Raw genomic sequence first — 56,007 nt, 5'->3', positions numbered from 1 at the left:
GCCGTGTACGCGGCGAGCCGCTCCCGGTAGAAGTCCGTGAACTGCGAGACGACCCGCTGCACTTGGTCCCGGCTCGTGAGGACCGCGTACCCGTTCGCGGTCACCCTGAGCGTCGTCGGCTTGATGTAGAGCAGCGTGTTCTTGGACGGCCCCCAGATGTCCGCCGACAGCGTCGCTGTGAGCCCCACCGTCGCCACGTCGAGCTGCGCGTTCCCGAGCACCGGCGCCAGATACCAGGCCGCGTCCGACACCATCCGCCCGGCCAGATCCGCCACCAGGGTCGGAACGTTGTCGGAGAAGGGGTAGTTGTACGGCGAGGTCACGCGCCGCGAGGTCAGCGGCCTGGTCGGCACCACGCTCCACACCTTCAGCCACGGGAACTCCGTGTAGGCGAACCAGATCGCCTCGACCCGCCCGGCCTCCTCCAGGAAGCTCGCGAAGGTCCGCCCGTCCCCGCCGGGCGCCGCGAAGAGCTCGGCCGCCGGAATGTCGACCCGGCTGACACACCGCAGATTGCTGTCGGCGCCGACCCGCAGCACGACCTCGGTGACGAAGGTCCGCCCGAGATGGGTGAGCAGGGCGGCACTGTCGGCCTTGGCGCGGCTGAACTCACGCAGCACGTACGCCCCGCTGTCCTCGTCCCACGCCACCGCCGTCAACGACAGGATGCGATTGCTGAGTGAGCCGTACGTCTGTCCCGGCAGCCGCTGCTCGCCGTCGGCCGGAACGGCGGTGCCGTGCGCGTCGACCGCCAGCGCGCCGCCCAGGGTGAGGTCGCCGGGGGCGGGCGCGGCGGTGACCCCGAGCCCGTGCTCCTCCAGGTAGGTGAGCAGCGCCTCCAGCGTGACGCCGGTGCCGGCCCGCACGGCGGAGGCGGAGTCCAGGGACAGGCCGGTGAGATGGGAAGCGGTGTCGACGAGGAGGACGGGCGCGTCCGACGCCGTGCCCTCCGTGACCGTGAGGGGTGACCAGCCGTGCGAGGAGCCCCGGGCGCGCACCCGCCAGCCGTGCCGCCAGGCCCAGTTGACGACCTCGGCCACCTGGTCGGGGCCGGTCGGGGCACAGGCCCACAGCCCGTCGGCGGTGATCTCGCCGACCCAGTTCCGGTACGCCGAACGGTGCAAGGCCACGCCCGCCGGGAAATCGGGCAGCTCCCCGGCCGCGGCCGCCGGGTCCGCCGGCAGCAGAATCGGTACGGCGGCCAGGGTCGCGGCGCTGAGAAGGAAGCCGCGACGCGACCAGGACGAGTCGTCCTGCGGATGGTTGCTCACTGAACGATCAGTCACGGGATCACGCTAGGCGCTCATTGACACGTGCATGCCTTACGTCGAAGCGTGTCACCCGTGTGAGTGAACAATTCACCGAGGTCGGCCCGGAGCGGCCCGTTCCACGCAGGTCGGTCACGGATGACAGACTGACGCCATGGACGAGCGCACATTCGGCAGGTCGCAGCAGCACGCATCCGTGGTCGGACTCGGCACCTGGCAGCTGGGGGCCGACTGGGGAGACGTCGACGACAAGGAAGCCCTCTCGGTGCTGGAGGCGGCGGCCGAGTCGGGGATCACCTTCTTCGACACGGCGGACGTGTACGGCGACGGACGCAGCGAGCAGACCATCGCCACCTTCCTGAGTGGCCGGCCCGACCTGCATGTGCTGGTCGCGACGAAGATGGGCCGCCGGCTCGACCAGATCCCGGAGAACTACGTCCTCGACAACTTCCGTGCCTGGAACGACCGTTCACGCCGCAATCTCGGCGTCGACCGCATCGACCTGGTCCAGCTGCACTGCCCGCCGACGCCCGTCTACTCCTCCGACGAGGTGTTCGACGCCCTCGACACCCTGGTCGAGGAGGAGCGCATCGCCCAGTACGGCGTCAGCGTCGAGACCTGCGAGGAGGCGCTGACGGCGATCGCCCGGCCGGGTGTGGCGAGTGTGCAGATCATCCTCAACGCCTTCCGCATGAAGCCGCTGCGCGAGGTGCTCCCCGCCGCGCGGGAGGCGGGCGTCGGGATCATCGCCCGGGTCCCGCTGGCCTCGGGTCTGCTGTCCGGCAAGTACACCAAGGACACGGTCTTCCCGGAGAACGACCACCGCGCCTACAACCGGCACGGCGAGGCCTTCGACGTCGGCGAGACCTTCTCCGGCGTGGACTACACGACCGGTGTCGAGGCCGCCGCCGAGTTCTCCGCGCTCGCTCCCGAGGGCTACACCCCGGCCCAGCTCGCCCTGCGGTGGATCATCGAGCAGCCGGGCGTCACCACCGTCATCCCCGGCGCCCGCTCGCCCGAGCAGGCCCGCGCCAACGCGGCCGCCGCCAAGCTGCCGCCGCTGTCCGGCGAGACCCTCGCGGCCATCCGGGACCTCTACGACCGCCGGATCAAGGACCAGGTCGAGAACCGCTGGTGACCCCCGCCCGGCTCCGGGAGGAGGCCTCCCGCCGCTCCCGGAGCCGCGCTGTTTGAACGATCAGCCACCGGATACCCGTACCGCATGGTCGAGACGGTGAGACGGACGGGCCGCAACGAGACCGAAGACGAGCGTGCGGACCGCATGTGGGGCGAACTCATCCAGGAGATACGCGTCGCGCAGACAGGTGTCCAGATCCTGTTCGGCTTCCTGCTCACCGTGGTGTTCACACCCAAGTACGACGACCTCGCCCACACCGACCAGGTCATCTACATCGTGACCGTCGTGCTCGGCTCCTGCGCCACCGGAGCCCTCATCGGGCCGGTCTCCCTGCACCGCCTCGTCTCCGGGAGGCGCATCAAACCCCAGGCCGTACGGATCGCTTCCCGGCTGACCTTCGTGGGGCTGGTTCTCCTGCTCACGACGATGACGGCCGCCCTGCTGCTGATCCTGCGGGTCGCGACCCACGACTCCTGGGTGCCCTGGCTCGTCACGGCCGTGGTGGCCTGGTATCTGCTGTGCTGGTTCGCGGTGCCCCTGTGGACCCGGCGCCGCTATACGACGAGGTGACGCGCAGCTCGTCCAACTGCCGGTCGTGCGGGCGGCTCAGCGACAGCACGGACACCGTGGCGCCGATCAGCGCGCAGAACATGTCCCACTGGGTGTCCCACACATCGCCCTGCGTGGCCAGGAAGGCGTCCGCCGCCTGACCCCCGGTCACCGCGGCCGCCCACTCCAGCATCTCGAAGACGGCACTGAAGGCCAGACACGCGCACACCGTCAGCGGCGCCAGCCAGCGGCTTCCCCGCAGTGGTGAGGTGCGGCAGAGCAGCTCCCGCACCAGGACCGCCGGCACGAAGCCCTGCATGAGATGGCCGAAACGGTCGTACGGATTGCGGTCGAGCCCGAAGGTGTCCCGCACCCAGTCGCCGAGCGGGACCTCGGCGTAGGTGTAGTGGCCGCCCACGATCAGCACGAGCGCGTGGGCCCCCAGCAGACAGCACAGCAGGTCGGTCAGCGGGAAGCGGCGCCACGTCAGCACGATCAGCGGCAGCCCCACCAGCACCCAGACGGTCTCCAGGAACCAGGTGGTGCGGTCGCGCGGGCCCCAGGCCGACAGGGCGAGCGCGGCGACCACGGCCCAGGCGAGCAGGACCGGCAGGGGCCGGCGCACAGCGGTCATGAGGTGCTCCTTGTCGTCGGAGCCCTCATCGTCGGGGCAGGGGGCCGACGGCGGCATGAGTACGGCTACTCAGCCCGTGTGCGCATCAGCCCCGTCTCCGCCTCCGGCTCAGCCCGGCTCAGCCTCCCGCGATGACCGAGGCCAGGAAGTCGTCCACGCGGACCTCTTCCTGGCCCGGCGGCACGATCTCGCGGGTCTCGCGCAGGAAGGACGCCAGCGCAGGGGCCCAGGCGAAGACCACGGCGTGCTGGCGACCCCCGTCGGAGCGGGCGTCGCCGTAGAACTCCATGCGGAGCTCCTCCCAGACGCCGGTCGAGACGGGGCTGAACCGTACGTCCCCGACCCCGACCGGACCCCGCAGTCCGTCAGCGAGCATCTCCCGGTCCAGCCGCCACCGCGCCAGCACCCGGCCGTCATGGCTGAACACCGCGGTGACGGCGAACGGGTCCGCCGCGTCGTAGCCCAGGTGGGCGAGCACGGGGCAACGGCCCGTGCCGCCCGCCTGTAGTTGCACGACCAGAGTCTTGTGCGCGGTTCTGCGGACGAAGGAGTTCACCTGAAGGCCTCCGGGAAGAGCGACGTGTCGCCCTCTAGTACCCCTCACACGCCCAAGATGCTCAGCCGTCCGGGTGATTCCCCTTCGCGGTGCGCAAGGCGGTGATGCACGAGGCGATGGCCTGCTGGAGTTCCTCCAGTTGCTGGACCATGTCGTCCTCGTAGAAGTCCTCGGCGTCGTCGAAGGTCAGCTCCTCGAACACCTTGGTGGCCTTCTGGAGGCTGTTGTAGAACTTCGTACGCCGTTCCTGGACCCGGAGTTCGGGGTCGGCCTCCACGGCCTCGGCGACGAGGGACTTCATGGTGTCGAAGGCCTCGGCCGCCCACTCGCCGGTGTCCTCGTCCTCCTCCAGCTCCTCGAGGAGGGACAGGTGCCGCTCGGCCTCCTGGCGCAGGTCGACGGGTGCGTCGATGGTCTGCCCGGCCGGGGTCCTGACCTGACCGGACTCGGCGATCTGGCGGACGTATCCGATCCGGTCGGCCGCTCGGCTCTCGGTGGCCACGGCCTTCTTCAGGTCGTCCGTGCGCACCACGTCCCGGGCCAGGGAGGCCTGGAGCTCCGGGTCCTCCTTGATCCGGTCGAGCAGTGCACTGCGCGCGGCCCGGGCGGTGGAGGGGTCGGCGAGGATGGCGGCGCGCAGCGCGGTCGGGTTCTCGGCGACCTCCAGGGCCTTGGTGGGCCGGATGCCCTCGGCCGCGGCGGCCTCGGTGATGGCGGTGCCGCGCTCGGAGCCGGCGCTGCTGCGGGAGACGTAGTAGTCGAGCCACACGTCCGCGTCCGGCAGTTCCACCTCCTGGCCCGGCGCCAGCGCCTCGAAGTGCGGGACCATGCCGTCGTCGGCGGCCCGGTCCCAGGCCTTGTAGTAGCGCATGACGCGCTCGGGCGAGCAGCCGGCGAGCTCGGCGAACTCCTTCGCGGACACCTTCGGCGTCTCGTCCGCGCTCTGGCCGCCGGGCCGCACGCTGCGCGCCACCATCAGGCCGAAGGCCCATCCGCCGGTCCGCGCGTAGACACCGAACTCTCGGGCGTCCCGCGCGACGAGGTCGGACAAGGGCGCGCCGGACGTCTCGACCGAGGCCTCGGAGGACGTGTCGGACGGGTCGATCGCTAGGGTCACGGGTGCTTCTCCTGGGCAGGCTCGTTCGGACCGCACGATGTGCGGGTCGGAAGCCTATTGCACCCTCGGGTACCGCCGGGGAGGCCGGCCCGCTCAGGCGAACGCGTCGCGCAGCGCGGGCAGCAGCGTCTTCGCCGACCAGTCCAGGAACTCCGGTTGCGAGTCCCCGCCGATCTGCACCAGGGCGATCTCGGTGAAACCCGCCTCCGCGTACGGCCGTACCGCCTCGACGAAGTCGTCCGGATCGTCGCCGCAGGGGATCGACTCCACGACGTCGTCGGGCGTGACGAACTGGGTGGCCGCCTCGAAGGCATCCGGGTGCGGGAGCTCGGAGTTGACCTTCCAGCCGCTGCCGAACCATCGGAACTGGGAGTGCGCCCGCTTGATCGCCGTGTCCCGGTCGGGGTCGTAGCAGACGGGCAGTTGTCCCACGCGCGGCTTGCCCTCGCCGCCGTGCCGGTCGAACGCGTCGAGCAGGCCCGCCTTGGGCTCCGTGGCGATGACCAGGTCGGCGAGGCGGCCGGCCAGTTCGCAGGACTGTTCGCCGGAGACGGCGAGGCCGATCTGCGGCGGCTCGTCCGGCAGGTCCCACAGCCGGGCCGACTCCACGTCGAAGTGGTTCCCGCGGTGGTTCACATGGCCGCCCCGGAACAGCGCGCGGATGATCTCCACCGCCTCTTCGAGCATCTCGTGCCGTACGTCGGCCGAGGGCCAGCCGCCGCCCACCACATGCTCGTTGAGGTTCTCGCCGGAGCCGAGCCCCAGCCGGAACCGGCCCTGTGAGAGCAGCTGCATCGTCGCCGCCTTCTGCGCCACCACCGCCGGGTGGTAGCGGAACGAAGGACAGGTCACGTACGTCATCAGCGGAATGCGGGAGGTCGCCTGCGCGGCCGCCCCGAGCACGCTCCACGCGTACGGCGAGTGTCCCTGCGACCGCAGCCACGGGAAGTAGTGGTCCGAGGTCACCGAGAAGTCGTAACCCGCCTCCTCCGCCCGCACCACATGGCCGACGAGCTCTCGCGGGCCGGCCTGCTCGGTCATCATCGTGTATCCGATTTGCACCATGAGGGCCGAGTCCCCGGTGACCGGAAGGGAAAACGGGCTTCCGGGGCCCTCTCGATCAAGTCCGGAGAACGAGAGAGGATGCCCCCATGAGCTCCCTGCCCACGAGCACCCCCGCAGCCCAGGGCGTCGACGCCGCCGGCATACAGGCCTTCCTCGACGCCCTCGAATCCGACCCGGCCATCGAGCCGCACAGTCTGATGCTGCTGCGCCACGGCCGGGTCGTGGCCTCGGGCTGGTGGGCGCCGTACGCCCCGGACCGGCCGCAGCTCCTCTACTCGCTGAGCAAGAGCTTCACCGCGACGGCCGCCGGGTTCGCCCTCGCCGAGGGACTGATCCGGCTCGACGACCCGGTGATCTCGTACTTCCCGGAATTCGAGGCCGATGTCATCGACCCGCGCAGCCGCGCGATGCTCGTACGGCATGTGGCGTCGATGGCCAGCGGTCATCTCGAGGAGACACTGGACCGGGCGCGCGCACAGGACCGCGACGAGCTCGTCCGGGGCTTCCTGCTGGTGCCGCCCGACCGGGACCCGGGCACCGTCTTCGCCTACAACCAGCCCGCCACCTACACCCTCGCCGCGATCGTGCAGCGCGTCACGGGCCAGAAGCTCACCGAGTACCTGCGGCCCCGGCTGTTCGCACCGCTCGGGATCGGCGAGGTGGCCTGGATCCCCGACCGCACGGGCCGTGAGCTCGGTTTCAGCGGGCTGCACGCCACCACCGACGCCGTCGCCCGGCTCGGCCTGCTGTACCTGGGGGGCGGGGTGTGGGAGGGCGAGCGGCTGCTGCCCGAGTCATGGGTGGCCGAGGCGACGCGGGTCCAGATCTCGCACGGGGCTCCGCCGGAGGGCGGCTGGTCGGACTGGCAGCAGGGCTACGGCTTCCAGTTCTGGATGGCGCGGCACGGTTACCGCGGGGACGGGGCGTACGGGCAGTTCTGCGTGGTGCTGCCCGAACAGGACGTGGTGCTCGCGATCACCTCGGAGACCGTGGACATGCAGAAGGTGCTGGACCTGGTCTGGGAGCATCTGCTTCCCGCGTTCGGGGCCGGCCCGCTGCCCGGCCGCGCGGCGGCGGACACGGCGCTGGCCGACCGTCTGACACGGCTCGCGGTGCCGCCCGCCGGGGGCAAGGCGACCCCTGCGGACCGGGCGGAGGACTGGAACACCGCCTTCACTCCCCACGGCGGTGCCTGCGCCGACCAGCCGTCCCTGAGCGCGGTCGAGGTGGACCCGGGGGGCCGCGTGACGCTGGTCGACGACGGCGACCGGCTGGAACTGGGGCTCGGAGAGGCCGGCTGGACGGTGGCCGACGAGCCGGTGCCCGTCGCGGTGAGCGGCGGCTGGACCGACGCGGAGACCCTCGCCGTCGACGTGGCTTTCCTGGAGACACCGCACCACCTGCTGGTGACGTGCTCGCTCGGGGACCGGACGTTCACCGCGCGCTGGCGCACTCAGCCCCTGCACGCCGGACCGCTGCGGCGGATGCGGGCGCCGCGCTCAGTCTGAGGGCACGCGGAGGCTGCTCAGGAAGGTGTCCAGCGCCAGCTGGTTCGTGTCGGCGTTCCAGTCGGCCGCCGGGGTCGTCCAGCGCAGTGAGTACCCGCGGCCCCCGCCGATGAGGAAGCCGCGGCCGAAGGTGCGCACCCGGGCGCCGTCGACGTCCTCGACCCACTGCATGTCGGCGGCCTCGCGGCCCTGGTAGGTCGTCGCGCGGATGTCACCGATGCGCTGGTAGCCGGGGTTGTCCTCGAGGCCCGGTTCCACGTCGTCGCGCCACACCGCCACGGCGTCCGTGCCGACGGCCTTGCTGTAGGTGACGGCGAGCGTGCGCGGGTCACCGGAGGCGCCGAAGGTCACGCGGTACGCCAGGTCGCCCTGGCGTTCGGTCTCCAGCGGCTTCCATCCCTTGGGCAGGGCGATGGAGAAGCCTTCGGGGGAGCGGTACTCGCTGTATCCGGGCGGCAGCCCCGTGCCCGCGGTGGGAGAGGCCGTTCGGCTCGGCGTGGTTGTGGGTGTGGGCGTGGGTGTGGGCGTCGCGGGCGGGTCCACGCTCTCGTCGGTGCGGCTGCCGGATGCGGTGACCGACGAGGAGGGGACCGGAGGTGGCGGGGCGGGCACGGAGGCGGAGGCCGACGCGGACGGGGCGGGCGCCTCACCTGTCGTCGCACTGTCGCCGCCGGGCAGCGCCTTGGTGACCGTGAGGACGGCGGCGGCCACCGTGACGACGGCCAGGGCGGTCCCCGCGATCAGGAACCGGCTGCTGCGGCCCGGGGCCACGCCGTGCAGGACGCGCAGGCGGGACCTGGGTTCCTCCGGTGGGGTCGCGTCGGGGTCCTCGTCGAGAACCCGGAGGAGGGCGCCCCGCACGGCGGTGCGGCTCAGCCGCTCATGGGAGTTCTTGCGCAGCAGCCCCTGCACGGTCTGGGTGAGGGGCCCGGCGCGCACCGGCGCCCGCAGCGGCAGCCGGTCGACTCCCTTCAGGGTGGCCGCGGGACGGTCGCGGTCACGGAAGGGCGGACGTCCCTCGACCAGCGTGTAGAGGATCGCGCCGAGCGCCCACAGGTCGGCGGCCGGCCCGATGCGCTCGTCACGGGCCTGTTCGGGGGAGGCGTACGACGGTGCCGAGAGCCGGGGGGCGAGGGTCGCGCCGGCCAGGCCCCAGCCGGTGACGACGACGGAGCCCTGGTGGTGCACGAACACCTGGCCCGGGCTGAGTTCACCGTGCGTGATGCCCTCGCTGTGCGCCGCGTCCAGCACCTCCAGCAGCTCCAGGCCGATGCGCGCCGCCCGCACGTGGTCGAACGTGCCTTGGCGGCCCAGGAGTTCGCCCAGTGGGATGCCGTCGACCGGCTCGGTGACGGTCCACAGGGCGCCCCCTTGTGCCACGGCGTCCACGACCGCGGCGATCCGGCCGGGGGAGAGCACCCGCATGGTCTTGGACATCCGGACGACTCCTGCGGCGGTGCGCAGCGAGGTCTCCTCGTCGGTACCGGCCGGCAGTCCGATCTCGGTGAGCAGACAGGGGCGTTCGGTCGAGACGTCCTCGCCGTACCACCAGGTCCGGTTGGTCTCGCGGTGCAGGACATCCAGGGGCCGGTACCGTCCGGCGACCAACTCGTGTGTGGAGACGTGCGCCTTGACCATGGTCATCCCTCGCTGAACCCCTGGCTCTCACCTTTCACAGAGGTACGGCGGGTGCGGCGGGATATGTTCAATCACATCGTCAACCGATGGAATTCGCTTTCTGGTTGCTCGCTTTCTGACTTTCGGGTCAGTAGAACGAACACGGTCGAGTACTTCTCTCACCGCAGCCCGAATCGCCCGGCCCAGGCCATGACGTCGGCGGTGGTCGCGTTGCCGCCGCACACGACGAGGCCCAACCGGCAGTCGTCGCCGACGCGCTCCAGCACCCTCCGGGCGGCGGGCAGAAGACATCCGGCCGCCGGTTCGCCCCACACCTTGGCGTGCTCGGCGAGGTCGAGACAGCCCTGCACGGCCTCCCGGTCCGGGACCACGAGGACCTCGGTGACCAGAGCCGCCACATGGTCGTACGTCAGCTGCGAGACGGACGGGGCGCTCAGCGTGGTCACGACGGAGGACAGGGCGACCGGCACCGGGCCGCCCGCGGCGAGCGCCCGGGACATGGACTCGGCGCCCTCGGTCTCCACGCCCCAGACCCTGACACCCGGACGACGCGCCCGCAGCGCCGCCGCGACCCCGGCGATCAGGCCGCCGCCCCCGACGCTGACGAGGACGTCGGTGAGGTCGCCCGCGTCGTCGGAGAGTTCCAGTCCGACGGTCCCCTGCCCCGCGATCACCAGGGGGTCGTCGAAGGGGTGGACCAGCGTCAGCCCCTCGTCCCGCAGCCGGTTCACGAGCGAGAAGGCACCGTCCATGTCGTCCGTCAGCCGCAGCGACGCCCCGGCCGCCGCCACGATCTCCACCGACCGGGCGGGCGCCGAACGCGGCATGACCACCGTCGCCTTGACGTCGAGCGCCGCCGCCATGTGAGCGAGGGCGATCCCGTGGTTGCCGCCGCTGACCGCCACGACCCCGGCCGCCCGCTCCGCCTGACCCAGCGACAGCAGCTTGGCCGTCGCCCCGCGCGCCTTGAACGAACCGGTGCGCTGGAGCAGTTCGAGTTTGACGGTGACGGGAGCACCGAGCAGCGCGGACAGGCCGGGGCTGGGCAGGGTCGGCGTGCGTACGACGTGTCCGGCGATCAGCCCGGCCTGCTGCTCGATGTCCGTGATCCTGATCAAGACGGTTCCTTCCGGTGGGGAGAGCTCTTCTCGAACCCTGTCCCGACGGCCGGCGCCGGTCAACTCGGCATCAGAGATCACGCCGCAGCAGGTAGTCCAGCAAAGGCCGCAGGTCATAGGCCGTCTCCGCCAAGGCCATGCGACGGCGGGCCTCGGCGAGGGCGGCCGACCGACCGCCGCACTCCTCGACCAGGCCCGCCATCTCCTGCGGGGGCCCGTCCGACTCCAGGAGCCGCGCCAGCCGCGTCGCCGCAGATGTCGGTGAGTCGAGCGCGGCCAGCACCGGGAAGGTCTTCTTCCGCTCCCGCAGATCGCCGTGCACGGGCTTGCCCGTGACCAGAGGATCGCCCCAGATTCCCAGGACGTCGTCGACGATTTGGAACGCGACCCCCAGATGCCGCCCGGCCCGGTCCAGGGCGGCCACCGTGGCCGGGGGCGCCCCGCCGAGCAGAGCGCCCAGCGCCGCCGCGCAGCCCAGCAGTGCCCCGGTCTTGTGCTCGGCCATGGTCCGGTACTCCTGCGGCCGCACCCGCTCCGGTCCGGTCCAGGGGCGGGTGGCGAACAGGAGGTCGTCCGCCTGGCCCCGCACCAGGTCGGACAGTGCGGCGGACAGGAGCCGTACCGCGTCGGAGCCGGCATCGGCCAGGGTCTCGACGGCCAGCGCGAACAGGGCGTCACCCGCGAGAACGGCCGGGCCGGTGCCGTACGCCTTCCACACCGTGGGGCGGCCGCGCCGGGCCGGGTCGCCGTCCATGATGTCGTCGTGGAGCAGCGAGAAGACGTGCACCAGTTCCACCGCGACCGCGGCGGGCACCCCGGCCCGCCCGGGCGCGCCGGCCGCCTCGGCACCCAGCACGGCGAGTGCCTGGCGCACCCCCTTGCCGCCGGACGCGACGACCGGGGCGCCGCCGACCTTGCACCAGCCGAAGGAATAGGCGGCCATCTCGCTCACCCAGGGGTGCAGTCGGCCGACGGCCTCCTGGAGCGCCGGCTGGACCAACAGGCGGCAGCGGGTGAGGACTTCGGGAGCGGCGAGCGCGGTCACCGTACCGCCTCCGTCCGCACACCGAACTCCTCCTGGGCCCGCGCCACCATCTCCTGCGCGTGCCGCAGCCCGGTCCGTTCCAACACGCGAGCCAGATCGTCCAGTTCGGCCGCGGTCTCGGCGCGGTCACGGCCCAGGCGGGCCAGGCACTTGGCCAGCCCCAGCCGGGCCAGGGCCTCCCCGCGAGGTTCGCTCATGGCGCGGAACGCGGCGAGCGCCTGCGCGTACAGGTCGCGGGCCTCGGGGTAACGCCCCGCACGGTAGAGAACGTTGCCGCGCATCTTGTGGTTGTAGGCCAGTGCGCTGGACAGGTTCATCTCGCGGCAGGTCGTCTCCGCCTCGGACAGCAGGGCGAGGGCGCGCCCCGTGTCGCCGTCGCGCACGGAGACGAGGTCGGCGAGCCCGCGCAGCGCCCAGGCGTGACCGCGCCGGTCGTCGGCGCCCGCGGCGATCCGGGCCGCTTCCTCGAACATGGCGAACGCGGTGTCGTAGGACCCGGTGTTGCGGTGCATCTGCGCGATGCCGGACAGCGCCCACACCGTGTGCCGTGCCTCGCCACGCCGTCTGGCATCCGCCAGCAACTGTTCGTGGAGCCGGCCGACCGCCTCGTAGTCGCCCTGGATACGGCCGGTCTCGGCCAGCCCCGCCAGCGAGTAACCACGCACTACGACATCCCCGCCACGCTCACCGAGCTCGGCCGCCAGCCCCAACAGCCGCCGGGCCAGGGAGAATCCGCCGCGCTGGCGGGCCAGCGTGCCGCCGCTCCACAGTGCCCAGGCCATGCCCGCGGTGTCCCCGGCCCGGCGGGCGGCCCGGTAACTCGCCTTCCAGGCGCGGTCGGCGTCGGCGACCCGGCCGAGCCTGCGCAGCGCCTCGGCGACGGCGAGTCCGGAGCGGGCCGCTTCCGCGTGCCGTCCGGCTCGCTCGGCCGCTCTCAACTGCTCGGTGCCGGCGGCCAGGACCTCGTCCAGCGAGGAGTTCACCGAGAGGGTGGTGAGCGCGCCCTGGTACTCCGGGGCGAATGCCTTGCCGTACATGCATGCCTTTCCGTCCGTATACACCTCATCTATACATGCTGTGTATACATGGTGTGTATAGTGCCTCGAAAATGAGCCCCGGCCCGGGGCCGGGGCATCATCCGTTGCCGGTCAAGACGTGGGCGGAGCCGGACGGGTTGCCTGTGAGGCGCAGATCACTGCCTGGGTCCTCAGTGCTGCTGTGCCTTCTGCGGGGTCACCTCGCTCGGCCGTACGACGACGTATCCCGAGCCCTGCAGCACCAGCTGCACCGCCTCCCCGGAACCGCCGCGCAGCATTGACCCGATGGACTGCGAACGGTGCAGCGAGGTCGCGAGGCCCGCCGTCCACCCGACGACCGCGTCCGTGTCGACGTACACCGGGAACTCCGGCGAGACCGGGATCACCAGCGGGTTGCCCTCGCAGACGAGCCCGAGCCTGCCGTGCCCCGTGAAGACACTGTTGAACAGACCGCCGCCGGCTATGCCCGCGCCCTTCACGGTCGCGATCCGGTACGCCAACGAGGCGTCGAAACACAGGACGTTGCGGCCGTTGACCGTGAACTCGTCACCCGGTTCCACGTCCACGATGAAACAGTTCTGCGCCTCGTGTGCGAACCAGGCCTCGCCCTGCCCGCGCACCGCCATCAACGGCAGTCCCTCGCCGGTGACGGCCCGCTTGAGCATGCCCCCGACGCCCTGGCCCTTGCGCTCGAACTGGAGACTGCCGCGGTAGGCGACCATCGCCCCCTGGCGGGCGAGCATCTCGCCGTGCACCGCGTACCTGATGCACTTGGAGTTCTCGACCGTCATACCCGGCGCCGTGGCCGGCTGCACCATGTGCTCACTGGAAAAGAGGTCACCCTTCATGGGGGCATCCTGGCCCGGAGGGATCCCCTCCGCCAAGATCGCGGCCCAACTCTCGTCCGCGGGCCTCACTCAGGCGCCGAACAACTGGGTCCAGTAGGTGCCCGCCGGACCGCCGCCCGCGAAGCCGATCCCGATGTGGGTGAAGCCGGGCTTGAGGATGTTGGCGCGGTGACCTGGGCTGTTCATCCAGCCTTCGACGACCTCGGCGGCCGAGCGCTGGCCGCATGCGATGTTCTCCCCGATGGAGCGACGGGTCGAACCCGCCGCGGCGGCCCGGTCCCAGGGCTGGGTGCCCTCGGGGGAGGTGTGGGAGTAGAAGGCACGGACCGCCATGTCGGTGCTGTACGCCTGCGCGGCACTGGCCAGAAGGGGATCGACACCGAGCGGCGGCAGGCCGGCCCGGGCGCGCTCGCGGTTGGTGAGGCCGACGACCTCGTCGGCGGTCCGCGTCAGGTCGGCGGGCGTGAGCGGCCTGGTCCACAGCGCCGTCCAGTACACGTCGCCGGAGCGGCCGTTGGTGGCGTGTGCCAGTCCGACGTGACTGAAGGCCGGGTCGCGCAGGGTCCGCCGGGGCTGCTCGGTGCGCAGGCAGTACTCGACGAACTCGGACGGGTCGCGGGGGCCGGATACGAGCTGCTCGCCGACGGTGAGGTACGCGTGTCCGGTGGCGGTGATCCGCTGGAAGACGGAGACGCCGTCCGGGCCCTCCACGCCGAGGCGGTCCGCGGAGGCCATCGCGGAGGCGTGGGCGCGGGCGGCGTCGGTGAGACGGGGGTCGAGCGTGACCGGGGGTGAACCGGCCGTGGAGCGTGCCGAGTTGACCAGGGTGAGGAAGGCGGCCAGATCGGGGGAGGCGGCGGCCGCGGGGAAGCGTGGCAGGGGCGCGGGACGGGTGGGAGGCGGCGGGTGGGCCGGGGGCGTCCCCGAGGGCGTCCGGAGGGCGGGAGCAGCGGTACGGCGCGTCCCCGAGACCGTCAACGGCACGGAAGGCACCGAGGTCGTCGGCGTGTCGTCCATGACATCCACCCCGAAGTCCCGCGCCAGCCCCGCGAGCCCGTCCGCGTACCCCTGCCCCAGCGCCCGCAGTTTCCAGCCGTCGCCCCGCCGGTAGATCTCCGCGAGCAGCAGGACGGTCTCCTGCCGTGGCCGCGGCGGCGCGAACCGGGCGAGCGAGCGGCCGCCCGTACCGGTGACCTGAAGCACCGGGGCGGGCAGCCGGCCCAGGGCGGTGCCGGGGTCGGCCGGGCTGACGACCGCCGTCACCCTGGAGGCGCCCGCGCGCAGTGCCCGGGGATCGATGGTCAGGGTGTCGCCGGAGAGCCGGGCGCCGGGTGCGGAGGGCTGGTTGTAGAACACGAAGTCGGCGTCGTCCCCGACCTTGCCGCCGTCGTCCGTGACGAGGGCGGACACGTCGAAGGGGCCGGGCACCCGCACGGTGACGGCCCCGTCGGGGAGGGGCAGATTGCCCCCGGGGACCAACTCGCTCATCCTGCCGCCCTGGTGTCGTCGCTCGCCGGGAAAACGCACACCAGGGCGCAGGGGTTCCCGGCGCGCTCAGTCCAGCGTGACCGCCGGCGCCATGCCCTCGTGCCGCTCCACCGGCGCCTTGCCGCGTGGAGCCTTCGTCGCCTTGCCGCAGAACGCGGAGTCGAGGGTGCGCAGCATCGTGTTGAGGACCGTGCCGTTGTTGGAGGTGTTGGCGACCGCGGCGAGAGCGCGCTTGCCGTCCTTCGAGGCGAACGCGTAGGTGTAGAAGCCCTGCACGGCACCCGTGTGGCCGTACACCGAGACCCCGCACGACAGATCGCGACGGCGCAACCCGAGGCCGTACGCCTGACCGCTCCCCGCCGGCACCCATCGCTCCATCTGCGCCAGTTGCGCGGCCGAGGTGAGCCGGCCCGCGAGCAGGGCGGACAGGAAGGTGTTCAGGTCCCGGGTGCTGGAGATGAGCGCGCCCGCGCTCTGCGCCCACGACGCGGTCTGCTCGGTCGCGTCGACGAGCGGGGCACCGGCCTGGTCCGGGGTGAGATAGCCGCGGGCATGACGACCGGGGATCTTCATGCCGGGGTGCACGTAGAACGTGTCGCGCAGCTTCAGCGGTTCGATGATCCGCTTCTCGTACTCGCTCCGCACCGGATTCCCGGTCAGCTTCTCGATCAGCATGCCGGCGACGACGAAGTTGGTGTTCGAGTACGAGTACACCGCGCCGGCCGCGTTCGTGCGCGGTTTGCGCAGCGAGCGCTTCACCAACTCCTCGGGGGTGAAGACCTTCTTGCGGACCGCCTCGAACCCCTGGACCGTCTTGGCGAACATCTCGTTCGTGTAGTCGTACAGGCCGCTGCGGTGGCTCAGGACGTGCCGCACCGTGATCCGGTCGTCCGGCAGCAGCCCGGGCAGGTAGCGGTTGACCGGCGCGTCGAGGTCCAGTTTCCTCTCGTCGACCAGTTGGAGCAGGACGACGGCGGTGAAGGTCTTGGTGACGCTGCCGATACGGAACCGGTCGGTGTCGCTCATCGTCTGCTCGCTCTTGCGGTCCGCGACGCCGACCGCGGCCCGGTACACCGTGTTCCCGTCGTCGACCCGGGCCATGGACCCCGGCGCGCCCTGCGCCGTCGCGGAATGCAACACGCCGAGCAGACCTGTGAGATCCACCGCCGGTGCGGCGGGCGACCCGGCGTGGGCGGGAACCGCGAGAAGGGGCAGCAGGACCGCTCCGGCCACCGTTCCGACCATCACTCGTGCTGATGCCATCCGGCTGATCTCCTGTCGCTTCGTCAGTTTCCATACGAACGCGGTGATTATCGCCATCAAATGTGCAAAAAGTGATGATTGGCCGCTCTGGTGGGCACAGAAGTCTCTTCAGAAACGCACAGCCGATCCTGCTTCTTTTATTGACGAAGGAAAAGAAGCCCTCTAAGTTCCCGGCCATGCGCTCCACCCCTCGCGCCGAGACGTTCCCCGCCAACACACCCGCCGCCTCACAGGTGTTCACCACCGTCCTGTCCCAGGGCCCCCTGCCCCGCCTGGAGGTGGCCCGGCGGGTCGGTCTGTCGCCGGCCGCCGTCACCAAGGCGGTCCGGCCGCTCATCGAGGCCGGATACCTGGTGGAGGGCGCGGACGAGGAAGCCCGCCCGGCGCTGGGGCGGCCCGCGAACCTCGTACGGGTCGACGGAGGGCGCGCCCTGTTCATCGGCGTCAAGGTCACCGGCGACGAGATCATCGGGGTCCTCACCGACCTGTGCTGCCGTATCCGCGTCGCCCGGCATCTGCCGCTGTCCGACCGCGAGCCCAGGACGGTGCTCGCGAGCATCACGGAACTCGTCCAGCGGCTCCTGGCCGAGGCGGACGGCTCCACGGCTCCGGTCCTGGGTCTCGGCATCGCGGTCTCCGGTGACGTCGACCGCGGCGAGGGCACCGTCCGCTACTCGCCCTTCCTGGAGTGGCGCGACATCCCGCTCGCCGAACTCGCCGCCACGACCACGGGGTTGCCGGTCACCGTCGACAACGACGTACGCGCCCTGACGGTCGCCGAGCAGTGGTTCGGCGCCGGAGTGGGCCTGTCCGACTTCGCCGTGGTCACCGTGGGCGCAGGCATCGGCTGCGGCCTGGTGGTGCACGGCCGTGTGGTCGCCGGGGCGCACGGAGTGGCCGGGGAGATCGGCCATGTGACCGTCGACCCGGCCGGCCCGCTCTGCCGCTGCGGCAACCGCGGCTGCGTCGAGTCGATCGCCGGGGAAGCGGCGATCGTCCGGCAGGTCCGCGAGGCCACCGGGGCCGAACTCCCCGACGCCGACGCAGCCTTGCGCCTGGCCCGTGAAGGTGTGGCCGGAGCCCGGGACGTGTACGCGCGCGCGGGCGAGGCGATCGGCCGGGGCATCGCCACCGTCGCCAACCTCCTCGGCCCCGAGCGCGTGATCATCTCCGGCGAGGGACTCGCCGCCTACGACCTGTTCGCCGAGCAGATCCGCGACGCCTTCGTCGCGGCCGCCTTCGGCTCCGCCGCCCAGTGCGACGTCCGCACCCGCCCGCTGCCCTTCGACGAGTGGGCCCGCGGAGCCGCCGCCACCGCCATCCAGTCCTTCATCACCCCGGACCCGAGCCGATAAGAACCCGCACCCCATTGGAGGTACGGCCCATGCGGTCATCCTCGTACTTCGCCCTGCCCGCCAGAGCCCTGCTGGTGCTCGCTCTCACGGCGGTCGCCGTCCCCACGGCCCACGCCGCCGACGCGCCCGCGCCCTCCCTCGCCGCCAAGCCCTACATGGGCTGGTCCAGTTGGAGCATGCAGTCGTCCAAGTACCCCGGCCTCAACCCGGACGGTGACTACAGCTACCTGACCGAGGCCAACGTCCTGAAGCAGACCGACGCCATGGCCGCCAAGCTGAAGAAGTACGGCTACGAGTACGTCGACATCGACGCCGGCTGGTGGATGGACAAGGCCTGGAAGTCCGGGTTCGACCAGTACGGCCGCCAGAAGCCCGACCCGGTCCGCTTCCCGCACGGCATGAAGGCCGTCGCCGACCACATCCACGCCAAGGGCCTCAAGGCCGGCATCTATCTCCCGGCCGGCCTGGAGAAGGGGGCGTACGACGACGGGACGACGCCGATCTGGAACGCCGACGGCTGCACCACCGCCGACATCGTGTACGACGACCTGCGCACCACCAACGGCTGGGACAGCGCCTACAAGCTCGACTTCTCCAAGCCGTGCACGGACAAGTACATAGACTCCCAGGCCCAGTTGATCGCCCAATGGGGCTACGACTTCCTCAAGCTCGACGGGGTCGGCCCCGGTTCCGGCAAGAGCGGCGACCAGTACGACAACGTTGCCGACGTGGCCGCCTGGAACAGGGCGATAGCCGGCACCGGCCGCCCCATCCACCTCGAACTCTCCTGGTCCCTCGACATCGGACACGCCGCCGACTGGAAGAAGTACTCGCAGGGCTGGCGCATCGACACCGACGTCGAGTGCTACTGCAACACCCTGGTCAGCTGGGAGAACTCGGTCGACGACCGCTGGGACGACACCCCCGCCTGGACCCGGCACGCCGGACCCGGCGGCTGGAACGACCTCGACTCCCTCGATGTCGGCAACGGGCAGATGGACGGCCTCACCAAAGCCGAACGGCAGAGCTACGCCACCCTGTGGGCCATCGCCAAGTCCCCCCTCTACACCGGCGACGACCTCACCCGCCTGGACTCCTACGGCCTGTCCCTGCTGACCAACCGCGAGGTCATCGGCCTCAACCAGGGTCCCAACCCGCCCGCACACCCGGTCACCCCGTCCGACCCGCAACAGGTCTGGTCCGCCAGGAACACCGACGGCACCTACACCGTCGCCCTGTTCAACCTCGCCGACGCCCCCGCCGCCGTCACCGCCGACTGGACCACCCTCGGCTTCACCGGCAAGGCGTCCGTCCGCGACCTGTGGAACCACGAGAACCTCGGCACCTACAAGAACACGGTGACCCAGGCCCTGCCCGCCCACGGCTCGCGCCTGTTCACGGTCACCCCGCACGGCACCGGACTCGCCTTCACGGGATACGAGGCCGAGTCCTCCGCGAACACCCTCGGCGGCAACGCCTCCGTCGCCGACTGCTCCGCCTGCTCCGACGGAAAGAAGGTCGGCAACTTGTACCTCGGCGGGACCCTGACCTTCCGCGACGTCGTCGTCGCCAAGACCGGCACCTACCAGATCAAGGTCTCCTACATCAGCGGTGACGCCCGCTCGGTGGACATCTCGGCCAACGGCGGCGGCGCCACCCGCCACAAGCTCCCCGCCACCGGCGACTGGGGGACCGTGTCGAGCGTGTACGTGCCCGTGACGCTCAAGGCCGGCGCCAACACGATCACCTTCGACAGCGGCACCGGCTACGCACCGGACATCGACCGGATCGACGTACCGAAGTCCTGACCGAGCCACCAGGAGCCGCCATGACCCCCGACCCGTCCAGACGCGGCGTCCTCGCGCTGACCGCCGCACTCGCCGCGCTGCCCACCTTCACCGCGACCGCGGCACCCCAACGACCCGCCGACACACCCGCCCTCGACGCCGACCCACGCCACCGACTCCGGTGGCAGGCTCCCGCCGACGAACACTCGATGATCGAACAGGGCCTGCCCGTCGGCAACGGCCGCCTCGGCGCCCTCGCGAGCAACGACCCCGGCCGCGAACTCCTTCTCGTCACCGACGCCACCCTGTGGACCGGCGGCCTCAACGACATCCTCGACGCAGACGGCCAATTCCCTTACGGCCGACAGGACTTCGGCTCCTTCACCCTGCTGGCCCGGCTCACCGTCGACATCCCCGACCACGACCTGTCCGCCGTCTCCGGCTACCGCCGCACCCTCGACCTCGCCCAGGGCGTGAACGAAACGTCGTACGTCCGCTCCGGCGTGACCTACCGGCGCCAGATCTTCGCCAGTCACCCCGACGACGTCATCGTCCTGCACTTCGGCCAGAGCGGAGGAGGCCACTACACCGGCACGATCACGCTGGAGGGAACCCACGGCGAGGAGCCCGCGGCCTCCTTCGGCGCCACCCTCCCGAACGGCCTGAGATACGGGGCCGCGATCGCGGCGTTCGGCTCCGGCGGCAGCGTCACCGTCGAAGGGACGCACATCGGCTTCACCGGGTGCAGGGAGCTCACCGTCGTCCTGAGCGGAGGCACCAACTACACGCCCGACGCCGCCGCGCACTTCCGTGACCCCTCCCTCGACCCGCAGAAGCTCGCACGCGCCAAGGTCCGGGCCGCAGCCCGTCACTCGGCGGACACCCTGCTGCGCACCCACACCGCCGACCATCACGCCCTGTTCGGGCAGTTGGACGTCTCGCTCGGCACCTCCTCCGCCGAGCAGCGCTCCCTCGACACCTGGGAGCGCCTGCGCGCACGCGCCCGGGACGGGGTGCCCGACCCCGAACTGGAGGCCCAGTACCTGCAGTTCGGCCGCTACCTGATGATCGCGGGATCACGCGGCAGCCTCCCGCTGGGCCTCCAGGGACTGTGGCTCGACGGCAACGACCCGGACTGGATGGGCGACTACCACACCGACATCAACATCCAGATGAACTACTGGGCGGCCGACCGGACCGGTCTGTCCCAGTGCTTCGACGCGCTCACCGACTACTGCCTCGCCCAGCTCCCGTCCTGGACCGACCTCACCCGCAGGCTGTTCAACGACCCCCGCAACCGCTACCGCAACTCCACGGGGAAGAACGCCGGCTGGACGGTCGCCATCTCCACCAACCCCTTCGGCGGAGGCGGCTGGTGGTGGCACCCGGCGGGCAACGCCTGGCTGTGCAACTCCCTCTGGGAACACTACGAGTTCACCGCCTCCCGCACCTATCTGGAGAAGATCTACCCCCTCCTGAAAGGCGCCTGCGAGTTCTGGGAGGCGCGGCTGCTGACCACGACCCTCCCGGGCACCTCACGGGAGGTCCTGATCGCCGACAGCGACTGGTCGCCCGAGCACGGCCCGCTCGACGCCAAGGGCATCACCTACGCCCAGGAACTCGTCTGGGCGCTGTTCGGCAACTACTGCACGGCCGCGGCCGAGTTGAGAAAGGACGCGGAATTCGCCGCCACGATCGCCGGCCTCCGCAAGCGCCTCCACCTCCCCCAGGTCAGCCCCGCCACGGGCTGGCTGGAGGAGTGGATGTCCCCGGACAACCTCGGCGAGACCACCCACCGCCACCTGTCGCCGCTCGTCGGTCTCTTCCCCGGCGACCGCATCCGCCCCGACGGCTCCACCCCGGCCGACATCGTCGAGGGTGCCACCGCCCTGCTCACCGCACGCGGCATGGAGAGCTTCGGCTGGGCCAACGCCTGGCGCGGTCTGTGCTGGGCCCGCCTCAAGAACGCCGACAAGGCCTACCAGTTGGTGGTCAACAACCTCCGGCCCTCCAGCGGAGGCAGCAACGGCACCGCCTTCAACCTCTTCGACATCTACCAGGTGGAACAGGGCCGCGGAATCTTTCAGATCGACGCGAATCTGGGTACCCCTGCGGCGATGATCGAGATGCTGCTCTACTCCCGCCCCGGCCACCTGGAACTCCTGCCTGCCCTGCCCGACGCCTGGGCCCCCTCCGGCTCTCTCACGGGAGCGAACGCACGCGGCGGCTTCGTCGTGGACCTGCGCTGGCGTGATGGGAAACCGACCGAAGCACGGATCCGCAGCGCCGGAGGCCGCACCACGACGGTCGCGTACGCGGGAAGCGCCCGCACGGTGACGCTGAAGCCGGGCGCCACGGTCACCCTGAAGGGCTTCGACCGATGAGGCGCCGGACGGCCCGAGGGGCCCGGCTCCTCGCGGTCACGGTCGCTGCCGCCGCACTCCAGGCCACGCCCGCACCGGCCGCCGTCAGCCCACCCGACGGGGTGATCACCTGGGGCACGAGCGCCTATCCCATCGGCGACTCGGCCGCCGACCGCGGCTACCGCATGGTCGTGCACACCAGCGTCGGCGGCCACGACCCGCGCATCCGGCTCTCCAACGCTTTCGGCCACCAGCCGGTCACCTTCGACAGCGTCTACGCCGGTCTCCAGCTGAAGGACGCCGAGCTGGTGCGCGGCACCAACCGGCAGCTCACCTTCGACGGGTCCTCCTCCGTCACCGTGGAACCCGGCGCCACGGTGTACAGCGACCCCTTGTCCGGCAGGCTGGCCGCCGGATCGAACCTGGTCGTCAGCCTCCACACCCCGGACGCGGCGGGCCCGGTCACCGGCCACTGGATGGCCCTGCAGACGTCCTACGCCACCCAGGGCGACCACACCGCCGAGGAGAGCGGCGCCCACTGGACCGAAGGCATCGGATCGTGGTTCTACCTTGACGCGGTCTCGGTGCGCACGCCCGGGGCCACCGGTGCCGTGGTCGCACTCGGCGACTCCATCACCGACGGCTGGCAGTCCACCAGTGACCACAACCGCCGCTGGCCCGACTACCTCGCCCGCCGCCTCCAGAAAGCCCACACCACGGTCAAGGGCGTGGCCAACGAGGGGATCTCCGGCAACAAGGTGCTGGCCGACGGCGCCGGGCCGAGCGCCCTGAACCGGCTGGACCGGGACGTCCTCTCCCAACCGGGCGTGCGCACCGTGTTCCTCTTCGAGGGGGTCAACGACCTCAAGGCCCACACCGGTGTCACGGCACCGGATCTGATCGCCGGCTACCGCGAGATCGTCGACCGGGCCCACGACGCGGGCAAGTGCGTGGTCGTCTCCACCATCGCCCCCTTCAAGGGCTGGCCGGAATGGGACCCGGCCGCCGAGACCGTACGACAGGGGGTCAACGACTTCGTCAGGAGCCACCGCGAGGAGTTCGACGCGGTCACCGACTTCGACCGCGTCCTGCGCAGCCCCTACGACCACGAGCGGATGCTCCCCGTCTTCGACGGCGGGGACCACATCCACCCCAACGACAAGGGCATGCAGGCGATGGCGGACTCCGTCGACCTGAACAGCCTGGACTGCGCCCGCCACTGAGGGAGCGTCAGCCGCGGGCCGTCGTCTCCGGGGCGATCAACCCCTTGCGGTAGGCGACGGCCACGGCCTCGGTGCGGCTCGCCGCGCCCAGCTTGGCCAGGATGTTGGAGACATGCACACTCGCCGTCTTGCCGGTGATGAACAGCTCCTCGCCGATCTGGCGGTTGCTGCGCCCCCGGGCGAGCAGCCGCAGCACGTCCTGCTCGCGGGCCGTGAGCAGCGACGCGGTGGGCGGGGCCTCGGCGAGCCGGCCGCGCCGGATCAGCTCGTCGACCTGCTCGAGCAGCACCGTGGCGCCGAGCCGGGCGAACACCTCACGAGCGGCACGCGCCTCGGCCGCGGCCTCCTCACGCCGGTCGGCGGCGAGCAGGGCCTCGGCGTACCGCAGCCGGCAGCGCGCCGGTTCGTACACGTCACCGAAGTCGAACGCGGCGACCGCCCTCGCCCAGGCCTCGGCGTCCGGCCCCGACAGGGCCCGTGTCCACTCCGCCTCGGCCCGGGCCAGCCAGGCCTGCCCCTCCGGGCCCTGCGGTATCCCGCGCTCGCCGTGCGCGGCGGTGGCCCTGGCCAGCTCGACCAGTTCGGTCGCGGTCTCCGCCCAGCGACGCGCCCCGGCCCGGTCCCCTTTGCGGCGCAGCTCGTCGGCCCGGTCGGCGACCGCGGACAGCGCGAGGGTGGCCAGCCGGACGGTGACGTGAGGAAGCGCGCCCGTGTCGTCGGTCAGCGCCGCGAGGGTGGACCGCATCCGCTGTACGGCGTCCTCCGGATCGCCCCGCAGCGCCGCCGCGTCGGTCAGCGCGATGCCCGCGACGAGCGTGGCCATCCAGTCGAAGGGCCCCTCCAGCAGGGCCCGCGCCCGGTCGGCGGCCCTGAGGTCGCCGCGCGCGAGCCCGACGTACAGCGCGGGCGCCATCGTGTACCCGCCGGCCGCGGGCAGCACCTCGGCATCGGCGTGCGCCGCCCGGACACAGTCGTCCCAGCGGCCCAGCGTGTACAGCACCAGCAGCTGGAGGTAGCGCATCTCCATCGGATACGGCGACGACAGCAGCCCGGCGCGACGGGCACGGTCCAGCCCTTCGGTGAGCCAGGGAAGGCACTCGTCGAGGTGCCCGGACTCGAAGGAGCCGACGGCGAGATTGAACAGAGCGCGCATCTCCACGGGGGTGCTGCCCGCCTGCCGGGCCAGCTCCCGGGCCTGACGCAACCGGTTCCGCCCCGCCTCCGTGCGGCGGCCACCGCCTTCGAGCACGGCCAGCGAGATCAGCAGATCCGCCTGGGCGTCCGGTACGCCCAACTGCTCGGCGATGCCGAGGGCCTGCCGGGCGACCCGCAGCGCGACCTCGTTCTCCCCGACGTGCCGGGCCGCCATCACATGGGTGGCCGCGGCCCACACCCAGGTACGGGACGGGGGATCGGCGGGGATCATGGCGAGCGCCTCGCTGCTGTAGGCGAAGGCCGCGGTGAGGTTGTCGACGCTCATCAGGTTCCCGGCGAGCGTGTAGCGCACCCGGGCGGCGAGTTCGGAGTCCGCCTCCTGGCCGACACCGGCGAGCGCGGCACGCGTGAGCGAGACCGCCCGGTGCAGTTCGCCGGTGTGCGCGGCCGCCGCCGAGGCCCGCAGCATGAGCCGCACCCGGTCGACCCCCTCACCCGAGGGCCGCGCCGTCGGCTCCACCGCCGACCACAGGTCGAGGGCCGCCTCCAGATGCCGTAGCTCCTCGGCGGGTGCCCCCACCCGCTGGGCGTGGTCCGCGGCCTCCAGCGACGCGGCGAGGGATTCGGCCAGGTCGTGGCTCTCGCGGTAGTGGTGGGCCCGCTCCGCCGCGCTCTCGGCCCGATGCCCCCGCCCGTCGAGCAGCCGGGCGAACGCCCCGTGCAGCCGCGCCCGCTCACCCGGCAGCAGATCGGCGTACACGGCCTCACGGGCGAGGGCATGCCGGAACGCGTACGTGTCCCCTTCACCGGGCACCAGCAACTGTCGCCCGATGGCCTCCCGCAGCGCCGTTTCCAGCTCTTCCTCGGGCAGTCGTACGGCATCCCGCAGCAGGTCGTGCTCGACGCGGCGCCCGGCGACGGCGGCGGTGCGCAGCACCTGCTGAGCGGTGTCGGGCAGCTGCTCGAACCGAATCAGCAGCACATCGGCGAGCCCACTGGGCATCCCGCCGTCGCCGCTCCCCGTGGCGGCGAGCAACTCCTCGGCATAGAACGCGTTGCCCTCGGCCCGCTCGACGATCCGCCGCACGGTGTGGTCCGGCAGCGGCGCCTCCCGCAGGGACCGCACCAGCCGGGCCACCTCGCCGTCGGCCATCGGCCGCAACTCCAGCCGCTCGACCCCGGGCAGCCGCACCAGCTCGGCGAGCAGCGGACGCAACGGATGCCGCCGGTGCAGATCATCCGCCCGGTACGAAGCGAGAACGGCCAGCCGGTGTGTGGGCGCCCCACCCGCCGACCGCTGGAGGATCCCCCGGCTGAGCAGGAACCGCAGCAGATCGCGGGACGACTGATCGGCCCAGTGCAGATCCTCCAGGACGAGCAGCAGGGGAGCGATGTCCGAGAGATCGGAGAGCAGCCCGGCGATCCCCTCGAACAGTCGAAGCCGCCCACCGGAGTCGCCGACAGCGCCGCCGCCCAGCAATCGCCCCACCGCCGGATACGCGGCGAGGGCATCGGCGAACCGTTCGTCCTGGGCGAGCGCTCCCAGGACCTCGGTGAACGGCAGATACGGCAGGCCGACATCACCGAGATCGACACAGTGCCCGGTGAGCACGGTCATCCCAGCAAGGGCAGCTCTCCCGGCCACCTCGTCCAGGATCCTGGTCTTCCCGACCCCGGCGTCCCCGGCGACGAGGACCGCCCGGGCCTCCCCGCTGCGGGCACGCTCCAGCACACCGGAGAGCCGGGCAAGCTCGTCTTCTCGCCCGATGAGAGGCGTACTGATGGAGATCTGCGACACGAATACATCCTGGCACGCGGTACTGACAGCGCATGTGACTGAGGGCGCGGTAACCGAGCAAGGGGCGCGGGGCTGGGGCAATATGCGGCTCAGCCGCGTGGGCGCGACCGGCCACGACGCGCCCGCAGCCGCCGGTGGACAGGTCGCCCCGAGCTCAGCCGCGCAGTGTCCGTGCCCAATCCGCCGGCACCCGCCCCTCCGGCCCAGGAGCCGGCTGACCCTCCGGATGATTCCCCGGCGCCGCGAGCTCGGGCCCCGCCTCGAACATCTCACTCGTCTCGAAGTTCCAGAACCACTCCTCACCCGGCTCGAAACTCTGCACCAGAGGATGCCCCGAGTCCCGGAAATGCCCGGTCGCGTGCTGCCCGGGCGAGGAGTCACAGCACCCCACGTGCCCGCACTGCGCACACCGCCGCAGATGGAACCACCATCCGCCCGCCGCGTCGCACTCCACGCACCCGTCCCCGCTGGGCGGCACGCTCGGGTCGATCCCCTTGATGTCGGTCATTCCGGCTCCTCGGTCGTGTCGTTGTCCGCGGCGGTCAGCGGAAGCAGCACCTGGAAGCGGGTGTCGCCCGGTGACGACTCCACCTGAAGCGTCCCGTGGTGCTTGTTGACCACGATCCGCCAGGAGATGTCGAGCCCGAGCCCCGTCCCCTCACCCACGGGCTTGGTGGTGAAGAAGGGGTCGAAGATACGCCCGCGGATGTCCGGCGGCACCCCGGGCCCGGTGTCCCGGAACTCCACCAGCAGCCGGTCGTGTTCGAGCGCGGTCCGGACGGTCAACGTCCCGTCCCCGCCGGCGCTGTTGATGGCCTGCACCGCGTTGTCGATCAGGTTCGTCCACACCTGGTTGAGCTCGGCGGGGTAGGCCGGGATCCTCGGCAGCGTCCGGTCGTACTCCTTGACCACCTTGATCTGCTGCCCGATCTTCCCGGACAGCATCAGCAGCGTGCTGTCGAGGAGTTCGTGCACGTCGGCCACCTGATACGGCGCCCGGTCCAGCTGGGAGTACTGCTTCGCGGCGTCGACGAGATGCGAGATACGGGCCGTGGAGTCGTTGATCTCGTCCATCAACAGCTCGGTCTCGACGGTGTAGTTGAGCCAGCCGATCGCGTTCGGCAGGATCTCCTCGCCCACGGTCGCCGCGACCTGGTCCAGCCAGTCCACGTCGAGGCCGCCCTGCACGAAGGTGGGGGCGATCCGCCAGCCCTCCTGGATGCCGTGGTCGTCGAGCCAGTCGGCGAGGGTGTCCTCCCGGTCGGACGCCTCCAGCGGGCTCAACACGGGCGCCTTGGCGACGCGTTCGGCGGTGCGCTCCTGGATGTCGATGAGGTTCGCCATCACCTCGGGGGAGTAGGAGCCCTGGGCGATGATGCCGAGCTTGTGCCGCATCTTGCCCACCCGCTCGCGCAGCGTCGCCGTGGCTCGCACGGCAGCCGCCGCGGGGTTGTTGAGCTCGTGGGTGAGACCGGCGGACAACGAGCCGAGCGCCAGCAGCCGTTCCCGCTGTCCGATGGCCCGCTGGGTGTTCTTCGAACCGAAGAAGAGTCCCTCCAGCAGATGGACCGCCATCGGGAACCACTCCTGCATGAAGGCCGAGAACGTCTCCGCGGGCAGCACGAAGAACCGTGAAGGTTCCGTCACTCGCATGGAGTTGGTGTAGGTCTGCCGCACCCGGTCCCCGAGATAGGCCTGCATGGATCCCGAGTAGACCCCGCGCTGCGAGGTGCGGTTGACCTCCACGTCGTCGCCGCCGACCCGGCGGGAGAGGACGACCGTGCCCTCGATCATCACGTAGAAGCAGGTGGCGGGTTCCCCCTCGGTGTACACCGGACCCGGTTCGAACCGCTCCACCCGGCCCGCGGCGCACAGCTGTCCGAGCTGCTCGGGCGAGAGCTTCTCGAACAGGAACAGCGACCCGACCTCCCCGGGGCTGCACGGCATCAACTGCCCGCTCATGACTGCTCCAGGTACCGGTGGACGAGCATCACGGCCATGGCTCCCTCTCCGACGGCGGACGCGACCCGCTTCGCGGACTCGGCGCGCGCGTCGCCCGCGACGAACACGCCCGGAATGTTGGTCTCCAGGTGGTACGGCGGCCGGTCCAGCTCCCAGTCCGCCGGCGGCCGCCCGTCGGGCGTGAGGTCGGGCCCGGCCAGGATGAAGCCGTGCTCGTCCCGCAGCACCGTGCCGTCCAGCCAACCGGTCAGCGGGGCCGCGCCGATGAACACGAACATCCACTGCGCGTCGACGAGTTCGGTCTCCCCGGTCTCGGTGTCGCGCAGGGTCAGCTGCTCCAGGTGGTCGGAGCCGTGCGCGGCCTCGACGACGGTACGGGCGCGTACCGAGATGTTGGGAGATTCCTCGATCTGCTGGATCAGGTAGTGCGACATCGAGGCGGCGAGGTCGGGGCCGCGCACCAGCAGGGTCACCGACTTGGCACCCCGGGACAGGTACATCGCCGCCTGCCCCGCGGAGTTGGCGCCGCCGACGATGTAGATGTCCTGCCCCTGGCAGGAGGCCGCCTCGGTGAGCGCCGAGCCGTAGAACACCCCGCAGCCGGTCAGGTCCGTGCAGCCCGGCGCCTCCAGCTGCCGGTACGACACACCGGTCGCCAGGATCACGCTGTGCGCGGCCACCGCCGACCCGTCCGAGAACCGCACGGTGCGGGCCGCGCCGTTGACCTCCAGGCCCGCCACCTCACGGGCGGTGAGGATCTCGGCGCCGAACTTCGTCGCCTGCCGGCGGGCCCTTTCGGTGAGCTGGGCGCCCGACACACCGTCGGGGAAGCCAAGGTAGTTCTCGATCCGTGAGCTCTGCCCGGCCTGCCCGCCGGTCGCCGAGCGCTCCACGAGCACGGTCCGCAGCCCCTCCGAGGCCCCGTACACCGCCGCGCCGAGCCCGGCCGGGCCGCCGCCGATGACGACGAGGTCGTAGAAGTCGGCGGTCGGGGTCGTGGCGAGGCCCACGTGGGCGGCCAGGTCCGGTGCCTCCGGCTCGACCAGGGGCGTGCCGTCGGGGGTGATCACCACCGGCAGCCGCTGCCCGTCCTGCCCCGCGGCAGCCAGCAGCCGCTGCCCCTCCGGCTCCTCCGTGGAGTACCAGCGGTACGGCACCTGGTTGCGGGCCAGGAACTCCCGCACGTCCGAGGAGCGCGCCGACCAGCGGTGTCCGATCACCTTGGTGGCGGGCACGGGCCGGTAGTCGCTGCAGCGCCACGCCTCCAGGAGGTCGTCCAGCACCGGATAGAGCTTCTCCTCGGGCGGGTCCCACGGCTTGAGGAGGTAGTGGTCGAGATCGACGACGTTGATCGCGTCGATCGCCGCGCTGGTGTCCGCGTACGCCGTCAGCAGCACGCGGCGGGCGCCCGGATACACGTCCAGGGCCTGTTCGAGGAACTCGATGCCGTTCATCTGCGGCATGCGGTAGTCGGCCAGGATCACCGCCACGAGGTCGCCGCGCAGCTTCAGCTCCCGCAGCGCCTCCAGCGCGGACTCGCCGGACTCCGCGCGCACGATCCGGTACGACTCGCCGTAGCGCCGCCGCAGATCGCGGGCGACGGCGCGGGAGACCCCCGGGTCGTCGTCCACGGTCAGGATGACGGTCCGCGCCGATTCGGCGGCCTGTGCCATACGTCTCCCACCCCGAGCGGTCGGTCAGGGCCCAGCGCCCCCCGTGGTCACCGACCCGGTCCCGCCCATCGTATGTTCGATCGCCGGGCTACGCGCAGGTATGGCAGACCCTGCCGGGGTCAGGCTCGGCGCTCGCCCAGCACACAGAACTCGTTTCCCTCGGGATCCATGAGCGTCACCCAGGGCTGCTCTCCCTGCCCCACGTCCGCGTGCCGGGCGCCCAGGGCGAGGAGGCGGGTGACCTCGGCCTCCTGGTCGTCCGGCCGGAAGTCGAGATGCAGCCGGTTCTTGACGGTCTTCGGCTCTGGCACCGGCACGAAGAGCACCCCCGGCAGCCGGTCCTTCTCGGGGCGGATCTCGAACTCGTCCGGGGCGTCCGCGACCACCACCCAGCCCAGCGCCTCGGCCCACCAGCGCCCCAGGGCGACGGGGTCGGCCGAGTCCACGATGACTTGTTCCCATTCCAATGCCATACGGGCAGCGTAGTGAAGACTGGACCTCACGGATGTAACCGCTGACATGGAGGCCACCGCATGACCCGCCCGATCACCGCAGGGATCGACGGAACCGAGGAGAGCCTGGCCGCGCTGGACTGGGCCGCGCGGGAGGCGGTCCGGCGAGACGTGGCGCTACGGGTGGTGCACGCGTGGCGGTTCCAGCCGTACGAGGGGATCGACGCGGGAGACCGGGACACTCAGGAGGGCTGGGCGCGGGACGCCGTGGGCGAGGCCGTCCGGACGGTCACCGGGCGGCACACCGGGCTCGACGTGTCCACCGAGGTCGTCGAGGGCGGCAGCGTGGACGTGCTGGTGGCCGCCGCGGCCGACGCCGAACTGCTGGTCCTCGGCTCCCGCGGGCACGGGCCGGTCGTGGGCTTCCTGTTGGGCTCGGTCGGCCAGCAGGTGATCGCCGAGGCGGCGCGGCCCGTCGTCCTGGTGCGTGCCGGGGACCAGGCCACCGCGGAGGCCTCGGGACGCGAGATCGTCGTGGGCCAGGAGGGCGACCCGGAGGACAGCGCCGACGTCCTGCGGTTCGCCTTCGAGACGGCGGCGGCACGGGGGGGCACCGTGCGCGCCGTACGGGCCTGGACGCTGCCGCCGGTGTTCGCCTACAGCCCCGGCTCGCTGAAGCTTCTGGACGAGGCCGGGGGACTGGAGCCGTACGAGAGGAAGGCCCTGGCCTCGGCGCTCCAGCCGTGGCGGGAACGCTTCCCCGACGTGCCGGTCGTCGAGCACATCGAGATGGGCAGCGCGGGGCAGGTGCTGCTGTCGGTGACCGCGCGGGCCCAGCTGATGGTCGTCGGCCGCCGGGCCCGCCGTACCGCTGTGGGAACCCGGATCGGGTCGGTCGCGCACGGCGTGCTGCACCACGCGGACTGCCCGGTGGCCGTGGTGCCGCACGCCTGAGGTCAGTCCGCGGTGGCGGGGGTGGGCTGGAGCGTCTCCCGGGCCTTGGGGAGGATGTTCTTGATGTAGTCGTCCACCGCCGTGTCCAGCCCGATGTCGTGCTGGGCCCGCTCGGACAGGTACCAGCGGTGCTCGAGGAGCTCGTGGTAGATCTCGGCCGGGTCCATCGACCCGCGCATCTCGAGCGGCACGGCCCGCACCGTGGGCCGGAAGACGTCCCGCACCCAGCGGTGGGCGAGCACCTCCGGGCGGGCGCCGAGGGGGTCGCCCGGAGCGTAGTCGTCCTGGGTGGCCATCCAGCTCTCCAGGTCGTTCAGGAGCCGGCGGGCCTGGTTCTCCTCGGCGTCCAGGCCCGTCAGGCGCAGGAGCTGGCGCTGGTGGTGGCCCGCGTCCACGACCTTCGGCACGAACGTGACCGTGTCGCCGTTCGGCGCGTGCTCGATCTGCATCTCGGCCACGTCGAAGCCGAGTTCGTTGAGCCGGCGGATCCGGCGCTCTATGTAGTGGTACTTGCCCGCCGGGTAGACGGACCTGCGGGTCAGCTCCTCCCACAGGCTGTTGTAGCGCGAGCAGATCTCCATGCCGAACTCGATCGCGTCCACCGAGGGGTGCAGCGCCCCGGAGGCCTCCAGGTCGAGCAGCTCGCCGCTGATGTTCACACGGGCGAGGTCGAGGTCGTAGTCCCGCTGCCCGGGGCTGAGCTGCGGATGCAGGTCACCGGTCTCGGCGTCCACCAGATAGGCGGCGTAGGCGCCCGCGTCCCGTCTGAAGAGCGTGTTGGACAGCGAGCAGTCGCCCCAGGCGAACCCGGCCAGGTGCAGGCGGACCAGAAGGACCGCCAGCGCGTCCATGAGGCGGTGCATGGTGGCGGGACGCATGGTCGTCTCGAACATGGAGCGGTACGGCATCGAGCCGCCCAGATGCCGGGTGACCAGCACCGGCTCCAGCGGGGCCTCCTCGCTGTCGGCGCGCCCGGTGACCACGGCGAGCGGATCGACGGCGGGGATGCCGAGCCGGTCCAGGTCGCGCAGCAGTTCGTACTCGCGCAGCGCCGGGCGCTCGGCGAGCTCCTTCACGGCGATGACCTCGTCACCGGCCCGGGCGTAGCGCACCACGTGGCGCGAGATCCCGCGCGGCAGCGGGACCAGGACCTCCTCCGGCCACTGCTCCAGCGGCAGCTGCCACGGCAGTTCGAGCAGGAGCGCGGGGTGCTCCGGGTTCGTCGCGCTGATCTGCAGTGCCATCGGTGCTCTGTCCTTGCCTGGTCGGTGATCGTCACCTCACCTTAGAGCGCACGGTCCCTGGCCTGAAGTGCCGCTTCACGGACTGGACCACGGTGCACCGGCCCGTGCCCCGGCAGCAGCACCTCGCCCTCCAGTTCCGCGAACACGTCCAGCGACGCCACGGCACGAGCGCGCTCGTGATGGAACATGTCCGGCAACAGCTGGGGCCCCTTGACCCGCGAGGTGGGGTGACCGCTCACCAGGCCGTCGCCGGAGATCACCACGCCGCGCTCGGGGAGGTGGAAGGCGCAGTGCCCGTCGGTGTGGCCCGGCGTGTGCACGGGCACCGGGCGGCCCGGCAGATCGAGCGTGCCCTCCGCCGGGAACGGCTGCGGGGAGGCGACGGGCACATGGGCCGTGCCGCCCACCCGGATCGCGTGCACCGCCCACGGCAGCACACCGGGCCGCCAGCCGTTCTTCAGGACCGTCCCGACGGACACCTGGTGCAGGAACTCCCGCCGCGCGTGCGGCACTTCGGCCTCGTGCAGGTAGACCGGCGTGCCGTAGGTGCTGCGCAGGTACTCGGCGGAGCCGAGGTGGTCGTTGTGGGCGTGCGTGATGAGCACGGCGGTGACCGCCTCCGGGGAACTGCCCACCTCCGCGAGGGAGGCGAGCACCTGCTCCCGGTCGCCCGGGTAGCCGGTGTCGACCAGCGTGGCGGCGCTTCCCTCGGTCAGAATCACCCAGTTGGTGTTGCTGCCGTGCACCAGATAGGTGCCGTCCGCGACTTGCTGCACGCCTGCGCTCATGATCGCCCCGCCCGGTGAGTCCCTGCCCGACGGCACACAGCAAAGCAGACGCTCAGGCGATCCGGAGCGGCGGGTACCGGTCTTCCAGCGGTCAACTTCCGTGGTGGCAAGGCTGCCTCCGGCGCCGTCCGCCGGAGGCAGCCCCCGCGTGCGGCAGAAGCAGCCGCCTCTCTGCCTCAGCGCACGCCGTGCGGGCGGAACTGGATGCTGATGCGCGGTCCCGTGGCGCGCGTGGACTTCGGTACGGCGTGCTCCCAGGTGCGCTGACAGGAGCCGCCCATCACGACCAGGTCGCCGTGTCCCAACGGCCGTCGTACGGTCCCGGCGCCGCCGCGCACCGGTCGCAGCACCAGGTCGCGTGGCGCACCCACGGAGAGGATGGCGACCATGGTGTCCTCGCGGGCGCCCCGCCCGGTCCGGTCGCCGTGCCAGGCGACGCTGTCCCGGCCGTCGCGGTAGTAGCAGAGCCCGGCGGTGGCGAAGGGTTCGCCCAACTCCTCGGCGTAGTGCGCGGTGAGCGCCTCGCGGGCCTCGGTGAGTACGGGATGCGGCAGCTTGTCGTCCACGCCGTAGAAGGCGAGCAGGCGCGGTACGTCGACGACGTGGTCGTACATCGTGCGGCGCTCCGCCCGCCACGGCACCTCGGCGGCCAGCTGTTCGAACAGGGGGTCGGAGCCGCCGAGCCATCCGGGCAGTACGTCGATCCAGGCGCCGAAGCCGAGCACGGTACGGCGGATCCCGTCGAGGGGGCCGAGCCGCAGCTGGTCGGTCTGGTCGAAGAGAGAGCCCTGGAGGTGCGCGGTCATGGATCCAGCCTACTCCTTATTCGAATATCTGTTCCAATGAATGCCGTGGCGGTGTTCGACTCTTTCGATGCATCGCTGTATCGGATACATTCACGTATCGAACGGAGGGCCCGCCATGGCGACACAGGACACGACCAGACGCGTGACCAGGCGCCGGGTCCGCACACGTGCCAATCTCCTGGACGCGGCGTTCGCGGTGTTCGCCGCCAAGGGCTTCGGGCGCGTGTCGATCGAGGAGGTCTGCGAGGCCGCCGGATACAGCCGGGGCGCCTTCTACTCGAACTTCGACAGCCTCGACGAGCTCTTCTTCGCGCTCTACCAGCAGCGCGCGGACCTGATCGCCGAGCAGGTCTCCGGGGCCCTCGCCCTCGACGGGCCGGAGCTCGACGTGCTGGCCGCCGTCGACCGGGTCACCGAAGTGCTGCTCCTCGACCGGGACTGGCTCCTGGTCAAGACCGACTTCCTGGTGCACGCCGCCCGCGTGCCCGAGGTCGCCCGGACCCTGCTCGAACACCGGGCGCGCCTCAGGCGGGCGGTCGCCGACCGGCTGGCACGCGCGCGTGGGCACGCCGAACTGCCCGCCGTGCTGGCCGACGTCGAGGACGCCGCCCACGCCGTGGTCGCCGCCTACGACGGTGTCACCGTCCAACTGCTGCTGGACGGGGACCTCGAGCGGGCCCGTGTCTGGCTGAAGCAACTGCTCACCGCGCTGCTCACCGACGGCAGCGACACCACCGTATGAGGGAAGGGACGGTCGCCATGGATGCCGACGTCATCGTCGTCGGAGCGGGGCTCGCGGGCCTGGTCGCCGCGCACGAGCTCACCAGCCGCGGCAAGAGGGTCGCGCTGGTCGACCAGGAGAACGCCGCCAACCTCGGCGGCCAGGCCTTCTGGTCCTTCGGCGGACTCTTCCTGGTCGACTCCCCGGAACAGCGGCGCCTCGGCATCAAGGACTCCTTCGACCTCGCCTGGAACGACTGGCAGGGCAGCGCGAAGTTCGACCGCGTCGACGACGAGGACTCCTGGGCGGTGCGCTGGGCACGCGCCTACGTCGAGTTCGCGGCGGGGGAGAAGCGGTCCTGGCTCGAGGGGCACGGGATCAAGCTCCTGCCGACCGTCGGCTGGGCCGAGCGCGGTGACCTCACCGCCCACGGACACGGCAACTCCGTGCCCCGCTTCCACATCGCCTGGGGCACCGGTACCGGAGTCGTCGAGCCCTTCGTCGGGTACGCCAAGCAGGCCGCGCGCGACGGACTGCTGACCTTCCACCACCGTCACCAGGTCGACGAACTGGTCGTCGAGGAGGGCACCGCCCGGGGCGTGCGCGGCACGGTTCTGGCCGAGGACAACTCCGCGCGCGGTGTCGCCTCGAGCCGTGACCGGATCGGCGACTTCGAGCTCACCGCCCACGCCGTCGTCGTCACCACCGGCGGTATCGGCGCCAACCACGACATCGTCCGCCGCTACTGGCCCGAGCGGCTCGGCAACCCGCCCGCCGAGATGGTCACCGGCGTGCCCGCCTACGTCGACGGCCGGATGCTCGACATCAGCGCCGACGCCGGCGTCCGCCTGGTCAACCGCGACCGCATGTGGCACTACACCGAGGGCATCCAGAACTGGGACCCGATCTGGCCCGGCCACGGCATCCGCATCCTGCCCGGTCCCTCGTCCATGTGGTTCGACGCCCTGGGCCGCCGACTGCCCGAGCCGTGCCTGCCCGGCTACGACACCCTCAGCACCCTCGAGCACCTGCGCACCACCGAGGACATCGCGGACCACGACCACTCCTGGTTCATCCTCACTCAGAAGATCATCGAGAAGGAGTTCGCGCTCTCGGGTTCCGAGCAGAACCCCGACATCACCGCCAAGGACCGCGCGGGCTTCCTCAAGGAGCGGATCCTCGGCAAGGGAGCTCCGGGACCGGTCGACGCGTTCCTGCGCAAGGGCGCGGACTTCGTGACCGCCCCGAACCTCGAGCAGCTGGTCGAGAAGATGAACGGGCTCACCGACAAGGCCCTGCTCGACGCCGCAGGGATCCGCCGCCAGATAGAGGCCCGCGACCTCCAGATCGCCAACTCCTACAGCAAGGACGCCCAGGTGCAGGGCATCCGCAACGCCCGCCGCTACATCGGTGACCGCCTCGGCCGGGTCGCCACCCCGCACCGCATCCTCGACCCCGCCGCCGGCCCCCTCATCGGCGTCAAGCTGCACATCCTGACCCGCAAGACCCTCGGGGGCATCCAGACCGACCTCGACTCCCGCGCCCTGGGCACCGACGGCAAGCCCCTCGAAGGCCTGTACGCGGCGGGCGAGGTCGCCGGCTTCGGCGGCGGCGGTGTGCACGGCTACAACGCGCTCGAGGGCACCTTCCTCGGTGGCTGCCTCTTCTCGGGGCGGGCGGCGGGCCGGGCGGCGGCCAAACAGGTCGGCTAGGAATCCAGCAGGCGCACCAGCACGGTGGCGTGGCTCTGCTCGGGCGTCTTCGACGCGGTCAGCAGGGTCACGTCACCCTTGCTCGCCAACTCCCGGACCCGGTCGAGAAGTCCGGCCGCCTCGGGATCGGCCAGCTCCGCCTCGTAGCGCTCGGCGAACTCCTCGTACGACCCCTCGCCCTCGTGGTACCAGCGGCGCAGCTCGGTCGACGGGGTGAGTGCCTTGGGCCACTCGTCCACGCGGGCCGCCTCCTTGGACAGACCGCGCGGCCACAGCCGGTCGACCAGGACGCGGACGCCGTCCGCGGGCTCAGGGGGTTCGTAGACACGGCGGATGCGCACGCTCACGGGCGGCCTCTCGACGAAGGGGTCGGTGCGTCGGGAGCGTACTGCGCGGCCCTCCGCGACTTGACCTGATCAAGGGTGAGTTGCACAGGTGGGGGCCTTTAGTGTGAAGCCGATGTCCACCCCCCGACCTGTAGGAGCGCACGTGCCGAAGGCCGTCAGACGCACTCTCGTTCTCGCCACCACCCCCGTCGCCCTCGTGGCGCTGCTCGGGGCCGGCGCGCCTCCGTCGACGGGCTCGTCCGGAGCCGGCGATCCCTACTTCCCGCTCGCCGGGAACGGCGGATACCACGTCGACCACTACGATCTGACGCTCGGTTACGACCCCGGCAGCGGCCGTCTCGACGGCAAGGCGGTCCTCACCGCCCGCGCCGACCAGCGCCTCAGCCGCTTCGACCTCGACTTCAAGGGTCTGACCGTCACCGGTCTGACGGTCGATCACGCCAAGGCCGCCTTCCGCCGCGACGGACAGGAACTGGTCGTCACCTCGAGGCGCGCCCTGCGCAAGGGGGAACGATTCACCATCACCGTGACCTACCGGGGGAAGCCCGGTCCCGTCACCGACCCGGACGGCTCGCTCGACGGCTGGATCCCCACCGACGACGGGGCCTTCGTCGCCGGGGAGCCGCAGGGCGCCATGACCTGGTTCCCGGCGAACAACCACCCCACGGACAAGTCGTCGTACGACTTCACGATCACCGTGCCCACGGGACGCACCGCGGTCGCCAACGGCGTCCTCCTCTCCCGGCGGACCACGCACGGAAAGACCACGTTCCGCTGGCGCCAGAGCGAGCCCATGGCCGCCTACCTGGCCACCGCGACGGTCGGAAAGTTCGACGTGCAGCAGTTCACCACCAGAAGCGGCATCCGGGTCTACAACGCCGTCGACCCGCGCGAGGCCGCTGCGGCAGCCCCGGTCCTCAAGCAACTGCCCTCCGTCCTGGAGTGGGAGAGCAAGCTGTTCGGGCCCTATCCGTTCCGTGCCGCCGGCTCCATCGTGGACCGCGCCCCGAACGTCGGCTACGCGCTGGAGACCCAGAGCCGTCCGGTCTACGACCGGGCACCCGACCTGAGCACCCTCGTCCACGAGAACGCCCACCAGTGGTTCGGGGACTCCGTCTCCCTCACCTCGTGGAAGGACATCTGGCTCAACGAGGGCTTCGCGACCTACGCGGAGTGGCTCTACGCCGAGCAGCACGGCGGCGACAGCGCGCAGAAGACCTTCGACGGCCTGTACGCGAAGCCCGCGAGCGACGATCTGTGGGAATTCCCGCCCGGCGACCCCGGCAGCGGCGCCAACATCTTCGGCACTCCCGTCTACGCCCGTGGCGCCATGACCCTGCACGCGCTGCGCACGAGGGTCGGCGACCGGGCGTTCTTCCTGATCCTGCGCGCCTGGGCGTCCGGGCACCGCGACGGCAACGGGACCACCGCGCAGTTCCAGCGCCTTGCGGAACGGGTGTCGGGGAAGGACCTGGACGGCCTGTTCCAGACCTGGCTCTACACAGCGGGGAAACCGAACCGGCCCTAGAACCTGACCAGTTCCTTACAAGTGTCGGCCAGAGTCGTTCCATGATCACACGCAGAACCCACGTGGCCCTGCTCGCCGCATCCCTGCTTCTCACCGGATGCGGCGGCGGTGCCGTGGCCAGCACGGAGGGCACACCCACGCCCCCTCAGGAGACTTCGGAGCCCATGCCCTCGCCCTCGCCGGAGATCTCCGGCGAGGTCGCCCCCCAGCAGCTACCCGGGCTCGGTCCGAAGACGTGGGCGAAGGTGCCGGCCGACGCACGACAGGCCGTCGTGGTCACCGGGCGGGGCCGCGACTCGTCGGCCTCCACCGTGGTCCTGTACGAGCGCACCGAGGCCGGCTGGCAGGCCGGTGCGAGCTGGCCCGCGCACAACGCCCTCAAGGGCTGGACCGACCACCACCTGGCGGGCGACCTGCGCTCACCGACCGGCGTCTACACCCTCACGGACGCCGGAGGGCTGCTGAAGGACCCCGGCACCAAGCTGCCGTACGACCGCGGCGTCGGCTTCACCGCACCCGGCACGGGCTTCGAGGGCGAGCCGCTGGCCGGATCCTTCGACTACGTGATCGCCATCAACTACAACCGGCAGCCCGGGACTTCACCCCTGGACTGGACCCGGCCCCTCGGCGCGGGGCGCGGCGGCGGCATATGGCTCCACGTCGACCACGGCGGACCCACCCACGGCTGTGTGAGCATCGCCGAGGACCACATGAAGAAGCTGCTCCTCACCCTGGACCCCGACCTCCATCCGGTCGTCGTCATGGGCGACGCCAAGTCCCTGGCCCGCTGACCGCTTAGGATCCGCCGGGTGTGCGCACATGTGCTGGTTGCCGAGGACGACGAGATGCAGGCCGAACTCATACGGCGCTCCCTGCTCGCGGAGGGCCACACCGCCACCGTGGTCCACGACGGGCGGGCCGCCCTGGACGCGGCCCGGCGGCTCGCCCCCGACCTCGTCGTCCTGGACCTGATGCTTCCGGTGATCGACGGCTTCGGCGTGTGCCGGGTGCTGCGCCGCGACGAGGACATTCCCGTCGTGATGCTCACCGCCCGGTCGGAGGAGGACGACGTCCTGCTGGGCCTGGAGCTGGGCGCCGACGACTACATGACCAAGCCGTACAGCCCGCGCGAACTGATGGCCCGTATCCGGACCGTCCTCAGGCGCAGTGGACGGGGCGCGGTCGCCGACCGGCCCGAGGATCCCGCCGTGCGCGCCGGAGGCCTGGCGGTGGATCCCGTACGGCACGAGGTGCGCTGTGACGGGGCGCCGGTGGAATGCACACCGGCCGAGTTCGAGATCCTCCTGGCCATGGTCGCCGAGCCGGAACGGGTCTTCTCGCGGCGGCAGTTGCTGGAGGTCACCCGGGGCACCGACCGGGCCTCCACCGAACGGGCCGTGGACGTGCACATCATGAACCTGCGCCGCAAGATCGAGGCCGACCCGCGCCGGCCGGTGCGGCTGCTGACGGTGTTCGGCGTGGGCTACAAGCTCAGCGGCGGCCGCGGATGAGCGCTCGTATACCCCTGCACAAGCGGCTGCTGGTCCGCCTGCTGATCACGTCCGGACTCATCGCCGTGTGCTCGGTGGCCGCCACCGCCTGGCTGGCCGTGGCGACCACCACCCAGGCCCTGCGCGAGGAACAGGGGCAGGCGCTCGCCGACGACATGGAAGTGCTCGCCGAGCTCAGCGGATACGCGGCGACCCACCCCGACTGGACCGGCGTGGCCGCCACCGTGCGGGAGCTGTCCGCGAAGACCGGCCGGCGCATCGCCCTCGTCACCCCCGACCGCAGATCCGTCGCCGACTCGGCCCCCCGCGGCACCGCCCTGCCGCCGAGCGCAGCCGCCACCGTCGACCCGCTGCGCACCGACACGTACAGCGAACGCGGCGCCCAGATCGGCGGCATCGACCCCCGAGTGGTCGGGCCGTACCGGCTCACGAAGGGGGAGCGTGCCGAGATCGACGCCAACGCGCGCAAACGCCGGTCCTGCTTCGCCCGCAACGGCATCGAGACCACCATCGTGCACACCCCGAGCGGCCGGGCGGTCCTCACCGAACCGGACAGCACCGTGCAGCCCTCCTATGTGCCCGACGCCTGCGCCGACGGGGTCCTGAACACGCCGATGCCCACGGAGCAGAAGGCCCTGGACGCACTCCAGACAGGGGCGCGCGCCTGTCTGACCCGCAACGGCCTGCGCGCCGATACACCGCTGAGTGTCGGCGTCGGCCTCGCGGGCACCGACCTCCGGTCCCCGTCACTGGCGCCCACGTTCGTCAAACCGGACGCGAAGGAGGCACGCGAGGCCCAGGCCTGCCTCGACGACGCCCGCCGCGCCCAGCTCGACCCCTACGTGGCCCCGGTGGCCGAACTCTTCCTGGGCACCGGGGACACGCCCGCGGTGCTGTTCGACATGTCCCCGGCCAACAAGGCCAAGGTCGTGGGCACCGCGGGGCTCGTGCTCGCCGTCACCGTCGCCGCGACCGCACTGGTCGCCACCCGGCTCGTGCGCCCGCTGCGCGCGCTGACCGCCGCGGCCCAGCAGCCGCCCGAACTCCATGTGCGCGTCCCCGTCACCACCCGCGACGAGACCGGCATCCTCGCCGCGGCCTTCAACGACCTGACCGAACGCCGCGAACGCCTGGAAGCCCAGCGCAAGGCGATGGTCAGCGACATCGCCCACGAACTCCGCAGCCCGCTCACCAACATCCGCGGCTGGCTGGAGGTCACCCGGGACGGCGTCGTCGACCCCGACCCCGCCCTGCTCGCCTCCCTGCACGAGGAGGCCCTCGTCCTCCAGCGCGTCATCGACGACCTCCAGGACCTCGCCGCCGCCGACGCCGGCACCCTGCGCCTGCACCGGGAGCCCGTCCGCTGCGACGAACTCCTCCAGCAGGTCGCCGCCGCCCACCGCGTCACCGCCGGCGCGGCCCGGGTCGAACTGCGCACCGACATCGACGGCGAGCCCTGGCTGGACGCCGACCCGCTCCGGATGCGGCAGGCGCTCGGCAACCTGGTCTCCAACGCCCTGCGCCACACCCCGGCCGGCGGCACGGTCACCCTGTCCGCGCGCCGGGACGGCGACGACATCGCCTTGGCGGTCGCCGACACCGGCACCGGCATCGCGCCGGACGACCTGCCCCACGTCTTCGACCGGTTCTGGCGCGCGGAGAAGTCCCGCAGCCGCCGTACCGGGGGATCGGGGCTCGGCCTCCCCATCGTCCGCCACCTGGTCGCCGCCCACGGCGGAACGGTCGAGGCGGCGAGCGAGCCCGGCATCGGCAGCCTCTTCACCCTGCGGATGCCCGGGGGCCAGGCGCCTCAGCCGTACGCCTGATTTTCTTCGTGGCGCGCGGGTACCCCGTATGCCTGCGAAAGGAGAGGGAGGTCGGGACATGAGCGTGTCGGACGGGTTGCCGGTGGTACGGACACTCGCTGAACTCGGGAGCCTGACCGAACGGCACGGGCAGCTGTACGTCCGTTGGTCACGCGGCCCCGAGGTGGACCTGGCCAGCGCGTCCAGCACCGACGAACTCACCGGCGTGTCGCTGCCGGGACTGTCGGCGAACCCGCTGGACGTGGAGGAGTGGTGGCAGGACCGACCCGTGCGGCTGTGGGTGGCCCGCCGTCTGTACGACTATTCGCACCTTCCGCACGAGAAGGGCCCGGACGTACGCCCGTGGGTCCTCCAGGGCCGCGAGCGGGGCCGGGGGCCGGACAACGAGCCGCTCGTCACGGACGTGCGGCCGATGTGCTGGATCGACCCCCGGGTGATCGACGAGGCGCGGGCCGAGGTGGACCGGCAGGAGAACTCCTGGGGTCCGCTGCGCCGCACGGCCCGCTGACCGGGCCCGGTCGACGAACGTGGCGTCGACCGGGCCCGATCGTCGGACACCGCTGAACGGACCCGCTCAGCCGGCCCTTCTCCGCGCGGCGGCCGCGCGCCGGACGAGTGCCCGGCGTTCCGTCTCGCTCGTGCCGCCCCAGACGCCGATGCCCTGCCCGGTGTCGAGGGCCCACTGAAGACACTGCTCCTGGACGGGGCAGCGTCGGCAGACGGACTTGGCCTGCTCCGTCTGGACCAGTGCGGGACCGGTGGTGCCGATCGGGAAGAAGAGGTCCGGGTCCTCTCGGCGGCACGCGGCATGGGTTCGCCAGTTGTCCATCAAATGTCACCTGCGATCGAAGTCGTACGTGCCCTCGTGCATGCCTTACTCGCTTTCGGGTCACCTGTCGATGCGCGGTGAAACAATCGGGTCCTGTGGGACGCGCCCGGTCACTGCTCCCGCATGCCCCACGGGGAGCCGTACGCGGTCAGCAGATCCAGGAAGGGGCGGGCCGGGAAGGCCTCCGGACCGAGGACGCCCGCGCCGGACCAGGCGCCGGTGGCGAGGAGTTCGAGGGCGACGACCGGGTTCACGGCGGTCTGCCACACCACCGCCTGACAGCCGTACTCCGCCGTGGACCACTGGTTGTCGACCACGTGGTAGAGGTACACCTCGCGCGGCGCCCCGTCCTTGACACCCTTCACCCAGGTGCCCGCGCAGGTCTTGCCGTGCATCCGCTCGCCCAGCGTCGCCGGATCGGGCAGACACGCGGCGACCACGTCCCGGGGCGAGACCGCGACCGGCCCCGCGGCGCTCGGCACGGTCACCGGCGCGGTGCGGTCCAGGCCCAGCAGGTGCAGGGTCTTCAGCGTCTCCACGAACGCGCGGCCCAGTCCGTACTTGAAGGTGACCCGGCGGGCACCGACCCAGCGGGGGACGAGCAAGACCTCCTCGTGCTCCACGTTCACGCACTCGACCGGGCCGATGCCCTCGGGGAAGTCGAAGACCTCCGGCTCGCTGAAGGGTTCCGTCGTGAACCAGCCGCGGTCGGCCTCGTAGACCACGGGAGGGTTCAGGCACTCCTCGATGGTGGTCCAGATGCTGAAGGAAGGGGCGAAGTCGTAGCCGTCGACGGTGAGATCCGCGCCGTCGCGGACACCGATCTCCTCGATCTCGTCGAAGAGCTCGTCGGCCGCGTGCCGGGCGAAGACGTCCGAGAGACCCGGCTCCACACCCATGCCGACGAGGGCCAGAGCACCCGCCTTCTCCCACTCCTCGGCCTGCGCGAACTGCTCGTCGCCCAGTTTGACCCCGCACTCCTCGTACGGCCGCTCGGGATGTGGACGCGACAGGGACATCGCCATGTCGACATAGGCCGCCCCGGCGGAGCGCGCCGCCCGGAACAGGGGCATCACGAATCGCGGGTCGGTGGCATTGAGCAGGACGTCGCAGGCGTGCCGCTCCAGCAGGGCGGTCACGGCCGACTCGTCGCTCGCGTCCACGCGCTCGGCGCGGAACCGGTCGGACCGGTCGCCGAGCGCGGTCACCGCGGTCTCGGCGCGGACGGGGTCGTAGTCGGCGACGACCATGACGTCGAAGAACGGCCGCCGGGCAGCGATCCGGGTGATGGCCGTGCCGACGCCCCCGGCTCCCACGAGCAGTACACGCATGACAGACACTCCCTCACGGGTCGAAGGTCGCAGATGTACGGGGCCCCTGGCGGAGATACAACGCCGTGCGCTCGTTCAAGGTCAATGGCGTTGGCATAAGGAGGCCGCCATGCCGAAACCCGTGGTCCCCGAGGACAGGCGCCGTCGGCGCAGGCCCACCAGGAGCGGAACCGTGCTGTCCGAGGGGCTGATCGTCGAGACGGCTCTGCGGATGCTCCGCGAACACGGCAGCACCGGCCTCACCGCCCGCCGCCTGGGCCTGGCCCTGGACGCCGACCCGAGTACGCTCTACCGCTACTTCCGCGGCATGGACGACCTGACGCTGGCCATCGGCGACGCCCTGATCGGGCAGGCGCTGGAGGGCTGGGTGCCGACGGGGCGGTGGCGGCACGATCTGCGCGAGGTGGGCCTGCGCATCCACGCCGCGTACGTCGCTCATCCCCAGGCCGCCGTACTGACGACCAGCAGAGTCACCGGCCGGGCCAACGAACTGGCCGCGGACGAGGCGGTCCTGGACATCCTGCGCAGGGCGGGCTTCCCCCTCCCGGACACGGTGCGCATCTATCACGCCTTCATCGACCAGACGCTGGCTTTCGCGGCCCTGGACGCGGCGTCTCTGGCGCTGCCGAGTGCGGCTTTGGACGCCGATGAGGGCAGGTGGCACTCGACCTACGCTCGCCTGCCTGAAGACCGCTATCCGCGTATCTCGGAGGCTGCGCCCCTCCTGGCGACCCGCATGGTCACCAGCGCCTATCCGACGGCCTTGGACATGCTCCTGGACAGCGCTGAGAGGGAGCTGGGCCGCGCCCCGTAACAGATCCCCGTCCCCCGGCGGCTTGGAGCGGCGGCTTCATGTGAGCCTTTCCGACGCGGCCGCCGCCACCGCCTCCGCCACCGCGGCCAGCGCGGGCGAGTCCAGCTTCCACTGCTGCCAGTACAACGGCACGTCGACCGGCCGATCCGGCACCAGCGAGATCAGCCGCCCCTCGCGCAGCAATGCCGCCGCCTGAATCTCGGGCACCATCCCCCACCCCAGCCCCAGTGCGACCGCCTCCACGAACCCCTCCGACGCCGGCACCGCATGCCGCACCCGGCTCGCCCCACCGCGGCCCAGCTGCCGCAGGAACCCGTCCTGGATGTCGTCACTCCGGTCGAACGTCACCACCGGCGCCTCCGCGAGCCCCTCCCTCGGCGCCCCCTCGAGATACCGCGACACGAACCCGGGGCTAGCCGCGGCGAGATACCGCATCCGCCCCAGTGCCCGCACGGAACACCCCGCCACGGCCTCGGGCGATGACGTCACCGCCGCCATCACCAGCCCCTCCCGCAGCAGCTCCGCCGTGCGGGTCTCGTCCTCGCGCCGGAGCTCGAAACACAGCCGATCCCGTTCGGGAACCCGCGTGAGCGCCCCGAGGAACCAGGTCGCCAGGGAGTCAGCGTTCACCGCGACCGAGACCCGGGTCACCTCCCCCTCGCCCGGCATGCCCAGCTCGGCGAGAGCGTCCCGCTCCAGCCGGGCCAGCTGCCGGGCGAACCGCACCACCACCTCGCCCGACTCGGTCGGCCGCACCGGCTTCGTGCGCACCAGCAGCACCCGCCCCGTGCGCTGCTCCAGCGCCTTCACCCGCTGACTCACCGCCGAAGGGGTCACATGCAGAGCGGCGGCCGCGGCGTCGAACGTGCCCTCGTCGACCACCGCGAGCAGAGTCCGCACCTGGTCCAGGGGGAGCTCGGTCATCATCACAACAACTAATGATACGTAAGAATCTTTAGCTGTACGTGCAGTGATCGTCTCCGTACCGTCGAAGCCATGCCCGCTTCCCTGTCCGCCGCTGCCGCAGGTTTCGGCACCGGCCTCTCGCTCATCGTCGCCATCGGCGCCCAGAACGCCTTCGTCCTGCGTCAGGGGATCCGCCGCGACGCCGTCCTCGCCGTCGTCGGCATCTGCGCCCTGTCCGACGCCCTCCTCATCGCTCTCGGCGTCGGCGGAGTCGGCGCGGTGGTGGTCGCCTGGCCGGGCGCGCTGACCCTGGTCGGCTGGATCGGGGGCGGATTCCTGCTCTGCTACGGCGCCCTCGCCGCCCGCCGGGTCGTCAGGCCGGGGGAGTCGGGCCTGCGGGCGGAGGGCGAGGCGACGGGCTCCCGGAAGCGCGCGGTGCTGACCTGTCTGGCGATGACCTGGCTCAACCCGCACGTCTACCTCGACACCGTGTTCCTGCTCGGATCCGTGGCCGCCGACCGCGGCCCGCTGCGCTGGACCTTCGGGCTCGGCGCCGTGCTCGCCAGTCTGTGCTGGTTCGCGGCGCTCGGCTTCGGGGCCCGGCTGCTCAGCCGCTTCCTCGCCAGGCCGACCGCCTGGCGCGTGCTTGACGGACTCGTCGCCGCCACGATGGTCGCCCTCGGCGCCACGCTGGTGGCCGGAGCGTGAAGTCATCCATGGCCAGGTCCGCAAGCTGAGACACCGCGTCCCGGGCCTCTGGACGGTGCTGCGATAGTGAACCCCGGACCCGTTAGATGTAACGAGCAACCAGGAAGCGTGTGGACACCGGCGAGAGCAGTACCGATTCCAGGACACCGGCCGCGGACGAGGCGCCGCCGCCCCGGCGCGGCTGGCGTCGCTGGGCGATGGACACCCGCCCGCTGCGGATCCCGGCCTACCGCCGGCTGTGGAGCTCGACCATCGTCACGGCCGTCGGCAGCCAGCTCACCGCCGTCGCGGTGCCCAAGCAGATCTACGACATCACCGGCTCCTCCGCCTGGGTCGGCGCCGCGAGCATGGCCGGACTGCTGCCGCTGATCGCGTTCGCGCTGTGGGGCGGCGCGGTCGCCGACAGCATGGACCGCCGCAAGCTGCTGTTGATCACCAACAGCGGAATCGCCGTCACGTCGGTCCTGTTCTGGCTCCAGGCCGTCAGCGGGCTCGACTCGGTGGCGGCCCTGATGGTCCTGCTCGCGGTGCAGCAGGCGTTCTGGGGCCTGAACGCCCCGGCCCGCAACGCCTCCATCGCCCGTCTGGTCCCCGAGGCGCAGCTGCCCGCCGCCAACGCCCTCGGTTCCACCGTCATGCAGACCGGCCAGGTGGTGGGCCCCCTGCTCGCGGGTGTCCTGATCCCGGTGATCGGCCTGCCCGAGCTGTACCTCATCGACGCCATGGCGCTGTGCGTCACGGTGTGGGCGGTGTACCGGCTGCCCTCCCTGCCACCGCTCGCGGCCGCTGCGGCGCGTCGGGCCGGCGTCCGCGAGATCGCCGAGGGCTTCCGCTACATCTCCGCGCACAAGGTGCTGTTGCTGTCCTTCCTCGCCGACATCATCGCCATGGTCTTCGGCATGCCCCGGGCCCTGTTCCCGCAGCTCGCCTCCGAGACCTACGCCCCCTACGGCGAGGGGCTCGCGCTGGGCCTGCTGTTCGCGGCCATCCCGATCGGCGCGGTGGTCGGCGGGCTGCTCTCCGGCACCTTCTCGCGGGCCCGTCGGCACGGCTGGATGGTCATCGGCGCGGTCGTCGCCTGGGGCGTGGCCATCACCGGGTTCGGGCTGAGCGGCAGTCTGTGGGTCGCCGTGGTGTTCCTGGCCGCGGCCGGGGTGGCCGACATGGTTTCGATGGTCTTCCGCGGGGCGATCCTGCTCTCCGCCGCGACGGACGAGATGCGCGGCCGGATGCAGGGTGTCTTCACCGTCGTCGTCGCGGGCGGCCCCCGCCTCGCCGACGTCCTGCACGGCACCGCCGGCTCGGCCTTCGGCGCCCGGCCCGCGGTCGCCGGCGGCGGCATCCTGGTCGTCGCCGTCATGCTGACCCTGGCCTTCGCCGTCCCGGCGCTGCGCCGCTACCGCGTCTGAGACCTGTCGAGCCCCTGCCGCCCGGCACCCGGTGCCTCGGCAGGCACCGTTCGCCCCGTCGCGACGCCGGGCACGCCGGGCACGCCGGGAGCACACTCCCCCCGATGCCGTTCCTCAACGGGCGGACGGTGCCTGCCGAAGCACTACTAGAGAACACCACGTCGGCGTGTGCCGTACTGCTCCATGAGCTTGCCCCGGGTCGTCTCCAGCCGGTGGGCGAGGATCTCGGCGACGCTGCGGACCAGGATCATGCCGAGCTGCTGGTCCTCCTCGCACAGCCGGAGCACCGCCGCCGCGTCGAACTCGTAGGCCCGCACGGGGCTGAAGGCCTCCGCGCCGAAGTCCCACTGGTAGGGCGGGAACAGCCAGGACCAGCCGAGCAGGTCGCCCGCGCCGAGTCCCGCGACCGTGACGCGGTGACGGGGGGTCACCTGCTGGGTCAGCGAGACCGCCCCGGAGCGGATGACCCAGAAGCGGTCGGCCTTGCCGCCCGCTTCGAAGATGTGGAAGTCCTCGGGGAAGGAGACCTCCCTGGCGAGCGTCATCAGGCTCTGGCGCTGCGGCTGCGGCAGTGCGGTCAGCAGTTTTATCGCTTTGGTCATGACACGGGGCTCCTCGCCGGCGAGGGATTCCGGTGTTGTGCCTACGCCCATTTCAGCGGCTGCCGCCGTCCGGGGCACCTCGGCGGAGGTGAGGATCTGGCCAGGGCATGAAAAAGCCCTGGCTGGACGGGGGAGGCCAGCCAGGGCAGACAGAGGTGGTGCCGGAGGACGGAATGTCGACCCCGTCACCACGTATGAATGAACCGTAAACCATCCATGGTGATTTCGCGCAATCGAAACCGAGGTGCGTGACCGGTTTCACTCGGCGGACGCGTTTACGACCCTGATCGTCTCCAACTCCGCGTCGGCGGGATCGGGGAGATTCATGCCCGCGGCCAATCCGGTCCGCAGATATTCCAGCACGGGCTCGGTCAGCAGTTCACCGGGCAGCACGGCCGGGATCCCCGGCGGATACGGCGTGATCATCTCGGCCGCGATCCGCCCGGCGGCCTCGGCGACCGGCACGCTCTCGGCCGGACCGAAGAACGCGTCCCGGGGAAGCCTGACCTGCTCCATCCGCAGCTCGGACGGCGGCGGTACCTCCACCCGTGGGGCGGGGCCCCACTCAGGCGCCGCCCGGGCGAGTTCCCTGAGCGCCGCGAGCAACTCGCCGGTCGTCTCCTCGTCGTCGCCGTGGGTGATCTGCATCCCGATCCGCCGGTGGTCCGTGAGGTGGGCGTCGATGTGCCGGTGCTCGCGCAGCCAGTCCGCGGCCTGGAATCCGGTGATCCCCAGTCCCTCGAGGTCGATGACACCGGGCAGCGGATCGACATCGTCGGCCAGGCCGGGCCCGCAGAAGTCGTCGCGGTCGTCGACGTGCATCCCGTCGATCTCCTCGATCGCGGAATGGACCCGCGCCGCGAGATCCAGCGCCCCGCCCATCAACTCCTTGCCCTGCAGAGCCATCTGCCGGCGCCAGCCGTCCAGGCCGGCGTACAGCAGCACCGAGGGACTGGTGGTGCCCAGCAGGTCGGCGCGCATCTTCAGCAGATCCGCCGGGACGAGATCGCCCCGCAGATGGAAGACCGACCCCTGCTCCAGACCGCTGCCCATCTTGTGGATGCTGGTCACACAGATGTCGGCGCCCGCATCCATGGCCCAGGACGGCAGATCGGGATGAAAGGGCAGGTGCGCGCCCCACGCCTCGTCCACGATCAACGGGACGGACCGGCGGTGGCAGACCTCGGCGATGTCCTCTAGGGCCGCGCAACTGCCGTAGGGCGTCGGGCTGGTGACCAGGGCGCCCTTCGCGTCGGGATGGGCTTCGAAGGCCCGCTCGTACTCCGCGGCGGACGGCGGGTGCGCCAGGTGGCGTTCGGCGTCCCACCGCGGCTCGATCCAGACCGGTTCGATCCCCGACAGGATCAGCCCGGACACCACCGACTTGTGGGCGTCCCGCCCGATCAGCAGCTTCTCGTGCGGACCCGCGACGGCCAGCATCGCCGCCTTCACCGAGAGGGAACTCCCGCACGTGGTGAAGAACGTGTGCTCGGCGTGCACGGCGTCGGCCATCAGTTCCTCGGCCCGCTCCAGCACCCGCCCCCGCGTCAGCCGGTCGTCCAGACCGCCCGACGCGAGCACGTCCCCGAGGAAGACCGCGTCACCCAGTGTCTCCCGGACCGCAGGGTCGGCCCCACGGGCCTGTTTGTGTCCCGGCGGCGTGAACGACAGGTGTCCCCGCCGGTGGTAGTCGGCCAGGGCTTCCAGTACGGGTGCTTGGGTGTGGTCGACAGTCATGGGGCTCGGGTGCCCGGCCCGGACGTCCGTCAATCAGTCCGTACCGGGGCCCCGACGGTCAGCGGCTGCCTGGCCTGAGCACCTCGTCCAGCACCCTGATCACCGCCTCGTAGGCCAGGGTGCGTACGGCGGCGTCCCCGGCAGCCTCCGGATCGGAGGGCCGCAACTCCTCGCTCCGCGCCCGCCAGGACTGCTCCTCCTCCACCGCACAGGCCCGGGCGCGCTGGATACGGCGCAGCAGTTCATCTGAGTCCACGACATCCGTCATACCGTCCGGGTACCCCGGGAACGCGATCGAATGGCCGAACGCCCCGTCCGAAAAGGGGATGTTTGACCAGGCGCGGACAGGTCAGCCGATTACCAGAGGCTCACGGAGAAATCGCACCGTACAGGGGCACCGTGTCCGTGGGTCGAGTCGAGCCGGGCCCGGCCTCCGCTGCACCGACCCAAGAGCCAGTCGATCCCTTGATCAGGAGTCACCTCATGTGCGAGGAGCACAGGGCCGAAGCCACCCCCGAACTCGCCGTCGCGCACCCGCGCGCGCCGTCACGGCCGTGCCGGCCGGCCGAGGCACGCCGGGCGGTCGAGCGGGCCGTGTCCGAGCGCTGCCGCACCACGCACAGCTCGTGCGATGCGCAGGCCCTCTCGGACGCGCTGCTCGTCGCCTCCGAACTCACCACCAACGCGATCCTGCACGGCGGCGGCATCACCGACTTCCACGTCGACGTCGGGGGCCGGGGCGTGTGCCTGTCGGTCAGCGACCGCAGCGCCGAGCTGCCCGTTGCCAAGGAGCCCGTCGACCCGCAGGGCAGGTGGCGGCCCGGCGGCCACGGCTGGCCGATCGTCTGCCGACTCGCCCGCGACGTCCGCGTGACCGACCTGCCCTCGGGCGGGAAGTGCATCACCGCCGTGGTGCCTCTGAGCTGATCCGGCACCTCTGTGGAAGCCGCCGGAAACGGAGTTTCGACAGCGGAGTTTGAGCCCCATACAGCAGGGCAGACGCAGTTTCGTGCTTCGGACCGGAGGCGCGCCAGCGGGAGCTGTATGGCTGCTGCGGGCCCCTTTCGGCGGTCCCGGCGGCGTCCCTCCCGCGGTCAGTCCCTGAACCCGTTCTTCAGGAGCGAATCCGCATGCTCACCGACACGTCGACCGACCGTCCCACCACCCAGGACCGCCCCGCCACCGCCGGCAGGCGGCGGCACGACGACGCCCCCGACACCATGGCCCTCTTCGCCCGGCTGGCCGGGCTGGAGGAAGGCCCCGAGCGCGACGCCCTGCGCGACGAACTCGTCACCGCCTGGCTGCCCATGGCCCACCGCATCGCCGGCCGGTTCCGCGACCGCGGCGAATCGCTGGAGGACCTGCGCCAGGTCGCGGCACTCGGGCTCGTGAAGGCCATCGACCGGTTCGAACCGGAACGCGGAGCCTTCGAGAGCTACGCCGTGCCCACCATCACCGGCGAGGTCAAGCGCCACTTCCGGGACCGCATGTGGGCCCTCAGGGTGCCCCGCCGCGTACAGGAACTGCGCAACAAGGTCCGGGTGGCCCGGCGCGAGCTCACTCAGAACCCCGGTTCCCCCGAACCGACGCCCGCCGACCTCGCCGCCCACACCGGCCTGACCGAGGAAGAGGTCACCACCGGCCTGGAGGCCCTCGAAAGCTTCAGCACCCTGTCCCTGGACGCCGAGCTCTCGGCCGGCGACGACGGCTACAGCCTCGCGGACACCCTGGGCGCCCCCGACACGTCGTACGACGTCGTGGTCGACCGCGAATCCGCCAAGGAGGGCCTGCGTCGGCTCCCCGAGCGCGAGCGCGCCATCCTCTACATGCGTTTCTTCGAGGACATGACACAGAGCCGCATCGCCGACCAGCTCGGCATCTCACAGATGCACGTCTCCCGGCTCATCAGCCGCAGCTGCGCGCGCGTGCGCGACGAGGCGCTGGCGGACCGGGCGAGGAGGCAGGCCGCCGACGGGTCGGGCGAGGCGTGAACTCACGAGGAGTGAGCCCGATGCCTATACCCGACCCCGCGTTCCTGCGCCGTCTCGTCGACGCGTACGAGGCACTGCGGGCCGAGGAGGCCGCGAAGGCGGCCGAGCCGAGCCCGCGGGCCCGGGATCTCGCCTACACACTCTGTGTTTCCACCGGCACGCGGGACGTGCGGCTGGCCCTGGAGACGGCCCACCGCCTGCTCGCGGCCATGCCCGAACGCGCGCGACTGGCCGACTGACCGCACTCCGTGTGACCGCCCGCCAGGACGGGATCCGGACTTCAAGGGGGGTCTACATGACCACGAGCTCCACGGCACAGACCGGCCGGATCGAGGCCAGGCGCGCGGCGCGCGGTTCCGTCATGGAGGGCGCCGCCCGCGCGGGTTTCACCGCCCGCGGAGTGATCTATCTACTGGTCGGTGTACTGGCCCTGCAGATCGCCTTCGGCGACGGCGGGCGCCAGGCCGACCGGGGCGGCGCGCTCGCAGCCCTCGCCGACAAGCCGTTCGGTTCCGTCGTCCTGTGGGCGCTGGGCATCGGGCTCGTCGGCATGGCCCTGTGGCGGCTGTCCGAGGTGGTGTTCGGCTCGGTCGGTCCTGACGGACGGAAGGCCACGAAACGGCTGCTGTCGGGGGCCCGCTGCGTCTTCTACGCGTTCGTCGCCTATTCCGTACTGTCCTTCGCCGCCGGCTCAGGCAGCGGAGGTTCGAGCGACAAACAGTCCAAGGACGTCACCGCCCGGGCCCTGGAGTGGCCCGCGGGGCAGTGGCTCGTGGGCGTCGCGGGCGTCGGCGTCGCGGTGGCCGGTGTGTGGATCGCCGCCCAGGCGCTGCGCAGGTCCTTCCACGACAAGCTCAAGCTCGCCCAGATGGGCCCGCGGGTCAGGAAGCTGGTCGATGTGACGGGTGTCGGCGGCGGAGCGGCGCGTGGAGTGGTCTTCACCGCTGCGGGCGCGTTCGCCGTCCGTGCCGCGGTCGACTACGAGCCCAAGAAGGCCAAGGGCCTCGACGACACGCTCCGCTCGTTCGCCGAGACACCCCTCGGACCGTGGCTGCTCGTCCTGGTCGCGGCCGGGCTGGTGCTGTTCGGGGTGTTCTCGTTCGCGATGGCCCGCTGGCGACGGGTCTGATCGGCGGGACACGGGGAACCCGAGGGGCATGAACGAACCCGAGCTTCCGCCCGACGGTAGGCCCGTGGACGTCTACCTGAATCTGTTGCGCATCCGCATGGCCTCGGAGGACTACGAGACGCTGCTCGACGTGGTCCGCCCGGTCCTGCGGGCGATCGACGAACATCAGCTGCCCGCGTTGGACTTCGCGCTGGAGGACAGCCAGCAGGAGGGGCTGCCCCAGGTGGTCCGCGACGAGGCGGCCCTGGTCATCGCCACCGCCGTGACCGGCCGACTGGACAACAAGGTGATCGAACTCCATGTCGACGAGGGCACCAACCCGATCCGGGTGGTCACCGACGCGGACACCGCAGCCGACCCGGTCCGCCTCGGCGAGATCGCCGAGTACATCCGCGAACGCCGTCGGCTCGACGACGAACTGCGCGGCATCGCCGAGGTGAGCGGTCTGCCCACCGACCTCTGAGCAGCGGGCCCTATCGTTTCGGCGCCGCGACCGGCACGTGCAGCGGTCTGGCCAGGCCCATCACGGTCTCGTCCAGGCGCTGTACGTGCCGCAGTACGCGGTCGGTGACACGGCCGAAGCGCGGGGTGCCGGGGACTTCGGTGTCGAGCAGGGACGCGATGCTCGGCCCGGTCTCGACCCGGTCGGTGGAGCGCGCGTCGGCGACATGCGCGGCGATCGCCGCGATGTTGTCCCCGATCCGCCGGCCGGCTCGGCGCAGCCGGGGATCCGCCGCGATCGAGGGGTGCGTGGACAGCAGTTCGGCCGTCGCCGCCAGCGAGCGCGCGTGGTACGCGCACGTCTCCAGGAGCGCCACGACATAGCGGGCCGTGTCGCGCCGGGCCCGCAGCGGAGTGATCGGATGCGTCAGCGGCTGGGTCGCCGCCCGCAGATCGGCCAGCGCCTGGTCCAGGTCGCGCGCCTGGTCGAGCAGTTCGACGGGGGAGCCGCCGCTGAGCTGGTCCACGGCGGCCTCAGTGACCTCGTCGAGCCGCTCCAGCACGGTGACGAGCAGGTCGTTCGTACGGCGGTCCGTGCGCACCGGCAGGACGAAGGCCGCCGCTATCACTCCGCAGGCCGCGCCGAGCGCGGTCTCCTCCACACGCAGCACCAGCACCGAGAGGCTGTAGGTGTGCAGCAGGGTGTAGAGGAGCCCCAGGGCCGCGGTGACGAAGAAGGACATCAGCGTGTAGGAGAGCGGCGCGGTGTAGAACATCGCGAACACCAGCACCAGCACCAGGGCGAACGCCGTCCAGGTGTGCTGCCCGACCGCCCCGGCCAGCACGATCCCGGCCAGCACGCCGAGGACGGTCCCCACCAGCCGGCGGTAGCCCTTGACCAGGATCTCGCCCGTGGACGCGGTGTTCATGAAGACGATCCAGCAGGTCAGCACCGCCCAGTACCAGCGCTGGCTGGAGAGGAACTCGCCCCCGACGATGGCGAGCGAGGACCCCACGGCCACCTGTACCGCGGCCCGCGTCGTGGGCCGCCTGAGCCCCGTGAACTCCTCCTGCGTCCCGGCGTCCTCGTCACCGGCGTCGATGACCGCGTCCTCGGCGTCCAGCTCCTCGCGCGAACGGGCCGTCGCGGGGGAGTCGTCCGACTCGTCCTGCGGACCGTCCAGGGCGATCCTGAGCCCCAGCACCGCGCGGGCGGCCTCACCGACACCTCGGAAGACGTCCTGGACGGAGGGCGGCGCGGGCGGCAGGTTCTCCTCCTCGCGGTAGCCGAGGAGCCGGTTGCGGACCTGGGACAGCGCCGTGCCGGACCCGGCGGCGACGGGGCGAAGCACCAGCAGCCGCAGCGCCTCCAGATCGCGGCGCACCCGGGCCATCGCCTCGTCCCGGCCGGCCATCCGGCCCGCTCGCGGGGCCGGCGCCCCCGGCAGATGCAGGGTCAGCGTGTCCGCCCGCTCGGCGCTGCGCGCGCTCAGCAGCAACAGTCCGAGTCGCTCGGCGGCGATCTCGGCGTCCGCGACACGCCGCTGCACGAGCCGTGCCGCGGCCGCGTCGGAGGTCCCCTCCTCGAGCCGCCCCTGGATCATCAGCGCGGTCTCGTGCAGCCGCGCGGTCCCCTCGCGGACGTCCTTCAGCGCCTCGTCGATCTCCTCGGGCCCGGCGTCCAGCAGCTGGAGCTGCGCGGAGACCAGCTGGGCCAGCCGGGCCCGGAAAGCCTCCCGCAGGCGTTCGAGCAGGCCTGCGGGAGTCTCCGGCACGAGCAGGAAGCGTGCCGCCGCGCTGCACAGGAAGGCGACGCCGAGGACGCCGTACAGCTCGGGCAGACCGGAGACGGTCGCGCCGACGAACAGGGACACGAAGTAGACCTGGAAGCCGATCAGTCCGAGTGCGGTGCCCCGGTCGCCGAAGCGGCGGCCGTAGACGGCGCAGAAGATCAGCGCGACGAAGAAGAGGTCGCCGGCCACCACGCGGGAGCTGAGGAGCGCGCCCAGGGACAGCGAGGCCAGTGCCACGGGGAGGCCCAGGGCGAGCGTCACGGCCTGCGGGACGCGCTGCTTCTCCCGGATGGCGAACGTCGCGACCATCGCCGCGATGGCGCCCGCCACCAGGTGCGGGACGTCGGCCTTCAGCAGACCGAGTACGGCCAGCGTGAGCGCGATCGCCCCCACCGTGCGCAGCCCGGCGGCCAGCCGGAGCAGCCCCGGGTCCGACGCGGCGACCCGATCGCGCAGCCTCGCTGTGTTCACTCCGCCGTACTCACTCCCGTGTCACGTCATGATCCGTTCCAGCATGGCACGGCGGGGTGGCTCCGGTGATGTGCGCCCCTCCTACTGGCCCAGTCCCCGCGTTCCCTCGACCTGCTCCCGGACCTGCTCCGGCGTCAGATACGCGTCGGTGTACTCGAAGTCCTTCAGCTTGGCAGGCTTGCGGGCCTGGAAGCCGGTGCGGACGAAGTCGTCTCCCGCGATGGCGTTGAGCGTCCAGTTCGTCGCCACGCGGACCTTGGCGACATTGGTGCGCAGCGCGGCCCAGTGGTAGCCGCGGGCCGCGAACTGTGCGGGCAGGCCGCGCAGTTCGATGCCGAGCGGCTTGGACACGGCATCCGTGCCGCCGAG

52 protein-coding genes (2 of these 52 cut by a window edge) are annotated in these 56,007 nt (G+C 71.5%); 23 read left to right on the top strand and 29 right to left on the bottom strand.

Annotated elements, in window-relative coordinates:
* Positions 1–1,286 carry the 5' portion of a cholesterol oxidase substrate-binding domain-containing protein gene (locus QF027_RS03805; protein WP_373432399.1) on the bottom strand. Its footprint begins 427 nt before the window's first position, so 1,286 of the gene's 1,713 nt are visible here — the first part of the coding sequence; its start codon is at positions 1,284–1,286; its stop codon lies beyond the left edge, outside the window.
* A gap of 136 nt (positions 1,287–1,422) precedes the next feature.
* Between QF027_RS03805 and QF027_RS03800 the strand changes: the two genes are divergently transcribed.
* Both QF027_RS03800 and QF027_RS03795 read left to right on the top strand, forming a co-directional pair.
* A complete protein-coding gene (locus QF027_RS03800) occupies positions 1,423–2,406 on the top strand; it encodes an aldo/keto reductase (protein WP_307072608.1) in 984 nt (327 codons plus the stop codon).
* Between the two features lie 84 nt (positions 2,407–2,490).
* Positions 2,491–2,976 (top strand): DUF6328 family protein, encoded by a 486-nt coding sequence (locus tag QF027_RS03795; RefSeq protein WP_307072606.1) that lies wholly within the window; start codon positions 2,491–2,493, stop codon positions 2,974–2,976.
* On the opposite strand, the gene QF027_RS03790 is transcribed toward QF027_RS03795, so the two are convergent.
* The 4 genes from QF027_RS03790 to QF027_RS03775 form a co-directional block, all read right to left on the bottom strand.
* Positions 2,897–3,589, bottom strand: a complete 693-nt coding sequence (locus QF027_RS03790; RefSeq protein ID WP_307072604.1) for a DUF2238 domain-containing protein — start codon at positions 3,587–3,589, stop codon at positions 2,897–2,899. The genes QF027_RS03795 and QF027_RS03790 overlap by 80 nt on opposite strands.
* 118 nt (positions 3,590–3,707) lie before the next feature.
* Complete coding sequence (locus QF027_RS03785) at positions 3,708–4,145, bottom strand: SsgA family sporulation/cell division regulator (protein ID WP_306986075.1); 438 nt, start codon at positions 4,143–4,145, stop codon at positions 3,708–3,710.
* A gap of 61 nt (positions 4,146–4,206) precedes the next feature.
* Positions 4,207–5,262, bottom strand: coding sequence for a hypothetical protein (locus QF027_RS03780; RefSeq protein WP_306986077.1), 1,056 nt, complete (start codon positions 5,260–5,262; stop codon positions 4,207–4,209).
* A gap of 93 nt (positions 5,263–5,355) precedes the next feature.
* A complete protein-coding gene (locus tag QF027_RS03775; protein WP_306986079.1) occupies positions 5,356–6,327 on the bottom strand; it encodes an LLM class F420-dependent oxidoreductase in 972 nt (323 codons plus the stop codon).
* 86 nt (positions 6,328–6,413) lie between these two features.
* Between QF027_RS03775 and QF027_RS03770 the strand changes: the two genes are divergently transcribed.
* A complete protein-coding gene (locus QF027_RS03770) occupies positions 6,414–7,835 on the top strand; it encodes a serine hydrolase domain-containing protein (protein ID WP_307072602.1) in 1,422 nt (473 codons plus the stop codon).
* On the opposite strand, the gene QF027_RS03765 is transcribed toward QF027_RS03770, so the two are convergent.
* The 7 genes from QF027_RS03765 to QF027_RS03735 form a co-directional block, all read right to left on the bottom strand.
* Entirely contained in the window at positions 7,827–9,479 is a 1,653-nt protein-coding gene (locus tag QF027_RS03765) for a serine/threonine protein kinase (RefSeq protein ID WP_306986083.1), read from the bottom strand. The genes QF027_RS03770 and QF027_RS03765 overlap by 9 nt on opposite strands.
* Positions 9,480–9,631: 152 nt before the next feature.
* Positions 9,632–10,591, bottom strand: coding sequence for a threonine/serine dehydratase (locus QF027_RS03760; RefSeq protein ID WP_307072600.1), 960 nt, complete (start codon positions 10,589–10,591; stop codon positions 9,632–9,634).
* 70 nt (positions 10,592–10,661) lie between these two features.
* Positions 10,662–11,636 (bottom strand): polyprenyl synthetase family protein, encoded by a 975-nt coding sequence (locus QF027_RS03755; protein ID WP_306986087.1) that lies wholly within the window; start codon positions 11,634–11,636, stop codon positions 10,662–10,664.
* On the bottom strand, positions 11,633–12,673 hold the full coding sequence (locus QF027_RS03750; RefSeq protein ID WP_307072598.1) for a tetratricopeptide repeat protein: 1,041 nt from the start codon (positions 12,671–12,673) through the stop codon (positions 11,633–11,635). The genes QF027_RS03755 and QF027_RS03750 overlap by 4 nt, the downstream gene beginning before the upstream one ends.
* 170 nt (positions 12,674–12,843) lie before the next feature.
* Positions 12,844–13,521 carry an AIM24 family protein gene (locus tag QF027_RS03745; RefSeq protein ID WP_306986092.1) on the bottom strand — a complete coding sequence of 226 codons (678 nt, stop codon included), beginning with the start codon at positions 13,519–13,521 and terminating at the stop codon, positions 12,844–12,846.
* Positions 13,522–13,590: 69 nt separating this feature from the next.
* On the bottom strand, positions 13,591–15,009 hold the full coding sequence (locus tag QF027_RS03740; RefSeq protein ID WP_307072596.1) for a CAP domain-containing protein: 1,419 nt from the start codon (positions 15,007–15,009) through the stop codon (positions 13,591–13,593).
* A 66-nt stretch (positions 15,010–15,075) separates the two neighbouring features.
* A complete protein-coding gene (locus QF027_RS03735; protein WP_306986096.1) occupies positions 15,076–16,272 on the bottom strand; it encodes a serine hydrolase domain-containing protein in 1,197 nt (398 codons plus the stop codon).
* 176 nt (positions 16,273–16,448) lie between these two features.
* On the opposite strand from QF027_RS03735, the gene QF027_RS03730 reads away from it, so the two are divergent.
* The 4 genes from QF027_RS03730 to QF027_RS03715 are packed head-to-tail and all read left to right on the top strand — an operon-like array spanning position 16,449 to position 23,000.
* Complete coding sequence (locus QF027_RS03730; protein WP_307072594.1) at positions 16,449–17,627, top strand: ROK family transcriptional regulator; 1,179 nt, start codon at positions 16,449–16,451, stop codon at positions 17,625–17,627.
* Between the two features lie 29 nt (positions 17,628–17,656).
* Positions 17,657–19,435 carry an alpha-galactosidase D gene (locus tag QF027_RS03725; RefSeq protein WP_307072593.1) on the top strand — a complete coding sequence of 593 codons (1,779 nt, stop codon included), beginning with the start codon at positions 17,657–17,659 and terminating at the stop codon, positions 19,433–19,435.
* A 20-nt stretch (positions 19,436–19,455) separates the two neighbouring features.
* Entirely contained in the window at positions 19,456–21,798 is a 2,343-nt protein-coding gene (locus QF027_RS03720) for a glycosyl hydrolase family 95 catalytic domain-containing protein (protein WP_307072591.1), read from the top strand.
* Positions 21,795–23,000 carry an SGNH/GDSL hydrolase family protein gene (locus QF027_RS03715; RefSeq protein ID WP_306986104.1) on the top strand — a complete coding sequence of 402 codons (1,206 nt, stop codon included), beginning with the start codon at positions 21,795–21,797 and terminating at the stop codon, positions 22,998–23,000. Before QF027_RS03720 ends, QF027_RS03715 begins: the two co-directional genes overlap by 4 nt.
* Positions 23,001–23,007: 7 nt before the next feature.
* On the opposite strand, the gene QF027_RS03710 is transcribed toward QF027_RS03715, so the two are convergent.
* From QF027_RS03710 to QF027_RS03690, 5 genes are all read right to left on the bottom strand, one after another.
* A complete protein-coding gene (locus QF027_RS03710) occupies positions 23,008–25,953 on the bottom strand; it encodes a helix-turn-helix transcriptional regulator (RefSeq protein ID WP_307072590.1) in 2,946 nt (981 codons plus the stop codon).
* A gap of 154 nt (positions 25,954–26,107) precedes the next feature.
* A complete protein-coding gene (locus QF027_RS03705) occupies positions 26,108–26,461 on the bottom strand; it encodes a UBP-type zinc finger domain-containing protein (protein ID WP_307072588.1) in 354 nt (117 codons plus the stop codon).
* The gene (locus QF027_RS03700) at positions 26,458–27,915 is read right to left on the bottom strand and encodes an ATP-binding protein (RefSeq protein WP_307072586.1); all 1,458 of its coding nucleotides are present in this window, start codon (positions 27,913–27,915) and stop codon (positions 26,458–26,460) included. The genes QF027_RS03705 and QF027_RS03700 overlap by 4 nt, the downstream gene beginning before the upstream one ends.
* The gene (locus tag QF027_RS03695; RefSeq protein WP_306986112.1) at positions 27,912–29,588 is read right to left on the bottom strand and encodes an FAD-dependent oxidoreductase; all 1,677 of its coding nucleotides are present in this window, start codon (positions 29,586–29,588) and stop codon (positions 27,912–27,914) included. The genes QF027_RS03700 and QF027_RS03695 overlap by 4 nt, the downstream gene beginning before the upstream one ends.
* 119 nt (positions 29,589–29,707) lie before the next feature.
* On the bottom strand, positions 29,708–30,061 hold the full coding sequence (locus QF027_RS03690) for a VOC family protein (RefSeq protein ID WP_306986114.1): 354 nt from the start codon (positions 30,059–30,061) through the stop codon (positions 29,708–29,710).
* Positions 30,062–30,121: 60 nt separating this feature from the next.
* On the opposite strand from QF027_RS03690, the gene QF027_RS03685 reads away from it, so the two are divergent.
* The gene (locus tag QF027_RS03685) at positions 30,122–30,994 is read left to right on the top strand and encodes a universal stress protein (RefSeq protein WP_307072584.1); all 873 of its coding nucleotides are present in this window, start codon (positions 30,122–30,124) and stop codon (positions 30,992–30,994) included.
* Positions 30,995–30,996: 2 nt separating this feature from the next.
* Here the strand turns inward: QF027_RS03685 and QF027_RS03680 are convergent, their stop codons facing one another.
* The 3 genes from QF027_RS03680 to QF027_RS03670 form a co-directional block, all read right to left on the bottom strand.
* Positions 30,997–32,238, bottom strand: coding sequence for a DUF4032 domain-containing protein (locus QF027_RS03680; protein WP_306986118.1), 1,242 nt, complete (start codon positions 32,236–32,238; stop codon positions 30,997–30,999).
* 41 nt (positions 32,239–32,279) lie between these two features.
* Entirely contained in the window at positions 32,280–33,026 is a 747-nt protein-coding gene (locus QF027_RS03675) for an MBL fold metallo-hydrolase (RefSeq protein ID WP_306986120.1), read from the bottom strand.
* Between the two features lie 176 nt (positions 33,027–33,202).
* Positions 33,203–33,832, bottom strand: a complete 630-nt coding sequence (locus QF027_RS03670) for an alpha-ketoglutarate-dependent dioxygenase AlkB (protein ID WP_307072582.1) — start codon at positions 33,830–33,832, stop codon at positions 33,203–33,205.
* 115 nt (positions 33,833–33,947) lie between these two features.
* Here QF027_RS03670 and QF027_RS03665 point away from each other — a divergent pair, with 115 nt between their 5' ends.
* Positions 33,948–34,574, top strand: a complete 627-nt coding sequence (locus QF027_RS03665) for a TetR/AcrR family transcriptional regulator (protein ID WP_057611390.1) — start codon at positions 33,948–33,950, stop codon at positions 34,572–34,574.
* A gap of 17 nt (positions 34,575–34,591) precedes the next feature.
* Positions 34,592–36,265, top strand: coding sequence for an FAD-binding dehydrogenase (locus tag QF027_RS03660; protein ID WP_306986125.1), 1,674 nt, complete (start codon positions 34,592–34,594; stop codon positions 36,263–36,265).
* On the opposite strand, the gene QF027_RS03655 is transcribed toward QF027_RS03660, so the two are convergent.
* Positions 36,262–36,612, bottom strand: coding sequence for a DUF488 domain-containing protein (locus QF027_RS03655; RefSeq protein WP_307072581.1), 351 nt, complete (start codon positions 36,610–36,612; stop codon positions 36,262–36,264). The two genes, QF027_RS03660 and QF027_RS03655, sit on opposite strands and share 4 nt — an antisense overlap.
* A gap of 112 nt (positions 36,613–36,724) precedes the next feature.
* Between QF027_RS03655 and QF027_RS03650 the strand changes: the two genes are divergently transcribed.
* From QF027_RS03650 to QF027_RS03630, 5 genes are read left to right on the top strand one after another with little or no spacing between them, the layout of a single operon-like run.
* Positions 36,725–38,140, top strand: coding sequence for a M1 family metallopeptidase (locus QF027_RS03650; RefSeq protein ID WP_307072579.1), 1,416 nt, complete (start codon positions 36,725–36,727; stop codon positions 38,138–38,140).
* Between the two features lie 41 nt (positions 38,141–38,181).
* Complete coding sequence (locus QF027_RS03645) at positions 38,182–38,931, top strand: L,D-transpeptidase family protein (protein WP_307072577.1); 750 nt, start codon at positions 38,182–38,184, stop codon at positions 38,929–38,931.
* Between the two features lie 18 nt (positions 38,932–38,949).
* Positions 38,950–39,651: a response regulator transcription factor gene (locus QF027_RS03640; protein WP_307072574.1), complete on the top strand. Its 702-nt coding sequence runs from the start codon at positions 38,950–38,952 to the stop codon at positions 39,649–39,651.
* Entirely contained in the window at positions 39,648–41,477 is a 1,830-nt protein-coding gene (locus tag QF027_RS03635; RefSeq protein ID WP_307072572.1) for a sensor histidine kinase, read from the top strand. The genes QF027_RS03640 and QF027_RS03635 overlap by 4 nt, the downstream gene beginning before the upstream one ends.
* A gap of 58 nt (positions 41,478–41,535) precedes the next feature.
* Entirely contained in the window at positions 41,536–41,985 is a 450-nt protein-coding gene (locus QF027_RS03630) for a DUF6098 family protein (RefSeq protein ID WP_306986138.1), read from the top strand.
* 66 nt (positions 41,986–42,051) lie between these two features.
* Here the strand turns inward: QF027_RS03630 and QF027_RS03625 are convergent, their stop codons facing one another.
* Together QF027_RS03625 and QF027_RS03620 are read right to left on the bottom strand one after the other, a co-directional pair.
* Entirely contained in the window at positions 42,052–42,306 is a 255-nt protein-coding gene (locus tag QF027_RS03625) for a WhiB family transcriptional regulator (RefSeq protein WP_306986140.1), read from the bottom strand.
* Positions 42,307–42,416: 110 nt separating this feature from the next.
* Positions 42,417–43,637, bottom strand: a complete 1,221-nt coding sequence (locus QF027_RS03620; RefSeq protein ID WP_307072570.1) for a saccharopine dehydrogenase family protein — start codon at positions 43,635–43,637, stop codon at positions 42,417–42,419.
* A 109-nt stretch (positions 43,638–43,746) separates the two neighbouring features.
* Between QF027_RS03620 and QF027_RS03615 the strand changes: the two genes are divergently transcribed.
* On the top strand, positions 43,747–44,451 hold the full coding sequence (locus QF027_RS03615; protein WP_307072567.1) for a TetR/AcrR family transcriptional regulator: 705 nt from the start codon (positions 43,747–43,749) through the stop codon (positions 44,449–44,451).
* 36 nt (positions 44,452–44,487) lie between these two features.
* On the opposite strand, the gene QF027_RS03610 is transcribed toward QF027_RS03615, so the two are convergent.
* Complete coding sequence (locus tag QF027_RS03610; protein WP_306986828.1) at positions 44,488–45,378, bottom strand: LysR family transcriptional regulator ArgP; 891 nt, start codon at positions 45,376–45,378, stop codon at positions 44,488–44,490.
* Between the two features lie 69 nt (positions 45,379–45,447).
* On the opposite strand from QF027_RS03610, the gene QF027_RS03605 reads away from it, so the two are divergent.
* Complete coding sequence (locus QF027_RS03605) at positions 45,448–46,065, top strand: LysE/ArgO family amino acid transporter (RefSeq protein WP_307072565.1); 618 nt, start codon at positions 45,448–45,450, stop codon at positions 46,063–46,065.
* A 110-nt stretch (positions 46,066–46,175) separates the two neighbouring features.
* Complete coding sequence (locus QF027_RS03600) at positions 46,176–47,474, top strand: MFS transporter (RefSeq protein ID WP_307072563.1); 1,299 nt, start codon at positions 46,176–46,178, stop codon at positions 47,472–47,474.
* Positions 47,475–47,620: 146 nt separating this feature from the next.
* Here the strand turns inward: QF027_RS03600 and QF027_RS03595 are convergent, their stop codons facing one another.
* From QF027_RS03595 to QF027_RS03585, 3 genes are all read right to left on the bottom strand, one after another.
* Positions 47,621–48,076, bottom strand: a complete 456-nt coding sequence (locus QF027_RS03595; protein WP_306986150.1) for a cyclic nucleotide-binding domain-containing protein — start codon at positions 48,074–48,076, stop codon at positions 47,621–47,623.
* 258 nt (positions 48,077–48,334) lie between these two features.
* The gene (locus QF027_RS03590; RefSeq protein WP_307072561.1) at positions 48,335–49,813 is read right to left on the bottom strand and encodes an aminotransferase class I/II-fold pyridoxal phosphate-dependent enzyme; all 1,479 of its coding nucleotides are present in this window, start codon (positions 49,811–49,813) and stop codon (positions 48,335–48,337) included.
* A gap of 58 nt (positions 49,814–49,871) precedes the next feature.
* Positions 49,872–50,081 carry a hypothetical protein gene (locus QF027_RS03585; RefSeq protein WP_306986153.1) on the bottom strand — a complete coding sequence of 70 codons (210 nt, stop codon included), beginning with the start codon at positions 50,079–50,081 and terminating at the stop codon, positions 49,872–49,874.
* 215 nt (positions 50,082–50,296) lie between these two features.
* Here QF027_RS03585 and QF027_RS03580 point away from each other — a divergent pair, with 215 nt between their 5' ends.
* The 5 genes from QF027_RS03580 (at position 50,297) to QF027_RS03560 (ending at position 53,396) form a co-directional block, all read left to right on the top strand.
* Positions 50,297–50,740 (top strand): ATP-binding protein, encoded by a 444-nt coding sequence (locus tag QF027_RS03580; RefSeq protein ID WP_306986154.1) that lies wholly within the window; start codon positions 50,297–50,299, stop codon positions 50,738–50,740.
* Positions 50,741–50,943: 203 nt separating this feature from the next.
* Complete coding sequence (locus QF027_RS03575) at positions 50,944–51,804, top strand: SigB/SigF/SigG family RNA polymerase sigma factor (protein WP_306986155.1); 861 nt, start codon at positions 50,944–50,946, stop codon at positions 51,802–51,804.
* Positions 51,805–51,824: 20 nt separating this feature from the next.
* Positions 51,825–52,043, top strand: coding sequence for a DUF5133 domain-containing protein (locus QF027_RS03570; protein WP_306986156.1), 219 nt, complete (start codon positions 51,825–51,827; stop codon positions 52,041–52,043).
* A 56-nt stretch (positions 52,044–52,099) separates the two neighbouring features.
* Positions 52,100–52,933: a DUF1206 domain-containing protein gene (locus QF027_RS03565; protein ID WP_307072559.1), complete on the top strand. Its 834-nt coding sequence runs from the start codon at positions 52,100–52,102 to the stop codon at positions 52,931–52,933.
* A gap of 28 nt (positions 52,934–52,961) precedes the next feature.
* Positions 52,962–53,396 (top strand): hypothetical protein, encoded by a 435-nt coding sequence (locus tag QF027_RS03560; protein WP_306986158.1) that lies wholly within the window; start codon positions 52,962–52,964, stop codon positions 53,394–53,396.
* Between the two features lie 10 nt (positions 53,397–53,406).
* On the opposite strand, the gene QF027_RS03555 is transcribed toward QF027_RS03560, so the two are convergent.
* Complete coding sequence (locus tag QF027_RS03555) at positions 53,407–55,638, bottom strand: FUSC family protein (protein ID WP_307072557.1); 2,232 nt, start codon at positions 55,636–55,638, stop codon at positions 53,407–53,409.
* Between the two features lie 81 nt (positions 55,639–55,719).
* On the bottom strand, positions 55,720–56,007 hold the 3' portion of the coding sequence (locus tag QF027_RS03550; RefSeq protein WP_307072555.1) for an NAD(P)/FAD-dependent oxidoreductase. 1,089 nt of this gene lie beyond the right edge of the window; only the last 288 of its 1,377 coding nucleotides appear in the window; its start codon lies off the right edge, out of view — the gene reads right to left on this strand; it ends in the stop codon at positions 55,720–55,722.

It is taken from the genome of Streptomyces canus, assembly GCF_030816965.1.
In the GTDB taxonomy this organism is placed as follows: domain Bacteria; phylum Actinomycetota; class Actinomycetes; order Streptomycetales; family Streptomycetaceae; genus Streptomyces; species Streptomyces canus_E.
This window is presented reverse-complemented; position numbering and strand designations above follow the sequence as displayed.

What these genes read in the sequence shown, in the direction of transcription:
- QF027_RS03800 (WP_307072608.1), top strand. Translation starts at nt 1,423, where the DNA reads ATGGACGAGCGCACATTCGGCAGGTCGCAGCAGCACGCATCCGTGGTC.
- QF027_RS03795 (WP_307072606.1), top strand. Translation starts at nt 2,491, where the DNA reads ATGGTCGAGACGGTGAGACGGACGGGCCGCAACGAGACCGAAGACGAG.
- QF027_RS03790 (WP_307072604.1), bottom strand. Translation starts at nt 3,589, where the DNA reads ATGACCGCTGTGCGCCGGCCCCTGCCGGTCCTGCTCGCCTGGGCCGTG.
- QF027_RS03775 (WP_306986079.1), bottom strand. Translation starts at nt 6,327, where the DNA reads ATGGTGCAAATCGGATACACGATGATGACCGAGCAGGCCGGCCCGCGA.
- QF027_RS03770 (WP_307072602.1), top strand. Translation starts at nt 6,414, where the DNA reads ATGAGCTCCCTGCCCACGAGCACCCCCGCAGCCCAGGGCGTCGACGCC.
- QF027_RS03765 (WP_306986083.1), bottom strand. Translation starts at nt 9,479, where the DNA reads ATGACCATGGTCAAGGCGCACGTCTCCACACACGAGTTGGTCGCCGGA.
- QF027_RS03750 (WP_307072598.1), bottom strand. Translation starts at nt 12,673, where the DNA reads ATGTACGGCAAGGCATTCGCCCCGGAGTACCAGGGCGCGCTCACCACC.
- QF027_RS03745 (WP_306986092.1), bottom strand. Translation starts at nt 13,521, where the DNA reads ATGAAGGGTGACCTCTTTTCCAGTGAGCACATGGTGCAGCCGGCCACG.
- QF027_RS03740 (WP_307072596.1), bottom strand. Translation starts at nt 15,009, where the DNA reads ATGAGCGAGTTGGTCCCCGGGGGCAATCTGCCCCTCCCCGACGGGGCC.
- QF027_RS03735 (WP_306986096.1), bottom strand. Translation starts at nt 16,272, where the DNA reads ATGGCATCAGCACGAGTGATGGTCGGAACGGTGGCCGGAGCGGTCCTG.
- QF027_RS03730 (WP_307072594.1), top strand. Translation starts at nt 16,449, where the DNA reads ATGCGCTCCACCCCTCGCGCCGAGACGTTCCCCGCCAACACACCCGCC.
- QF027_RS03725 (WP_307072593.1), top strand. Translation starts at nt 17,657, where the DNA reads ATGCGGTCATCCTCGTACTTCGCCCTGCCCGCCAGAGCCCTGCTGGTG.
- QF027_RS03720 (WP_307072591.1), top strand. Translation starts at nt 19,456, where the DNA reads ATGACCCCCGACCCGTCCAGACGCGGCGTCCTCGCGCTGACCGCCGCA.
- QF027_RS03715 (WP_306986104.1), top strand. Translation starts at nt 21,795, where the DNA reads ATGAGGCGCCGGACGGCCCGAGGGGCCCGGCTCCTCGCGGTCACGGTC.
- QF027_RS03705 (WP_307072588.1), bottom strand. Translation starts at nt 26,461, where the DNA reads ATGACCGACATCAAGGGGATCGACCCGAGCGTGCCGCCCAGCGGGGAC.
- QF027_RS03700 (WP_307072586.1), bottom strand. Translation starts at nt 27,915, where the DNA reads ATGAGCGGGCAGTTGATGCCGTGCAGCCCCGGGGAGGTCGGGTCGCTG.
- QF027_RS03695 (WP_306986112.1), bottom strand. Translation starts at nt 29,588, where the DNA reads ATGGCACAGGCCGCCGAATCGGCGCGGACCGTCATCCTGACCGTGGAC.
- QF027_RS03690 (WP_306986114.1), bottom strand. Translation starts at nt 30,061, where the DNA reads ATGGCATTGGAATGGGAACAAGTCATCGTGGACTCGGCCGACCCCGTC.
- QF027_RS03685 (WP_307072584.1), top strand. Translation starts at nt 30,122, where the DNA reads ATGACCCGCCCGATCACCGCAGGGATCGACGGAACCGAGGAGAGCCTG.
- QF027_RS03680 (WP_306986118.1), bottom strand. Translation starts at nt 32,238, where the DNA reads ATGGCACTGCAGATCAGCGCGACGAACCCGGAGCACCCCGCGCTCCTG.
- QF027_RS03675 (WP_306986120.1), bottom strand. Translation starts at nt 33,026, where the DNA reads ATGAGCGCAGGCGTGCAGCAAGTCGCGGACGGCACCTATCTGGTGCAC.
- QF027_RS03670 (WP_307072582.1), bottom strand. Translation starts at nt 33,832, where the DNA reads ATGACCGCGCACCTCCAGGGCTCTCTCTTCGACCAGACCGACCAGCTG.
- QF027_RS03665 (WP_057611390.1), top strand. Translation starts at nt 33,948, where the DNA reads ATGGCGACACAGGACACGACCAGACGCGTGACCAGGCGCCGGGTCCGC.
- QF027_RS03660 (WP_306986125.1), top strand. Translation starts at nt 34,592, where the DNA reads ATGGATGCCGACGTCATCGTCGTCGGAGCGGGGCTCGCGGGCCTGGTC.
- QF027_RS03650 (WP_307072579.1), top strand. Translation starts at nt 36,725, where the DNA reads ATGTCCACCCCCCGACCTGTAGGAGCGCACGTGCCGAAGGCCGTCAGA.
- QF027_RS03645 (WP_307072577.1), top strand. Translation starts at nt 38,182, where the DNA reads ATGATCACACGCAGAACCCACGTGGCCCTGCTCGCCGCATCCCTGCTT.
- QF027_RS03635 (WP_307072572.1), top strand. Translation starts at nt 39,648, where the DNA reads ATGAGCGCTCGTATACCCCTGCACAAGCGGCTGCTGGTCCGCCTGCTG.
- QF027_RS03630 (WP_306986138.1), top strand. Translation starts at nt 41,536, where the DNA reads ATGAGCGTGTCGGACGGGTTGCCGGTGGTACGGACACTCGCTGAACTC.
- QF027_RS03625 (WP_306986140.1), bottom strand. Translation starts at nt 42,306, where the DNA reads ATGGACAACTGGCGAACCCATGCCGCGTGCCGCCGAGAGGACCCGGAC.
- QF027_RS03620 (WP_307072570.1), bottom strand. Translation starts at nt 43,637, where the DNA reads ATGCGTGTACTGCTCGTGGGAGCCGGGGGCGTCGGCACGGCCATCACC.
- QF027_RS03615 (WP_307072567.1), top strand. Translation starts at nt 43,747, where the DNA reads ATGCCGAAACCCGTGGTCCCCGAGGACAGGCGCCGTCGGCGCAGGCCC.
- QF027_RS03610 (WP_306986828.1), bottom strand. Translation starts at nt 45,378, where the DNA reads ATGATGACCGAGCTCCCCCTGGACCAGGTGCGGACTCTGCTCGCGGTG.
- QF027_RS03605 (WP_307072565.1), top strand. Translation starts at nt 45,448, where the DNA reads ATGCCCGCTTCCCTGTCCGCCGCTGCCGCAGGTTTCGGCACCGGCCTC.
- QF027_RS03595 (WP_306986150.1), bottom strand. Translation starts at nt 48,076, where the DNA reads ATGACCAAAGCGATAAAACTGCTGACCGCACTGCCGCAGCCGCAGCGC.
- QF027_RS03590 (WP_307072561.1), bottom strand. Translation starts at nt 49,813, where the DNA reads ATGACTGTCGACCACACCCAAGCACCCGTACTGGAAGCCCTGGCCGAC.
- QF027_RS03585 (WP_306986153.1), bottom strand. Translation starts at nt 50,081, where the DNA reads ATGACGGATGTCGTGGACTCAGATGAACTGCTGCGCCGTATCCAGCGC.
- QF027_RS03580 (WP_306986154.1), top strand. Translation starts at nt 50,297, where the DNA reads ATGTGCGAGGAGCACAGGGCCGAAGCCACCCCCGAACTCGCCGTCGCG.
- QF027_RS03575 (WP_306986155.1), top strand. Translation starts at nt 50,944, where the DNA reads ATGCTCACCGACACGTCGACCGACCGTCCCACCACCCAGGACCGCCCC.
- QF027_RS03570 (WP_306986156.1), top strand. Translation starts at nt 51,825, where the DNA reads ATGCCTATACCCGACCCCGCGTTCCTGCGCCGTCTCGTCGACGCGTAC.
- QF027_RS03565 (WP_307072559.1), top strand. Translation starts at nt 52,100, where the DNA reads ATGACCACGAGCTCCACGGCACAGACCGGCCGGATCGAGGCCAGGCGC.
- QF027_RS03560 (WP_306986158.1), top strand. Translation starts at nt 52,962, where the DNA reads ATGAACGAACCCGAGCTTCCGCCCGACGGTAGGCCCGTGGACGTCTAC.